Raw genomic sequence first — 57,063 nt, forward strand, 5'->3', positions numbered from 1 at the left:
GCGGCCGGGGTGCGCGTGCTGCGGGACAGCCAGCCTTTCCGCGCGCTGCTGCTGACGTTCCTCTTGCAGGGGCTGGCGACGGGTTTGATGCTCGCCGGCGCGAACTACGTCGCCACCTGGGTGCTGCACTCGGAGGACGCGGTGACGTTCCTCTTCCTCGCGCTGATCGGTCCCGCTCTCATCGTCACCCCGCTGTGGGGCGTGGTCGCGCGGCGCATCGGCAAGGAGCGGGGATTCGTGGCGGCGAGCATCCTTTTCGGGCTCGCATCGCTGTCGATGGTCGCGCTGCTCTGGGCGCCGGGCGACTGGGTCTACGCCCCCGTCGCCGTCGCCGGCGCCGCGTACGCGGGCATGCAGTCTCTGCCGATGGCGATGCTGCCGGACGTGATCTCGCACGATGCCCGCCGCAACGGGCCGGGCCGGGCCGGCACCTTCGGCGGCATGTGGACCGCGGGGGAGACCACCGGCATGGCTCTCGGCGCGACCGTGCTCACCGTCGTGCTCGCCGTGACCGGGTATGTCGTGCGCTCTGCGGACCCGACCGTCGTCGTGGCCGGCGCGACGCAGCCTGCCGCCGCGGTGGCGGGGATCGTGCTCGCCTTCAGCGCCGTGCCGGCGGCGCTCCTCGCCCTCAGCCTCCTCCCGCTCACTCGCTACCGCCTCCGGAAGGACGACATCGATGGTCTCGTTTGACTCCCGCGCCGTGCTCGCCCGCCTCGCCGCCCTCCGCGCGGCCGATGCGCCGACCCACGGCGGCCGCGTCCTCAGCTACGTCTACGACTCGGGCGTGGCCGAGATCGACGAGCTCGCGGCTTCGGCCATGCGGCTCGTGCAGCCGGTCAACGGGCTCGATCCGACCACGTTCACCTCGGTGGGGGTGATGGAGCGCGAGGTGGTCGGATTCGCCCGCGAGCTGCTGCACGGCGGCGATGACGTGGTCGGCTCGGTGACCTCGGGCGGCACCGAGTCGTGCCTCCTCGCCGTCAAGACGGCGCGGGACGCGTGGCGCGCGGCCGGAGGCGAGGGGCGTGCCCGCCTCCTCGCCCCGGTGACCGTGCACGCGGCGTTCCAGAAGGCGGCCGAGTACTTCGATCTGGCGCTCGACCTGGTGCCGGTCGACCCGGCCACCGGGCGGGTCGACCCGCGGCGTCTCCTGGAGCGTCTCGCGCCGGACGTCGCGCTCGTCGTCGTCTCCGCGCCGTCGTACCCGTACGGGGCGCTGGACCCGGTCGAGATCGTCGCCGAGGGGTGCGCCGAGGCGGGCGTCGCGCTGCACGTCGACGGCTGCATTGGCGGGTGGATCCTGCCCTTCTGGCGCGAGGCGGACGGCTCGGCGCTTCCCCTGTGGGACTTCCGCCTGCCCGGGGTGACCAGCGTCTCGGCCGATCTCCACAAGTTCGGCTACGCGCCCAAAGGCGCGAGCGTGCTGCTGCAGCGCGGTCGCGACCGCCAGCGGCTGCAGTATTTCGCGACGACGGGATGGCCCGGCTACCCCGTCGTGAATCCCACCCTCCTCGGGTCGAAGTCGGCCGCGGCGCTGGCGGCGTCGTGGGCGATCGTCCAGGCGCTCGGGGCCAGGGGACTGGCGGAGCTCGCGGACTCGTGCCGCCGGTCGACGGCCGCCCTGACGGACCTCGTCGCGGACATCGAGGGTCTCCGCGTGCTCGGGACCCCGACGGGGCCCCTCCTGGCCGTGACGACGGACGAGTCCCTGCCCCCGGAGCGACGGGTGGACCCGCATCACTGGGCCGACCGCGCACGGGCGCGCGGCTGGCACCTCCAGCTGCAGCCGGGCCTCACCCAGGCGGACGACACCCGACTGCCGCACACCACCCACCTCACGATCACCCCCGTCACGGGATCGCGGCTGGACGAGCTGGAGGCGGCGCTGCGTGGTGCGGCCGACGAGGCGCGCGGCATCCCGCCGGTCGATCCCGCCACAGTCCTGGACACGCTCCCCGACGGCCTGGCGGAGAGCCCTCTGGACTCGGATGCGGCGGTTGCCGTGCTGCAGGCGGTGGGGATCGGCGGAAGCGGAGACGGCGCCCTCCCGGACGATCAGGCGCCTCTGCTCGCCATGATCGAGGCGCTCCCACGGTCGTTGACGGAGCGGCTGCTGGTCGAGCTGCTCGCACGCCTCGTGGAGCCGGTGTGACCGCGGGCCCTCGCGCTACTTCAGGCTGAGGCCGAGCTTGCGCCCGGCGAGTCCTCGGCTCCGCGTCGCGAGCCGCTCGGCGACCAGGCGGATCGCGGCGGCTGCCGGATCCTGCGGGTCCGTCACGACGATCGGTGCTCCGGTGTCGCCTCCGGAGCGCAGCGGGATGCTGAGCGGCACGGAGGCGAGCAGCGGCACCGCGGACTCCTGGCCCGCGGACAGCCGGCGGGCCACCTCCTCGCCGCCCCCGCTGCCGAAGAGCTCGAGGACGCTGCCGTCGGGCTGCACCAGGCCGGCCATGTTCTCGATCACGCCGACGACCGTCTGACCGGTCTGCCGGGCGACGACGCCGCTGCGCTCCGCGACGTCCGCCGCGGCCGGCTGAGGCGTGGTGACGACGACGACCTCGGCCTGCGGGAGGAGCTGACCGACCGAGATCGCCACATCCCCCGTGCCGGGCGGCAGGTCGAGCAGCAGCACGTCCAGGTCGCCGAAGAAGACATCGGTCAGGAACTGCTGAATGGTGCGGTGCAGCATCGGTCCGCGCCACGCGACCGCGGCCGACGGGGAGTCGACGAACATTCCGATGGAGACGACCTTCACACCGTAGGCGACGGGCGGGAGGATCATGTCGTCGACACGGGTGGGGCGGGGCGCGACGCCGTGCTCGTCCGTCAGCCCGAGGATGCCCGGGATGGAGAACCCGTGCACGTCGGCGTCGACGATCCCGACCCGGAGTCCCCGCTCCGCCAGGGCGACGGCGAGGTTGGCGGTGACGGTCGATTTGCCGACCCCGCCCTTGCCGCTGGTCACGGCGTAGACCCGCGTCAGCGAGTCGGGGCCGAACTGCGCGGTGCGGGCCGCGCGGCCGCCGCGCAGGCGCTCGGTGAGCGCCTTCCGCTCGGCCGGTGTCATGACCGTCACGTCCACCGTCACGTCCGTCACCCCGGGCACGCTCGCGGTGGCCGCGCGCACGTCGCGCTCGATGGCGTCCGCGGCGGGGCAGCCGACGATGGTGAGCTTGATACCCACCGTCGCGTGGCCGTCGGGCGCGACCTCCACGCCCCTCACCATGTCGAGCTCGGTGATCGGCTTCCGGATCTCGGGGTCGAGCACCGCCGCCAGCGCACGCCCCACGGCGTCCGCCAGCTCAGGCACGGGTCGTCTCGCCCTCTCCCGCGTCGCGCTCCTCGAGGTCTTCGAGCAGTGCGCGCAGCTCGGCGCGGATGAAGTCCTTCGTCGCCATGTCCCTCACGGCGAGCCGCAGAGCGACGACCTCGCGCGCCAGGTACTCCGTGTCGGCCAGATTGCGTTCGGCACGCTGCCTGTCCTGCTCGATCTGGACCCGGTCGCGGTCGTCCTGCCGGTTCTGCGCGAGCAGGATGAGCGGGGCCGCGTACGACGCCTGGAGCGAGAGGACCAGTGTCAGCGCGATGAAGCCGAGCGCCGCGGAGTCGAAGCGCCAGGCGGGCGGGACGAGGGTGTTCCACGCCATCCACGCGGCGACGAAGATGGTCAGCCCGAGGATGAACCACGGCGTCCCCATCGCGCGCGCGATCCACTCGGTGAAACGTCCGAACCGGTCGTTCTGATCGGCGCGCCCCCGGCGGGACGACGAGCCGAGGACGGGAGTGCGCAGCCCCTTCGGCGCGTCGAGTCGGTCGTCCTGCCTACCGCGTGCCACCTGGGCCCCTCCTTCCGTTCACGATGCGGATGCTGCCGGTCTCGTCGGACGGACTCGGCTGTTTGACCGGTTCGTCCTCGTCCTGACTTCGCCAGTCGTCCGGGAGGAGGTAGTCGAGCACGTCGTCGATGGTCACCACGCCGACGAGCCGGTGCTTGTCGTCGACCACGGGGACCGAGACGAGGTTGTAGCTCGCGAGGATGCGCGAGACCTCGGCCGCCGAGGTCTCTCCGGTGACCGGTTCGAGGCTCGGATCGAGCAGGGTGCCGAGGCGCACGTGCGGCGGGTAGCGCAGCATCCGCTGGAAGTGCACGATACCGAGGAACCGCCCCGTCGGCGGCTCGTATGGCGGCAGCGTGACGCACACCGCCGCCCCCAGTGCCGGAGCGAGCTCGTGCCGGCGGATGAGCGCGAGGCCTTCGGCGACGGTGGCGTCGGCCGACACGATGATGGGCTCCGTGGTCATCAGGCCGCCGGCCGTGTCGGGCGCGTAGCTGAGGAGCATGCGGACGTCCTCCGCCTCCTCCGGCTCCATCAGCTCCAGGAGGTGCTCGCCGCGCTCGTCGGAGAGCTGGGCGATGAGGTCGGCGGCGTCGTCCGGCTCCATCTGGTCGAGCACGTCGGCGGCCCGGTCGTCGTCGAGCTTGGTGAGGATCTGCACCTGCTCGCTCTCGGGCATCTCCTCCAGCACGTCGGCCAGGCGGTCGTCGGGCAGCTCTTCTGCGACTTCGAGCATGCGCTGCGGCGGGAGGTCGAGCAGGGTGTTCGCCAAGTCGGCGGGCTTGAGCTCGGAGTAGGTGGCGATGAGCTGCTCGGCCGACTGCGCCTCGCCGCGGCGCAGACGTTCGGTGACCTCGTTCCAGGTCACGATCGTCGTCGGACCCTTGCCGAACGGTGACGCACCGGACTTCGGGCGCCGCACGAAGAGCTGCCCGACGGCCCACTCGCCGGTGGCGGACTCCTCGATGGCGACGTCCTCGATGGTGGCCTCGCCGCTGCCGTCGGCGAAGTCGACCTTGCGGCCGAGGAGCTCGGCGATCACGCGCACCTCGCCCCCGCGCTGCTCGAACCGGCGCACGTTGATGAGCCCGGTGGTGATGATCTGGCCGGGAGAGATGCTGGTCACGCGTCCGATCGAGACGAAGACGCGCCGCTTGCCGGGGATCTCGACGACCAGCCCGACGACGGTCGGCGGATCGGATTTGCGATAGACCACCAGGACGTCCCTGACGCGGCCGACCCGGTCGCCGACCGGGTCGAAGACGCTGGTCCCGGCGAGCCGGGCGACGAAGATCCTCGTGGCACTCACGTGTATAAACCTAAGCCCTTCCCGCCGAGCGCACCGTGACAATGGGAGAATGGGAAGATGACCAGCCCCAGCCCGCTCGGCGGCCGCAACCGGATGCTCTTCCCGACCCTCCCGCGCGGTGAGGTCGTCGCGACCTTCGAGACCTACCTCGCCGCGCAGGAGGCCGTGGACGTGCTCGCGCGAGCGGACTTCCCCGTCGACAAGGTCTCGATCGTCGGCAGCGACCTGAAGAGCGTCGAGCGGGTCACCGGCAAGCTGACCTGGGGGCGCGTGGCGCTCGCGGGCGCGGCCTCGGGCGCGTGGCTCGGCATCTTCTTCGGGCTTCTGCTCATCATCTTCTCGCCGACGGTGAGCTTCGCGTTCGTGATCGCGGCCGTCCTCATCGGCGCCGGGTTCGGCATGCTCTTCGGCATCGTCTCCTACGCGATCAACCGCCGCCGCAAGGACTACACCTCGGTCATGCAGGTGATCGCGACCAGTTACTCGGTGCTCGTGGACAGCGACCTCGGCAACCGCGCACGCAACCTCCTCCAGGGCGGGGCAGGAGCCGCCGAGCAGCCCGCCGCCGCGGCACCGCACCCGAGCGACCCGCCGGCCGCGCCGCATCCCAGCGACCCGCCGCCCGCGTGGCAGCCGCCGCCCGCGGCGCCGGAACCGCCCGCGGACGGTCAGAACAGGGCGTAGTCAGAGAGGCTCGCGCGGAATCCGTGCCCTGTCGCAGGTTCGGTGCAGCTCATCGCGTCCTCGCCGGTCGCGACGCACTCGATGCCGGCGAACCGCACACCTTGACCGGGTTCGAGCACGTTCGAGTGGTCGGTCTCGCTGGAGAACACCTGGCCGCTATTGCAGAGGGGTGATGGGGTGCTCCCCGCAATGGCGGAGAACCCGCTCGGGCAGCCGCCCACCATGCCCTTGCCCGGGCTGTCGAAGTCCGGGTAGGTCAGTGTCGCCGCGGTCGGGTCGATCCGGCAGCCGTAGAAGATCTGCGGCGGCAGGCGGTTACCGTCCTGGTCGTGCACGACCCAGTCGTCGTAGATGCCGCAGCGGAGGTGGCCGCCGGCCGTCACCCAGGACGGGCCGTGCGGCAGCGAGGAACTCGTCGTGGCGCTCGGCAGGATGATCATGCTCTCGCTGTCGCGCCAATTGACGGCCGCGTCGGTGGGGGTGGGCGTGGGTGTCGCGGATTCGGTCACGGCCGCGAGCGGCGCTGCGGCCGGCGATGTGGCGCATCCGGCAAGTGCTCCCGTCGCGGCGGCGAGGGCGAGGGCGAGGCCGATGAAGATCCCCCGGGTTCGTCTCATGGTGCGATCGTAGGGCACGGGTGCGCTCCTTCGCCGTCGCCCTTTGAAGGGCAGGGCGGGGTGCTCCCACCAGCAGCGGGACGACCGGGTCAGCGCGCGCCGAGCCGGCCCATCCACGCCTCGACGTCGTCGGCCGTGCGGGGGATGGCGAGCGAGAGGTTCTCGGCGCCGTCGGCCGTCACCAGGATGTTGTCCTCGATACGCACGCCGATGCCACGGAAGCGCTCGGGTACGGTCAGGTCGTCGGGCTGGAAGTACAGCCCCGGCTCGATGGTGAAGGTCATCCCGGGCTCCAGGACGCCGTCGAGGTACAGCTCACGTCGTGCCTGGGCGCAGTCGTGCACGTCGAGCCCGAGGTGGTGGCTCGTGCCGTGCACCATGTAGCGGCGGTGCTGCTGGTTCTCCGGCAGGAGCGCCTCCTCCGCCGAGACGGGCAGCAGCCCCCACTCGGCCGTCCGGCGCGCGATGACGGCCATGGCGGTCGCGTGGATCTCGCGGAAGCGGATGCCGGGGCGGACGATCGCGAACGCGGCGTCGGCGGCCTCGCGCACGGTCTCGTACACGAGCCGCTGGGTCTCGCCGAACGTGCCGTTCACGGGAATCGTCCTGGTGATGTCCGCCGTGTAGTAGCTGTCCATCTCCACGCCGGCGTCGAGCAGGATCAGGTCGCCGGGCACCACAGGGCCGTCGTTGCGGGTCCAGTGGAGGATGCAGGCGTGCGGACCGCTGGCGGCGATCGTGTCATAACCCACGGCGTTGCCGTCGGCCCGCGCACGGCCGTTGAAGATGCCCTCGACGAGGCGCTCGCCGCGCGGGTGCGCCACGATCCGGGGGAGGTCGGCGATCACGTCGTCGAACCCGCGCGCGGTGGCGGCGATCGCGGCCCGCAGCTCGGCGAGCTCGTAGTCGTCCTTGACGAGCCGCAGCTCGGACAGCTCGCGCGCCAGGCGGTCGTCCTCGGCGTGATCCTCGGGATCGGCGGCCTCGGAGAGCAGGAGGCGCGCGGTGTCGACCCGGTCGGTGAGCGCGGGGTCCGCCTCCCGCAGGACCACGGCCGTCGCGTCCACGGTGTCGATGACGTCGGCGGCGTCGGCGATGCCGCGCGTCGGCAGATCGAGGTCGCTCGCGACCTGGGCGAGGGAGGGGCGCGGCCCGATCCAGAACTCGCCGATCTCGGGGCTCGCGTAGAACTCGTCGGAGTCACGGCCGGCACGCTCGCGGAAGTACAGTGTCGCCTCGTGGCCGTCACCGACGGGTTCGAGCACCAGCACGCTGCCGGGCTCGGCGTCGGATCCCCATCCCGTGAGGTGGGTGAACGCGGAGTGGGCGCGGAAGGCGTAGTCGGTGTCGTTGGAGCGCTGCTTCAGCCGGCCGGCCGGCACGATGACACGGCGACCGCGGAAGAGCTCCGAGACGCGCGCACGGCGGCGCGCGGCGTAAGCGGCCTGCTCGCGGGCGCCCGGGAGCACGTCCGGCCGTTCGGCCCAGCCGCTCCCGATGTACGCCTTGAAGGCGTCGGAGCCCGGTGTGGTCGAGCGGTTCGCGGTGGCGCGCGGGGCCTCCGCGGCCTCTGCGGGGATCTCGGCCGACTCGGCGGCGGTGTCGGCGGGGGACGGCGTGGACGACTGGGACGACATGCCGACCATTCTCCCACTCCTAGGATGGAAGGCATGGCTGATGAGCGACGGTTCCGCGGTCCCGTCGACCTCCACACGCACTCGAGCGTGTCGGACGGGACGGAGACCCCTGCGGAGCTCGTCCGCGCCGCAGCGGCGGCGGGGCTGGGGACCGTCGCGCTCACCGACCACGACTCCACCGCCGGGTGGGCGGACGCGGCCGCGGCGGGTGCGGACGTCGGGGTGACGGTCATCCCGGGGATGGAGCTGAGCACGCGGATCGAGTTCGCGAGCGTGCACATGCTCGGTTACCTCTTCGACCCCGCCGATCCGGCGCTCGTCGCCGAGACGCAGCGCATCCGCGACGGTCGGATGCGACGTGCGGAGGACATGGTCAGGCGCATCGCGGAGGACTATGACATCACCTGGGCCGACGTCATGGCGCAGGCCACGGAGGGCGCGACCGTCGGCCGCCCGCACATCGCGGACGCGCTGGTCGCCCGCGGGCTCGCCGAAGACCGCAGTGCCGCGTTCGCGGGGATCCTGCACTGGCGCAGCGGCTACTTCCAGCCGCACTACGCCCCCGACCCGCTGACCGGCGTCCGTCTCATCCGCGCCGCGGGAGGCATACCGGTGCTCGCGCATCCCGCGACGGGCGGACGAAGCCGCGTCATTCCCGAGGACCGTCTGCGCCGTCTGGTCGACGCCGGGCTGTTCGGTCTCGAGGTCGACCATCGCGAGAACACCGAGGACGGCAAGGCGCGGCTGCGCGAGCTCGCGGCCCGCTACGGCCTGGCGATCACCGGATCGAGCGACTACCACGGTGCGGGAAAACCGAACCGGCTCGGCGAGAACACCACCGATCCGGCCGTCCTCGACCGGATGATCGAAGAAGCGACAGGCGCGGCGCCTTTCTCCGCTCCGTGACCAGGTGCGCTTAGCCTGGACCGCGGGGGACGGAAGGCGAGGTACTCGGGTGAAACGGATGTGGACGTCCTCTGCGGCGGCGGCGGCGCTCGTCGGCGCGCTCGTCCTGGCGGGAGGTGCGGCGCCTGCGGCGGCGGACACCAGCTATCCGTCGTGGGATGACGTCCAGGCGGCGAAGGCGAACGCGGCGAACGCCCAGGCGGAGGTCGACCGCATCAACGGCCTCCTCGCGAGCCTCCAGACCGCCGCCAACGCCGCAGGCGACCTCGCCGTCAAGCGTGCGGGCGAGTACGGCGCCGCCGAGTCGGCCCTCCAGGCCGCGACGGCGAAGGCCGATGATCTGCAGACCCGGGCGACGGCCGCAGCGGCGCAGGCCGCGACGCTCCGCACGCAGAGCGGGACCCTGGCGTCGCAGCTGGCGCGCGCCGGTGCGTCGGACGTCACCCTCCGGCTCTTCCTCGACGCCAACTCCTCCCGCCAGCAGTCCCTGCTCTACGAGCTGGGCGCGATGTCGAAGCTGACGTCACGCTCCACCGCACTGCTCGCGGCGGCCGACCAGCAGAAGAACGTCGCCTCCGCGCTCAGCACCCAGGCCGCCGCCGCACAGAAGGTGCGCACCCAGCTCGACGCGGACGCGAAGAAGGCCTACCAGGCGGCGCAAGAGGCGGAAGCGGCCGCCGAGGCGCAACTCGCCGACCAGAAATCCCACGCCAACACGCTGTACGCGCAGTTGGCGTCGCTGAAGAACACCGAGGCGTCGGTCGAGCAGAGCTACGCGGCGGGGCAGGCCGCCGCAGCGGCCGCGGCCGCTGCGGCCAATCCGGGCGGCGGCTCCGACGGGTTCGCACCCCCGCCGGGGATGGTCGTCGACCCGGCCGGCGCGCAGGCGTACGCGTCGAGCCGCCTCGCCGCCTACGGCTGGGGGCAGGACCAGATGGGGTGCCTGATCAAACTGTGGAACCACGAGTCCGGCTGGCGCGCCGACGCCTACAACAGCTCCAGCGGAGCGTACGGCATCCCGCAGGCGTGGCCGGCCAGCAAGATGGCGTCGGCGGGGGCCGACTGGATGACCAACCAGAACACCCAGGTGAACTGGGGTCTCGACTACATCGACCGCGCCTACGGATCGCCGTGCGCCGCGTGGAACTTCGAGATGAGCCACGACCCGAACTGGTACTGACATGAGCGTGTGGGCGCGATCCGCGGCGGTCGCCGTGCTGGTGGCGGGGATGGTGGCCGTCGACACGAGCCAGCGTGCCTCCGCCGAGACGTATCCGAGCTGGGACGACGTCGCCGCCGCCAAGGCGAACGCGTCCTCCGCACAGGCTCAGATGGACCGCATCACCTCCCTGCTCGCCGGACTGCGGAGTGCGGCGAACGCGGCGGCGGAGGAGACGATCGCTCGCGCTGCGGACTACGGGGCGGCGCAGGCCGCCCTCGAGACGGCCACCCGCACCGCGGCGGATCTCGCCGCGCAGGCGGATGCCGCCACAGCCGAGGCGACGACGCTGCGGACGCAGAGCGGCGCGCTCGCGGCACAGCTCAGCCGCGGGGGCGGTTCGGACGTGTCCCTCCGCCTCTTCGTGAGCGGCGGGAGCGCGTCCGCGGACTCCCTCCTCTACCAGCTCGGGGCCGTCTCGAAGCTCGGCGAACGCTCGAGCGCGCTCTACGCACGGGCGACGCAGCAGAAGAACGTCGCCGCGTCGTTGCGTGACCAGGCGGCGGCGGCCCGGACCGAACGGACCCGGCTCGACGCGGAGGCGAAGAAAGCGTACGACGCGGCGGCCGCGGCGAAGGCCGCCTCCGACGCCGCGGTCGCCGAGCAGCAGACCCGCGCCGACACCCTGTACGCTCAGCTCGCGTCGCTGAAGAACACCGCGGCCTCGGTCGAGCGGCAGTACGCGGAGGGGGTCGCCGCGCGCGCCGCGGAGGAGGCCGCGAACGCCGGGAGCGGCGCAGGTGCAGGCGGCGGGAGCGGAGGAGCCGACAGCTCCGCTCCTCCCCCCGGGATCGTGGTGAACCCGGCCGCCGCGCAGGCATACGCATCGAGCAGACTCCCCGCCTACGGCTGGGGCAGCGAGCAGATGAGCTGCCTCATCAAGCTCTGGACGAAGGAGTCGAGCTGGCGCGCCGACGCCTACAACCGATCGAGCGGCGCCTACGGCATCCCGCAGGCGCTCCCGGGGAGCAAGATGGCCAGCGCCGGCCCCGACTGGATGACCAACGCGAACACGCAGATCGACTGGGGGCTGTCGTACATCTCCGGCCGCTACGGGTCCCCGTGCGCCGCGTGGTCGTTCCACCTCGGACACAACTGGTACTGACCGGCCGACGGCACGCACGACGAAGGCGGCGACCCGTGAGGGTCACCGCCTTCGTCGTGCAGCGCCGCGAGCGGCGCCGGGTCAGTTCGCCGGGGGCGTGCTCGGTGCGGTGGACGCGCCGCCCCGCGAGCGGCGACGGCGACGGCGGGGGGCGCTGTTGCCGTCGCGGTGCTGCGAGCCGCCGCCGTCGTGCGTGCCGGCGGCGACGCCCTGCTCGCCCGAGCCGTCCGTCGCGGCAGGCGCGCTGGTGGACGCCGAGCCGGCGGCCGGAGCCGAGGAGCCCTCACCACGGGTGCGGCGCCGGTTGCGGTTGCCGGACGGACGCTCGCCGTCGCGCCCTGCCGCGGCCGGCCGGCCTGCCTCGGCCTTCACGACGGGCGTGCTCTTCAGCCGCCCCTTCGACCCGGCGGGGATGCCGAGGTCCTCGTAGAGGTGCGGGCTCGACGAGTAGGTCTCCGTCGGCTCCGGCACGCCCATCTCGAGTGCGCGGTTGATGAGAGCCCACTTGTGCAGGTCGTCCCAGTCGACGAAGGTCACTGCGACCCCGGTCTTGCCGGCGCGGCCGGTGCGGCCGGCACGGTGCAGATAGGTGTCGTGGTCGTCGGGGACCGTGTGGTTGATCACGTGCGTGACGTCGTTCACATCGATGCCGCGAGCAGCGACGTCCGTCGCGATCAGGATGTCCTTCTTGCCGGCCTTGAAAGCCGCCATCGCACGCTCGCGCTGCTCCTGGTTGAGGTCGCCGTGCACGGCGGCGGCGTTGAAGCCCCGGTCGTTGAGCTCCTCGACGAGCTTCGCCGCAGCGCGCTTGGTGCGCGTGAAGACGACGGTCTTGCCGCGGCCCTCGGCCTGCAGGATGCGGCCGATGACCTCGTCCTTGTCGAGCGAGTGCGCGCGGTAGACGACGTGCTTGATGTTGGCCTGGGTGAGACCCTCGTCCGGGTCCGTGGCGCGGATGTGCACCGGGCGCGTCATGAAACGGCGCGCCAGCGCGACGATCGGCCCGGGCATGGTCGCCGAGAAGAGCATGGTGTGGCGCGTCGCCGGGACCTGCTGGAAGATCTTCTCGATGTCGGCGAGGAAGCCGAGGTCGAGCATCTTGTCAGCCTCGTCGAGCACCACCTCCTGCACCTGCTTGAGGTCGAGGAGACGCTGCCCTGCGAGGTCGAGCAGACGCCCCGGAGTGCCGACGACGATCTGCGCGCCGGCCTTGAGCTGCTCTACCTGGCCCTCGTAGGCCTTGCCGCCGTAGATGCTGACGACCTTCGTGGAGCGGTTCGACGTGGCGAGCTCGAGGTCCTCGGCGACCTGGACGCACAGCTCGCGGGTCGGGACGACGACGAGCACCTTGACGCCGGGCTCCGGGTCGAGGCCGATGCGCTGGATGATGGGGAGGCCGAAGCCGAAGGTCTTGCCGGTGCCCGTCTTCGCTTGGCCGATGATGTCCTGGCCGCTCAACGCGAGGGGGATGGTCTGGGTCTGGATGGGGAACGGCTCCACGATGCCTTTGGAGGCGAGCGCGTCCACCATGTCCTGGTCGATGTTGAGTTCGGAGAAAGTCAAAAGGTATGCCTGTCGTTTCGTACGTGAGGTCTACGCCGTGGTCTCTGTCGCAGGCGCAGGGGCCGTCGATCCACCGCCGACGGACGAGGCAAGCCTACTGGACGACCCCGTTACACTGCTGTACGTGTCAACCTGGTTCACGCGCCGACGCCCCGTGGTCGAGCTGCCCCGTCTCGCCCCGCGCGCCGACCGCGCACCGGCGGTCCGCATCGACCTGCACGAGGTGATGCCGGACCTGCTGCCCTACCTGGGGCAGGCGGCGTACCTGCAACTGGAACAGTTCCAGACCCTGTCGCGCGTCGCGGCGGAGTGCGGTTCGCTCGCCGCGAAGGAACTCGTATCGACTGCGGCGGGGCGCGCGTTGTCGAAGCACCAGGGCATCGTCGCCGAGATCCGTCGCCGCGGCGACGAGCCCGGCGAGGTGATGAAACCCTTCGCCGATGCGATCGAGGGCTTCAGCGCGACGATCGTCGGATCGGACTGGCGGGAGACCCTGCTCTCGGCCCTCGTGACCGGCGGCCTCCTCGACGACTTCTTCATCCGGCTGGCCGCGGGGCTGCCGGGCGACATCGGGCCGCGCGTCGCGCACCTCCTGGGCTCCGAGTCCGGTCAGGAGGGGGTGCTGGAGGTACTGCGCACCGAGATCGGGGCCGACCCGCGGCTCGCGTCTCGGCTGGCGATGTGGGGCAGGCGTCTGGTCGGCGACACGCTCCTCGTCGCGCGCTCCGCGCTCCACCTCTCCGGCAACCGCGCCACCGACGAGGAGCGCATCGAGCCGATCTTCACCGAGCTGATCGCCGCGCACACGCGACGGATGGACGCGCTCGGGCTCACCGCCTGACGGGCGCCGCGGGCATGCCGGGGCGCCCGGCGGGTCAGCGTGCGATCGCACCCTTCGCGAGGGTGTGGAGCAGCTTGTCGTCGTGCGCGGTGCGGATGCGACCGACCACGAGATCGACGGCAGCGACGATGACCGCGGTGCCGACCAGGGTGATCCACCAGATCCAGCCGCCGTCCCACTTCAGGCCCGCCCAGGTGAGGGCGACCCAGAGGACGCTCGCGGCGATCACGCCGAGCGCGGGGATGAGCACCGCACCGTGGGTGTGACGGTTGGGGAGCAGATAGCGGGCGCCGAGGCCGAGCAGGGCGCCGCCCAGGGCGACGAAGAGGAGTTCCACGAGACGGGAATCTAGCCGACGAAGCCGATGCGGCGCGACTCCTCGGCGCCGACCTCGACGTAGGCGATTCCGGCGGTGGGCACGACGTAGACGCGACCCTTGTCGTCGGTCAGCTTGAGCACGGCGGCGCCGCCCGTGACGGCGGTCTCCACCTGCTGCGCGATCTCGTCGGGCGACTGCGCCGACTCGAATCCCAGTTCGCGGGGGGCGTTGACGATTCCGATGCGGATCTCCACGACGGTCCTTTCACGTGTTCCGGGCCGTTCGAAACCGACAGGCCGATGTGAATTCAGACTACGGCACACGGCTCGCGGCACCGGGTCGCGTTCTCTGTCGGCGGACGCCGATACCGTGAGGGACATGACGACCCGAGGTTTCCGTCCGCGCGCCGACCGGCGCACCTCGGGCGCCGCGCTCGTCCTCGACGACACCCAGGCCGCCGTCCTGCGGCTCGCCGACGGCGCCTCCGCGGCGGTTCTCGGCGCGCCGGGCACCGGCAAGACCAGCACGCTGGTCGAGGCCATCGCCGATCGGGTGCTCGGCCGCGGCTACGGCGTCGACGAGGTGCTCGCGCTGAGCGCCTCCCGCGCCGCGGCGACCGCCTTGCGGGACCGCATCGCGGTCCGGCTCGGCGTGCCGACCAATGGACCGCTCGCGCGCACGGCGACCTCGCTCGCGTTCCAGCTCGTGGGCTCGCGGGCGCGCCGCACGGGCGAGGAGGCCCCACGGCTCCTCACCGGCGGTGAGCAGGACCAGATCATCGCCGAGCTGCTCGCCGGGCACATCGAGGACGGCACAGGGCCGCGTTGGCCGGAGCCGCTGGGGGAGGAGGTCCGCGCGCTGCGGGGGTTCCGCACCGAATTGCGCGAGCTGATGGCCCGCTGCGCCGAGCACGGCGTGACGCCGCCCCGGCTCTCGGAGCTGGGCGCGATCACAGGACGCGACGAGTGGCGCGCGGCCGCCCGCTTCCTCGCCGAGTACCAGGACGTCGTCGACAGCTATCGCGGCGGGTTCGTCGACTCGGCCGAGCTCATCGCCTCCGCGGTCGCCGTCGTCCGCGAGGGCGGCGCGCTCGACAGGCTGAGGGTCGTCCTCGTGGACGACGCGCAGGAGGCGACGGTCGCCACGCTGTCGCTGCTGCGCGCGCTCGCCGAGCGCGGGGTCGCCGTCGTCGCCTTCGGCGACCCCGATGTCGCTTCCACCACCTTCCGCGGCGCCGAGACCGGTGCGCTGGGGCAGCTGAGCCTGCGGCTCGGCGTGCCGGTCGAGCGCGTCGTCCTGGGCACCGCTCATCGTCAGACGCCCGAGCTGCGTGAGCTCACCGCGCGGGTGACGGAGCGCATCGGGACGGCCGCGGCCGGGGTGCAGCGCCTCGCGTCGGCCGGTCGCGTCGGCACTGCGGACGGCCCCGCGGCGGTGCTGCGCCTCCAGGCGTCCTCCGCGCCGGCCGAGGCGGCGCGGCTCGCGCGGCGGCTGCGCGAGCGGCACCTGCTCGACGGCGTCCCCTGGGACGACATGGCGGTCGTCGTCCGATCGGGTGCGCACGTCCCCGGCCTCGCACGCGCATTGGCGGTCGCGGAGGTCCCGACGAAGACCAGCATCGCCGGTCGAGCGCTGCGCGACGACTACGCCGCCCGCCAGCTGATCACTGTCGCCGGCGTCGAACTGGGCGCCGTCGAGGCGACCCCGCAGGTCGCGACCGAGCTTCTGCTCGGGCCGTTCGGCGGTCTCGACGCCGTGAGCCTGCGGCGGCTGCGGCTCGCGTTGCGTCAGGAGGAGCTCGCGGGGGAGGGCAACCGGCCCGGCGACGAGCTGCTGGTCGAGGCGCTGGGCGATCCGACGCACCTGTCGCTGATCGACTCGTCCCCGGCGCGCCGTGCGGGGCGGCTCGCGGAGACGTTGCGTGCGGGGCGCGAGAAGGCGGAGGCGGGAGCCACCATCGAGGAGCTGCTGTGGCACGCCTGGGAGCGCAGCGGCCTCGCGACGCGCTGGCTGGAGCAGTCGGAGCGCAGCGGCATCGTGGCCGACGAGGCCAACCGGCACCTGGACGGCGTCGTCGCCCTGTTCACCGCCGCGCGGCGGTTCGTCGAACGCTACCCCGAGCGGCCGGCGGCCGACTTCGTCGTCGAGCTCCTCGGAGCGGAGGTCCCCGAGGACACCCTCGCCGCCCAGACCGCCGGGCCGGCGGTGCTCGTCTGCACGCCGAGCGCGACCGTCGGCCGCGAGTTCGAGGTCGTCGCGGTCGCCGGCCTGCAGGAGAGCGTATGGCCCAATCTGCGGCTGCGCGGCTCGCTCCTCCATCCGCAGGAGCTGGCCGATGCCCTCGACGGTCGCGAGACCGTCACGGAGGACCAGCGTGCCCAGGTGCTCGGCGACGAGCTCCGTATGTTCGCCCTGGCCGTGTCGCGCGCCCGGGGTCAGGTCATCCTCAGCGCGACGGCGAACGACGACGAGCAGCCCTCGCCGTTCCTCCGGCTCCCGGGCGAGGTCGCCGTCGACGACACCGACGAGACCCTCCACCCGCTCTCGTTGCGCGGCATGGTGGGCCGCCTGCGGCGCCGTCTCGCCACGACCGGCTCCGCGGATGCGGCGGAAGCCCTCGCCCGCCTGGCCGACGCCGAGGTCGAGGGCGCCGACCCGGCGGAGTGGTACGGGCTGGTCGAGCCCTCCACCGTCGAGCCGCTGGTCGACCTCGACGACGAGGAGCAGGTCGTGCGCGTCTCGCCGTCGCGGCTCGAGACGTTCGAGAAGTCGCCCCTGGCCTGGTTCGTCGACGCGATGGCCTCGTCGCCGAGCGGGCTGGCCGCCGGCATCGGCACGGTCGTGCACGCGGTGATGGAGGAGGCGAGCACCAGCGACGATCGCGATCTGAGCGTCGAGCGCCTCTGGGGCGGCATCGAACGCCGCTGGAAGGAGCTCAGCTTCGAGTCGCCGTGGCTGGAGGAGAAGGAGCGTCGTCGCACGCGCACCCTCGCGCAGGGCGTCTCCGAGTACCTCCGCGACTTCGAGCGCGCCGGGGGAGTGCTGCTCGGCTCGGAGGGGGAGTTCGAACTGCGGATCGGGCGGGCGCTCGTGCGCGGCACCATCGATCGGGTCGAGCGCACGGCGGACGGCACGGTCGTGATCGTGGACCTGAAGACCGGCAACCGCACACCCTCAGCTGCGGAAGCCGCGGAGCACGCCCAGCTCGGCGCCTACCAGCTCGCGCTCGAGCACGGCGCGATCGAGGTCGCGACCGGTCTGCCGTCGGGCGGTGCGAAGCTGCTGTTCGTGGCGAAGGGCGTGCGAGGGAAGAGCTACCGCGAGGTCGCGCAGGATCGCGTCGACCGGCGCGGACTCGAGCGCTTGAAGCAGCGTGTCGCCGCAGCGGCGGACGGCATGGCCGCGGCCACGTTCGCGGGTGTCGTCGATCTCGGGGAGCGCGACCCGCACGCGAAGTACGAGTACCGCATCCACCTGGTGCCGGCGGTGAGCGCCTGATGCGCGCGCGGAGAATTCGGGGCGAGAGGGGCGAGAGGGAGGAGCGATCATGAACGACGAGAACGTGCTGGAGTGGGCCGCCGCCGACGCCGACCTCGACCTCGTCGAGCAGGCACTGACCCTCGACGACCCGGCGCACGGGCTCGAGCGGGACGAGCGGCCCACACGCGCGATCAGCGCGGTGGAGATCGCGCGAGCGCTCGCCCTCCCCGAGCCGACCCCGCAGCAGCAGGCGGTCATCGAGGCACCCGTGCGGCCCGCCATCGTGGTCGCCGGCGCGGGCAGCGGCAAGACGGAGACGATGGCCAACCGCGTCGTCTGGCTGCTCGCGAACGGGCACGCGCGCGTGCCGGAGATCCTCGGGCTCACCTTCACGCGCAAGGCGGCCGGCGAGCTCGCCGCGCGCATCCGCACGCGGATCGAGCAACTGGTGGACTCCGGACTGACCGATATCGCGTTCGACCCCTTCGAGGCTCCCGAAGTCGCCACGTACAACGCCTTCGCCAACGCGATCTTCCGCGAGAACGCCCTGCTCATCGGCCGGGAGCCGGAGTCGGCCGTGCTGAGCGAGGCCTCGGCCTGGCAGCTGGCCAGGAGGCTCGTGGTCGGAAGCACCGACGATCGTCTGGTCGAGCTGGAGCGGGGCGTCGACACAGTGACGAGCGCCGTGCTCACCCTGAGCCGGGCCCTCAGCGAGAACGTCGCGGACGCGGTCGACGTCGAGCGCATGGTGGAGGAGTTCTCGCGCGTGCTCGAACTGCCCACGGGGAACGTGCGCAAGAGCACCCCGTACGGCTCGGTGCTGAAAGCGGTGGAGGCGGTCGGCTCCCTTCCGCCGCTGCTCGCGCTCGCTCAGGAGTTCGCCGCGGAGAAGCGGCGCCGCGGCTTCGTCGAGTACTCCGACCAGGTGGCTCTCGCGCTCGACATCGCCGAGCGGCTGCCGGCGGTCGTCGCCGACTACCGTCGGCGGTTCCGGGTCGTGCTGCTGGACGAGTACCAGGACACCTCGGTGGTGCAGACGCGCCTGCTCTCCACGCTGTTCGCCGGCCAGGCTGTGATGGCCGTCGGCGACCCCCACCAGTCGATCTACGGCTGGCGTGGCGCGAGCGCGGCGAACCTCGGACGCTTCTCGGCCGATTTCACCGGGCACCGCGCGGGCGGCGAGCACGGCGGGGCCGACGAGTACGCGCTGAGCACGAGCTGGCGCAACCCGACCCGCGTCCTCGACGCCGCCAACACGCTCGTCGCGCCGCTCTCAGCCGCCTCGCCGGTCCCTGTCGAGCGCCTGCTGCCGCGCCCCGGAGCCGCATCCGGCGAGTTGACGGCAGCCTTCGGCCAGACGGTCGCTGAGGAGGCCGAGACCGTGGCCGCGTGGCTGGAGGCGCGGATCGGCGATCGTGACGCGGACGGCGTGCCGCCGAGCGCCGCGCTGCTCTGCCGTTCCCTCAAGAAGATCGACGTCTTCACGGCGGCACTCACCCGCCGGGGCGTCCCGTACCATGTGCTGGGCCTGGGCGGCCTGCTCGAGCAGCCGGCGATCGCCGACCTCGTCAGCGCGCTGCGGGTCATGCACGACCCGACGGCCGGTTCCGAGCTGATCCGGCTGCTCACCGGCGCGCGCTGGCGGGTCGGGCCGAAGGACGTCGCCGGGCTGCGCAGCGTGGCCTCGTGGCTCTCGACGCGCGACCACCGTTTCCAGGAGCTCGACCCGGAGGTGCGCGACCGTCTGCGTCGCTCGGTCGCGGGGGAGGAGTCCGCCTCGCTCGTCGATGCCCTCGACTTCGTCGTGGAGGCGCCGGACGGGCACAGCAAGCTCCAGGACATCAGCCCGACCGGCCTGGAGCGCATGCGCGACGCCGGGCGACTGCTCGACCGCCTGCGCTCCCGGGTCGGCCTCGACCTCCTCGATCTGGTGACCCTGGTGCAGCAGGAGCTCCTGCTCGACATCGAGGTCGCGGCCAACGAGTCGGCACAGCTCGGGCAGGCGAGTCTCGACGCGTTCGCGGAGCAGGTCGCGTCCTACCTCGCCGCCGACGATCGGGCAACCCTGGGGTCGTTCCTGGCGTGGCTCGCGGAGGCCGAGCAGCGCGACAATCTCGCCCCCCGCAGCGAGGAGCCCGAACCGGGGACGGTGCAGATCCTCACCATCCACGGCGCCAAGGGCCTGGAGTGGGATGTCGTCGCCGTGCCGCGCCTGGTCGACGGCGAGCTCCCCGGCCCTCCCCAGAGCCGCAAAGGCTGGCTGGCCTTCGGGCAGCTGCCGAACGAGTTCCGCGGAGACTCCGCCGAGCTGCCGGTGCTCGCGTGGCGCACGGCCGAGGACCAGAAGCAGATCGACGACTCCATCGCGGACTTCGAGGCCGAGAACCTGCGCAGGCACCTCGAAGAGCAGCGCCGCCTCATCTACGTCGCCGTCACGCGGGCGCGCGAGCGGCTGCTGCTGACGGGCTCGTACTGGTCGACGCAGACGCGGCCGCGCGGGCCGGGCGCCTACCTGCTCGAGCTGCAGGCGGCCGGGCTGCTGCCGGAGGACGCGTTCCCCGAGTGCGACGAGCCGGACGAGAACCCGCTCTCCCTCACAGCCCAGACGGTCACCTGGCCGCTCGACCCGTTGGGGACGCGGCGCGACCGCGTGCAGGCCGCCGCCGAAGCGGTACGCGCACGACGAGAGCGGGGCGAGTCCCGCGGCGGGGTGTACGCCCGTGATCTCGACCTGCTGCTCGCGGAACGCGCCGCGCGGGTCGCTGAGGCCGGGCTGGTGGAGCTGCCGACCCGCATCCCCGCGTCCCGGTTCAAGGACTACATCTCGGATCCAGGAGGCGTCGCCGCGTCCTTGCGCCGGCCGATGCCCGAGCGGCCCTACCGGCAGACGCGCCTGGGCACGCTGTTCCACCACTGGGTGGAGGAGCGATTCGGCACGCCGGCCGGCGGAGCGGACGAGCTCGATGCGGCGGCGACGGAGCTCGACGACCCGGCGGGGGAGCTGCTCGAGGCCGATCGGCTGGCCGAGCTCCAGGCGACGTTCGCGGCGAGCGAGTGGGCCGGTCGCCGACCGGAGGGCGTGGAGTTGGAGATCCACGTGACGCTCGCCGGCCAGGTGGTCGTGTGCAAACTGGACGCGATCTACCGCGCCGACGACGGGGTGCACGACTACCAGATCGTCGACTGGAAGACGGGGAAGGCGCCGCGTGACGCGGAGGACCTTGAGCGCAAGCAGCTGCAGCTCGCGTTGTACCGGCTCGCGTTCGCCCGCTACGCGGGCGTGGATCCCGCACGCATCGACGCCGTCTTCTACTTCGTCGCCGACGACCGGGTCGTGCGGCCGGAACGGCTCTACGAGGAGGAGGAGCTGCGCTCGCTCTGGTCTTCCGCCACCGGCTTCATCCCGCCCGAGCGGCCGTAGCCGTCGGGGCGGTCGCCGGGGGTGCGGTCGAGCATGGCCTCGACGTCGCCGATGGCCATGATCGGGCCGGTGGCGTTCGCGAGCGGGTTGACCGCGTTGCTGTGCACGCGGTCGACGAGCCCGTCGAGCATGCTCACGGCGTCGTCGACGATGTGCTGGTCGCGGACCTCGCGCCCGTGCAGCAGCCAGCGGGCGACCTCCAGCTCCGCGTACAGCATCGCTCGCTGGGTGAACTGCCGATCGGTGGCCACCTGACGCGCGGACGCATAGGCGGTGAGTGCGCCGTCTGTCGCCTCGGAGTTCATGGCGAGGAGCCAGTGCAGGTCGCGGGCGGGGTCGCCGACGCGCAGGGCCGACCAGCCGATGACGGCGGTGACGGAGTCGCCGTCGACGAGGAAGGAGTCCGCGGTGAGCGCCCCGTTGATGACGGTCGGCTGGAACTGCCAGAGCGAGTGGTCCGCGGTGGCGTCGCGCCATCGGTCGCGCAGGGCGGCGGGAAGCAGCCCGGTCGCTGCGGCGGACTCGATGAGGGAGGTCGTCGACGCGAGACTGTCGGCGGCGGAGAGGACCGGGAGGCCGGCCTCCCCGACGAAGCTCGTGGGCAGCCTGTGGATCGCCGCGATCGCGTGGCCGATCGATCCGGCCAGACCGTCGCCGGGTGGGATCTCCTCGACCGCGACGTGCTCGCCGGGAAGGAAGTCGTAGACGACGGCGCGGGTGCCGCCCACCGGTGCCTGACCGAGGTACTGCGGCACGTCGAACGGGAGGCGGCTGCGGATGCCCGCGGTCAGCGCGCGGAGCGCGACGAGGTCGGCGCTCTGCTCGGACTCCGCCGACTGCGACAGCGGGACGCGTACGATGCAGACGCGGCCGTCCCGCTCATCCAGCAGCGCGGCGTCGAATTCGCCGGCCCCGTCGCGGGAGTAGCTGCGAGCGCCGGAGACGACGAGGTCGGGCACGGCCGAGGCGGCCAGCGCGGCTAGAGTGAAGTGGGATCTGGCCATGCTCCCTAGGCTAAATGGACATCCGTGCGTGGGCTCTGATCGCCACGCCTTGAAAGGTTCTCGATGTCGTCAGCACCCCCGTCCGGCGCGCTCAGCGCCCTTCCGCTCTCGCGCCACGCCGTGGACCGCGACCACGCCGCCCGATCGCGACCCGCGTTGTTCGACGAGCTCTGGGAGGAGCCGGGAACGCGCGTGCTGGCACTGTGGAAAGGACGTGCGCTCGTCACGGCGGAGAGCATCCCGGCCGCGACGCCCGCGGGCGACGGGTGGAGCGCACCGGACGCCGGCGAGGCCACCCTCGACCTGCTCCCCGTCGAGCGCGTGAGCGCCGCACTGGTCCGCGTGTACCTCGGGCGCACGCTCGTCGCCACGCCGACGGAGCCTGCAGGCACGGCCGTCGTGCTGGAGGTGCTCACCGATGCCGCCGCGCAGGAGCTCGAGCCGGACGAGGCGCGCTGGGCGAACCTGCGCACGGTCGCCACGGCGTTGAGCGACCGCGATGCCGGGCTGTTCACCGAGGCGCTCGCCATCGCCAACTGGCACGCCTCGCACACGCACTGCCCGCGCTGCGGCACGCCGACGGTCGTCGAGCAGGCGGGCTGGGTGCGTCGCTGCTTCGAGGACGGCTCCGAGGTGTTCCCACGGACCGACCCCGCCGTGATCGTGACCGTGCTCGACGCCGCCGACCGTCTGCTGCTCGGCTCGAACGCCATGTGGGAGCACTCGCGCTACTCCCTGCTCGCCGGATTCGTCGAGCCGGGTGAGTCGTTCGAGTCCGCGGTCGAGCGCGAGATCTTCGAGGAGGCCGGCGTGCGCGTCGTGGACGCACGCTACAAAGGCTCGCAGCCGTGGCCCTTCCCCGCCTCCGTCATGGTCGGGATGACGGCGCGCCTCGCCGACGACCAGCCGCCTGCGGCGCTGGCGCCGGATGGTGAGGAGATCCTCGACCTGCGCTGGTTCAGCAGGCAGGAGCTGTGGGACGCCCGCGGGCAGGTCATCCTGCCCGGTCGCTCCTCGATCGCCCGGGCCCTGATCGAGGACTGGTACGGAGGACCCCTCGACGAGCCGCCGGCGGCGCCGTGACGGACGCTCCACCCACCCCGGCGGGGCTGTTAGCGGGGCTCGACGCCCAGCAGCGCGTCGCCGCGGAGGCTCTGTTCGGCCCGGTCTGCATCCTCGCGGGTGCGGGCACCGGGAAGACCCGCGCGATCACCCATCGGATCGCCTACGGCGTGGCCTCCGGGGCATTCACCCCCAACCGCGTGATGGCGCTGACCTTCACCAACCGCGCCGCCGCGGAACTGCGTGGCCGCCTGCGTCAGCTCGGCGCCGGGGGAGTCGCCGCGCGCACGTTCCACGCCGCCGCACTGGCGCAGCTGAACTACTTCTGGCCGCAGGTGGTGGGCGGGCAGCTGCCCAGCGTCCTCGACGGTAAGGGCCGTGTGCTCGGGCACGCGGCCGAGAAGCTGTCGTTGCGGGTCGACACCGCGACGCTGCGCGACATCGCGGCGGAGATCGAGTGGCGCAAGGTGTCGAGCCTGACGCTCGACCAGTACGCGGACGCGCTCGCGTCGCGCCCGCTGCCGGGCACGCTCACGGCCGATCAGCTCGTCGACATGCATCGCACGTACGAGGAGCTGAAGGACGAGCGCAAGCAGATCGACTTCGAGGACGTCCTGCTGGTGTGCGCAGGGATGATCGAGGTCGAGCCGTCCGTCGCGATGCAGGTCCGCGAGCAATACCGCTTCTTCGTCGTCGACGAGTACCAGGACGTGTCGCCACTGCAGCATCAGCTGCTCGGGCTCTGGCTCGGCGATCGCCGCGACCTCTGCGTGGTCGGCGACGCCAGCCAGACCATCTACTCCTTCGCCGGTGCGCGGAGCGAGTACCTGCTCGGGTTCGAGCGCGAGCACCCCGGAGCGACGGTGGTGCGGCTCGAGCAGAACTACCGTTCGACGCCCGGTGTGATCGAGACCGCCAACCGGCTGATGCGCGGGCGCTCCGGGGCGCTCACCCTGCACGCCGCCGCGGCACAGCGCGGCCGCGACGGAGCGCCCACCGGCGATGTCGCCCCACCCGCCGCGTTCGACGACGACCGTGCCGAGGCGCGCGCGGTCGCCGAGGGGATCGCGGCCGAGATCGCCGCGGGTGCGAGACCCGAGAGCATCGCCGTGCTGTATCGGGTCAACGTCCAGGCAGCCCTGCTCGAGCAGGCGCTCGGCGATCTCGGGATCAGCTACCAGATCCGCGGGTCCAAGCGGTTCTTCGATCTGCCGGAGGTGCGGCAGGCGATCATGACTCTGCGCGCCGCCAGCGTCGCCGCGACCGACGAACCCGTTTTCAAGTCCGTCAGCGATGTGCTGCGCACGCTCGGCTGGTCGGTGCAGCCGCCGTCCGGCCGAGGAGCGGTGCGCGAGCGGTGGGAGTCGCTGAACGCGATCATGGGCCTCGTGGACGAGATGCCGGCCGGCACGACCTTCCGCCGCTTCACGGACGAGCTGCTCGCCCGCCAGGCCGGTCAGCACGAGCCGACGCTCGCCGCCGTCACGCTCGCGACGCTGCACGCCGCGAAAGGTCTCGAGTGGGAGTCGGTCTATCTGATCGGATTGAGCGAAGGACTCGTCCCCATCAGCTACGCCACCGGCTTCGAGCAGATCGACGAAGAGCGTCGCCTGCTCTATGTCGGCATAACGCGTGCCCGCCGCCGTCTGCGGCTCAGCTGGTCGCATCGAGGCTCCCAGCCGGGACGTCCGGTCGTCCGGCAGCCGTCGCGCTTCCTCGCCGAACTGGCCCCGCCGGCGCGTCAGCAGGGCACATCGGACGACTGAGCGGCAGCGCGAGGCACCCGCATTCCGGGTGCGGCATATGCTCCGCCGTGCTCCATCGGCCCGTAGCCGGGTCGAAGCTCGTGCTCCTGGCCGGCTGCGGCTCGACGGCCCTCCCGCGCCCGACGGCCCGCGCACCCACGACGGCCAGCGCGATCGCCGCCGTGACGGAGGCGACGGCCTCGACGACCAGCCGCGACTCGCCGGGTCGAGTGCGGGAGTGCAGCTGTGTCGCTAGCGCGGGCCACGCTGGATCGGCGTCGCGGCGATGCAGATCCAGGCATCGAACGCACGCGCCGCGACCGGGGTGGACCACCGGCCCGACCACGACCCGCTTCTCGCCGAAGACGACGGGGAGGTGCGGTACGTCCCTGCGCAGCCACTTCCCGTGGCGCGAGGGCTCGATCGCATAGGAGCCCACGAGGACGGCGAAGGCTGCGGCCTCCACCCGCGGATCGCTCCACGAGAGCCCTGCAGCCACCTCCGCTCCGCCATCGCGCAGGTGCCCGACGACGCGGGCGGCGGTCGGCCCGTCGCCGTCCAGGGCCACGAACGGTGTCGCGGCCGCGCGGTCGTCGGGTCGATCGAGCACCGGATGCAGCCGCGCGAGCAGTGCGTCGACGGTCGTCTGCTCCACGCGCGAGCGCTTCGCGATCATCCGCAGCCCCGCCATCGACACGCCGTCCGCGAGGGCGGCGATCATCCGCTCCTCCGCCGGGCTGACCGGCTCCAGCACCAGCACCGGCGCGTCGACGCCGAACTGCAGCGCGTCCGGTGAGCGCCAGACCCGGGGGATGCGGGGATCGATTGCGAGGACCATCCCGTCATCCTGCCCGGGGACCGACGGCGATCGGCCGTTATCCACAGGTGCGAGGCACGCAGGCGGTCATCCCCAGCCGGCCACACCGGATGCGGTGGTCAGCCCTCCGAGGGACGGTCCGTGTCGTCGCGCAGCAGGTCCTCGATCGCCTGGTCCAGCTCGTCGCGCTCGGGCTCCGCGCCCGTCGCCTCGGCCGTCAGGCGCGCGACGAGGGCGGACGGGTCATCGAGGTCGCTCGCGCGGGGGAGGAGGTCCGGATGGGACCACAGGGCGTCCCGCGCCTCCTGGCCGACGGCGTCCGCCACGGCGCGCCACATCGCGGCGGCCTCCCGCAGTCGGCGCGGGCGCAGCTCGAGGCCCACCAGCGTCGCGAAGGCGGACTCGGCGGGTCCGCCCGAAGCCCGGCGGCGGCGCACCGTCTCGGCGATCGCATCCGCGCGAGGGAGCAGGCGGGTCGCGTCCGCCGTGACGACGTCGACCCAGCCCTCGACGAGGGCGAGCACCGTCTCGAGTCGGCCGAGCGCCTCCAGCTGTTCCTCGGTCTTCGGCGGGATGAGCGCCCCGCTGACCATGGCCTCGCGCAGCTCCTCCGGGTTGGAGGGGTCGAAGCTCTCGGCGAGCGACTCGAGGCGCTCCGTGTCGATGGTGATGCCCTTGGCGAAGGCGGTGATCTGGGTGATGAGCTGCAGCCGCAGCCACTTGGCATGCCGGAAGAGGTTCGCGTGCGCGAGCTCGCGCACGGCGAGGTAGAGCTGCACCTGATCGTCGGGGATATCGAGGCCGGCGCCGAACTCGGCGACGTTCTGGGGGAGGAGGGCCGCCGTCCCGTCGGCGAGCAGCGGGATGCCGATGTCGCCTCCCGAGACGACTTCCTTCGCGAGCTGCCCGACCACCTGGCCGAGCTGCATGGCGAACAGCGCGCCGCCGATCGAGCGCATCACTTGACCGGCGTTCTGGATCATGCCCTGCATCTCCTCCGGGGCTTGATCGGTGAGCACCTGGGTGAGGGCGTCGGAGATGCTGAGCGCGACCGGCTCGGCGAGCTGGGTCCACAGCGGCATCGTCTGCCGCGCCCACTCGGCGCGACCGATCAGCTCCGGCGTGCCGGAGAGCCCGGCGACGGTGGTCGCCTGATCGAGCCACAGCCCGGCGACGTTGAACGCCTGGTCCAGGGAGGCGCGCTCGGCCGGGGTGACCGCGTGCGCGCCGTCGCCGGCGAGTGCGCGCGCCTGCTGCTCGGCGACGTCCCAGTTGATTCCGCCACCCGGGTTCATCAGCGCGTTCTGCAGCTGACCGAGCAGTTTCTGGATGCTCGCGGGGTCGTTCGGCAACCCGGCGGCCCCGGCCAGCTGGCTCGGATCGATCGACGCACCTCCGGAGAGGAACTCGCGCAACATGTCCCGGAACTCGTCGTCCGGCTCCTTGTTCGGCTCGTCGGCCATCGTGGGCGCCCCTCGTCTCGAAGTGATACCGCCGCGGCGTGCGGCTTTCAGGCTTGCCATCTACGCTAGCTCCTGATCTCCAAGAGCCGGGTGGGAATCCGCCCCGGCAGCAGGGTGCGCCGTGCGCCCGTGGCGAACACGACCGAAGGGACGACCCGCGTGACCCTGTTCACCGACGACCAGCACGCCGCGGTGGAGCCGCCACCGCCGGTCCGACCGCCCCGGCGGGTCATGGTCGGGTGGGTCTCGGTGCTGGTCGCGTTCGCCCTCACCCTCGTGCTCGCGCTGGCGCCCGCACCTTTCGTCATCGAGGTCCCCGGTCCCGTCTTCAACACCCTGGGCACCGACCAGCAGGTCGGCGGTGCGAAGAGCGAGGACGCGAAGCAGCTCATCTCGATCCCCGACCAGAAGACGTATCCCACCTCCGGATCGCTCGATCTCCTGACCGTGTCGGTGGTCGGCAACCCCGACTCGCGTCCGAACTGGTTCGACATCGTGTCGTCGTGGTTCCAGCCGAGCAGGGCCGTCGTCCCGATCGACTCCGTCTTCCCTCCGGGGACGACCACCGAGCAGTCCAACGCCGAGAACGCGGCGCTGATGGTGGACTCGCAGCAGGACGCCGTCGCCGCCGCGCTGAACGAGCTCGGCTACGACTTCCCGCAAGCGATCGTCGTGAAGCAGTTGATCAGCGGCACGCCCGCTGCGACGTCGCTCAAGGAGGGCGACGAGATCACCAGCGTGAACGGCACCGAGGTGAAGAGCGTCCAGGCGCTCCGCGACGCGATCGCGGACAACGGAACCGGCACGGCGGCGCGGATCGGCATCCTGCGCGACGGCGCCGCCTCGACCGTCGACATCACCCCGACCGAGTCCTCCGGGCGCGCGGTGCTCGGCATCGGCGCGGGGATGGACTACACCTTCCCCTTCGACGTCAAGATCCAGCTCGACAACGTGGGCGGCCCGAGCGCCGGCCAGATGTTCGCCCTCGGCATCATCGACAAACTGACACCGGGCGAGCTGAACGGCGGCAAGCGGGTCGCAGGCACGGGCACCATCGACAATGCGGGCAACATCGGGGCGATCGGCGGCATCCGGCAGAAGATGTACGCCGCGCGCGACGACGGCAAGGCGCAGTACTTCCTCGCTCCCGCGTCCAACTGCGACGAGGTGACCGGCCACATCCCGTCCGGGCTGAGGGTGTTCGCGGTCAAGACGCTCGCCGACTCCCTCGCCGTCCTGAAGGCCGTGAGCTCGGGCGGCAGCACCGCCGGCCTGCCCACCTGCCCCGCCTCCTGACGCTCCCGGTCCGCCCCGGCCCAGCGGCGGGCACGGCGTTCTCCAAGCGACGCCCGCCTAGGATGGATCCGATCTGCACATCACGCGAGAGCAAGAGGGCCGCACGTGAGTTCAACAACCGCCGCACGACCAGCAGGACGCCGCCGCGCGGCCATCTGGATCACCCTCGGGGTGATCGTCGCCCTGGTGATCCTGTTCTTCGTCTTCGCCGGACTCTACGCGGACATCCTGTGGTACCAGCAGGTCGGGTTCCTGAATGTGCTGACGACGCAATGGTTCGGCGCCATCGCGATGTTCTTCGTCGGGTTCCTGGGCATGGCGCTGCCGCTCTGGGCCTGCATCCAGTTCGCGTACCGGCTGCGGCCGGTCTACGCGAAGCTCAACAGCCAGCTCGACCGCTACCAGCAGGTCATCGAGCCGCTGCGCCGGCTCGCGATGTACGGCATCCCGATCGTCTTCGGCATCTTCGCCGGCGTCTCGTCGGCCAGCCGCTGGCAGCTCGCCGCGACCTGGATCAACGGCACTCCCTTCGGCAAGACGGACCCGCTGTTCAAGCTCGACATCGGCTTCTACGTCTTCGCGCTGCCGTTCTACCGCAGCGCCGTGGGCTTCGCGTCCGCGGTCGTGCTCATCGCGCTGATCGCGACGCTGGCCACCTGCTACCTATACGGGTCCATCCGCGTCTCGGGCCGTGAGGTCCGCATCAGCAAGGCCGCGCGCGTGCAGATCTCCGTCGTGTCCGCGCTCTACCTGCTCCTGCAGGGCGTCAGCATCTGGCTCGATCGCTACGCGACGGTCACCGATTCGAACGTCGGCGACATGATCAACGGCGCCGCCTACACCGACGTGAACGCCACGATCCCTGCCCGCGCGATCCTCGCGGGCGCAGCGGTGTTCGTCGCCATCCTGTTCATCGTGACCGCGTTCGTCGGCCGCTGGCGGTTCCCGCTGGTCGGCACGGCGCTCCTCATCGTCTCGGCTCTGGTGGTCGGCGCGATCTTCCCGTGGGTCATCCAGCGGTTCCAGGTCGAGCCGAGCCAGAAGACACTGGAGACGCCCTACATCCAGGACTCCATCGACGCGACGCGCGCGGCGTACGGCCTCAGCGACATCGAGGTCATCCCGTACGACGCCAAGACCGATGCCGAGGCGGGCGCGCTCCGCCAGGACGCCCAGACGACCGCGCAGATCCGCATCATCGACCCGGCGATCGTGAGCCCGTCGTTCCGCCAGCTGCAGCAGTTCCGCCAGTACTACGCCTTCCCGAACACGCTCAACGTCGACCGCTACACGATCGACGGCAACGAGCAGGACGCGGTGGTCTCGGTGCGCGAGCTGCAGCAGTCGGGCCTCACCAGCGCCCGCAACTGGTACAACGACACGCTGGTGTACACCCACGGCTACGGCCTGGTCGCCGCGTACGGCAACCAGCGCTCGACAGACGGCCAGCCGGTCTTCATGGAGTACGGCATCCCGACGCAGGGCACCCTCGGAGAGTACGAGCCGCGGATCTACTTCGGCCAGCAGTCGCCCACCTACTCCATCGTCGGCGCACCGAAGGGGTCGAAGTCGGTGGAGCTCGACTACCCCGGCGGTGCGGACGGTGCGCAGCAGACGTATACGACGTTCTCCGGCAACGCCGGACCGAAGCTCGACAACATCTTCAAGCGGCTCGTCTACGCGCTGAAGTTCCAGGACGAGCAGATCGTGCTGTCGGACGCGGTCAACAACGACTCGCAGATCCTGTACGACCGTGACCCGATCAAGCGCGTCCAGAAGGTCGCCCCCTACCTCACCCTCGACTCGCAGGCGTACCCCGCCGTGGTCGACGGCCGGGTGAAGTGGATCATCGACGGCTACACGACGAGCGACCAGTACCCCTACTCGCACGTCGGCAGCCTGAGCGACGCCATCGCGGACACGGAGACGCCGAAGCCGGCCTACGCCTTCGACGACATCAACTACATCCGCAACTCGGTGAAGGCCACCGTGGACGCCTACGACGGTTCCGTGACCCTGTACGCGTGGGACGCGAAGGATCCTGTGCTCAAGACGTGGGAGAAGGTCTACCCGTCGACGGTCAAGCCGATCAGCGACATGAGCGCGCAGCTGCTCAGCCACGTGCGCTACCCGGCAGACCTGTTCAAGGTGCAGCGCTCGGTGCTCGGGCAGTACCACGTGACCGACGCGGGATCGTTCTACTCCCGGGAGGACGCCTGGACGACGCCGAACGACCCGACCTCCTCGTCGACGGATCCGACGCTCCAGCCGCCGTACTACCTGACGATGCAGATGCCGGGCCAGACCTCGCCGAGCTTCTCGCTCTACACGACGTTCATCCCCCAGGCATCCAGTGAGGCCAGCAGATCGGTCCTGAAGGGCTACTTGGCCGTCGATGCCGACGCGGGCTCCACCAAGGGGAAGGTCGCCGCCGGTTACGGCAAGTTGAGACTCTTGTCCCTGCCCACCAGCGACACCATACCGGGGCCGGGTCAGGTGCAGAACAACTTCAACTCCGACCCGACGGTGTCGCAGGAGCTCAACCTCCTGCGCCAGGGGAAGACGGATGTGATCAACGGCAACCTGCTCACCCTGCCGGTGGGCGGCGGTCTGCTCTACGTGCAACCCGTCTACGTCAAGTCGACCGGCGAGACGAGCTACCCGCTCCTCCAGAAGGTGCTCGTGGCCTTCGGCGACAAGATCGCGTTCGAGGACACCCTCGATCAGGCTCTGGACGCACTGTTCGGCGGAGACTCCGGGGCGAGCGCGGGAGACAACAACGTTCCGCCGGGAGGTGAAACCGGTGCCGGAACCGGTACGGACACCGGAGCAGGCAGCGGCACCGGATCGGGCACCGGCTCGACCGGGACGACGAACAACGCCGCTCTGCAAGCGGCGCTGCAGCAGGCCAAGCAGGCTCTCGCCGACCGCGAGACGGCCCTGAAGGCCGGAGACTGGGCCGCCTACGGCCAGGCCGATGCGCGACTGCAGCAGGCCCTCCAGGACGCGATCGCGGCCGAGGGCAAGTAGCACCACGAACACGACGGCGCCCGTGCGGATCGCTCGCACGGGCGCCGTCGTGTTTCGCGCGCCGCGCGGCTATCGTCGGGGACCGCCGTAAGCCCGCACGGGATCCGTGCCGGTTCGCACGACCGGCGCCGAAGCACTTGCCAGAACTTTGATTGTCCACTTTACTAACAAACATGCTCCTCGATGATGTCCGCCGTCCGCCGTCCTCGGATCCGGTAGGCCCGACCGTCGACGGGGCGATGATCCCGGGGCGCGCCCTGCGTCCGCGGACGAAGGTGCTGCCGGAGCACGCCCGCAACCACAACCGCTCGCTCGTGCTCCAGTCCCTGTACCGCGACGGTCGAGCGAGCCGCGCCGATCTGGCGCGGGGAACCGGCCTCACCCGGGTCACGATCTCGGATCTCGTCGGCGAGCTGATCGCGGATGGCCTCGTCGTCGAGCTGGGGCAGCGCGACGATGCGCGGCCGGGCAAGCCCGCGGTCCTGCTCGACATGGACCGCGGCGCCACGCAGATCATCGGTGTCGACCTCAGCGAGCACGCCGTCTTCCGCGGAGCCGTGATGGACATCGACGGCACGGTGCTGCGCAGCGCGGAGGTGCTGCTCGCGGGGAGCAAGGGCGAGGCCGCGATCGCCAAGGCTCTCGACCTCGTCTCGCGCCTGGTCGAGCTGGCCACCGCGCCCGTGCTGGGCATCGGCATCGGCTCGCCCGGTGTGGTCGACGCGAGCGGTGCCATCGTCGCGGCGCCGAACCTCGGATGGACGGACGTGCCTCTCCAACGGCTCGTCGCCGAGCGGACCGGGCGGGCCGTCTTCGTCGCCAACGACGCGAATGCCGCGGTGCTCGCCGAGCACGGGTTCGGCGCCGCGGAGGGCGACATGATGCTCGTCAAGGTGGGGCACGGTGTCGGCTCCGGCCTGCTCGTCGCCGGAGCGCTTGTCGTCGGCAGCCGGTTCGCGGCCGGCGAGATCGGTCAGGTGATGGTCGGCACGGACGACGGGACCGAGGCCCCGTACGACCGTGAGCAGGTGCTCGAGGCCTGGCTGGCGGTGCCGCGCCTGGAGTCACGGGTGGCCGCGGCCGCCATCGCGGGACGATCGATCGAGCCCGTGCTCCGCGAGGCGGGGCAGCGGCTCGGGGTCGCGCTCGCACCGATCGTCGGGGCGCTCGATCTCGGCGAGGTCGTGCTGAGCGGCCCGGAGGAGCTGCTGGACGGCGCCCTCATCGGCGCCGTCCGCCGCACGCTCGACAACCGCACCATGGCGGGCTTCCACTCCGCGTCCGCGGTCAGGATGACCGCGCTCGGCCGCGACATCGTGCTCCGCGGCTGTGTCATCCTGGTGATGTCCGCGCAACTCGGCGTCTCCTGAGACGCGACCCGGTGGTGGGTCAACGCGCCCAGGTGACCCCGAAGGTCGAGTGGAGGGCGTGCTGCGCAGCGCCCCGGAACGGCTGGTCGATGGCCGAGCGCGTGTAACGGAAGCTCAGCGGCATGGCCGCGCGCACGGGATGGCGGGCCGCCTCGGCGCGCAGATGCCCGATGAACTCGGGCCCCAGTTCGGCCGACGCTCCGCCCAGCACCACGGTGGGCACATCCAGGGCCGCCCCGACCAGAAGGAGGGCGCGGGCGAGGACCCGGGCGCCCGACGCTATCCGCTCGCGCGCCTCCGGGGCGGCGGCCAGCGCCGCGATGTCGACGGCCTCGAGGTCGGCGCCGTGGGGGAGCCCGAGCAGGCTGGTCACAGAGACGACCTCTTCGAGGCATCCGCGGTTGCCGCACGCGCAGAGCGGTGCATCGTCGCCGAACAGCACGGGCACGTGGCCGATCTCACCCGCCCGGTGCGCGGCACCCGCCACGACCATCCCGTCGACGATGACCGCGGCGCCGACGCCGGTGCTCAACGAGACGAAGAGACGGTTGGCGCCGAAGCCGTCGTCGGCGGAGGTGTCGGCGATCGCCTCGGCGTCGGCGTCGTTCACCAGATGGATGGGCGCGTCGACCGCTCCGGAGAGTTCGCGCACGAGGTCGAGGTCGCGCCAGCCGAGCTGGACGCTTTCCCGGATGAGGGAGCCGTCCGCGATGCCGGGCACCTGCACGCCGACCGCGGCGATCCGCGCTCCGGTCGTGGCGGCGAGCCTGCGGATGACGGTGCGGACGTCGTCGACGGAGCCGGGGGAGGACGGACGGAGGGAGGTCCGGTGCAGCTCTTCTCCGAGCATGCTCAGCACGGCTCCGCGCACGAGTCCGGGCTGTACGAGCACCGACAGCAGCACCTGCCGTTCCGTGTCCACCCGGAGCGTGGTCGCCCTCTTGCCGCCGGTGCTCTCGGCGCGTTCGCCCTCGGCCACGAGCCCGTCGGCGATCAGGCCGCCGAGAAGGGAGGAGACGGTCGCCGAGGTGAGGCCGGTCCTCCGGGCGATGCTCGCCCGGGTGGCCGTGCCGTTGCCGGAGAGCACCAGCTGCAGAGCCGTCGTGAGATTCCGCTCGCGGACGGCGGCCTGCGTGGCCTTGCCGGGTTCGTCTGTCACTGCCTCTGCCGTCCTCGCCGTGCGCCGTCGTCGGCCCATCCGGCCGCGGCGACCCTTACGACCCTAGCGAATGGGGCGCAAGATGGGGTCATGGGGTATGGATTGATGCTCGTCGACGTGCAGCGCACGATGCTGGAGGGCGACGACGCCGTCGACGGGGCCGACGATCTCCGGAGGGCACTGGGTGGCCTGCTCGACGCGGCGCGCGAAGCGGGCGTCCCCGTGATCCACGTCGAGAACGACGGAGCCGTGGGCGATCCGGACGAACCGGGGACCCCGGGATGGGAGCTGGTCTTCCCGCCAGAGCCGGGCGAGCCCGTCGTGCGCAAAGATGTCCCCGACACCTTCCTCTCGAACCCGGCCCTCGCCGACGTGCTCCACGCGATGGGGGTCGACACCCTCGTCGTGGCCGGGCTGCAGAGCGAGCTGTGCGTGCAGGCCACCGCACTCGGCGCGCTGGAGCGCGGTTTCGACGTCGTCGTGCCCACGGGCGCGCACGCCACGTTCGACGCGGAGATCCCCGCGCAGGAGATCGTCGCGCGCGTGACCCTCGAGCTCACCGCCGCCGGAGTGGAGGTCGTGGAGCTCGACGAGGTGGCGTTCCGCTGATGCCGCTCCCTCAGTCCGCGATGCGCTCCAGCTCCACCGCCTCCCGGATGCTGAGGGCGTAGATGCGCGATCGCCCGGGACGCGCCGGGTCACCCGTGACGTAGGCCACGCTCTCCACGTGCTGCTCGAAGGCGTTCACCTTGTCGCGCGGAGCGCCGACGATCAGCTGGAAGCCGAGCCCGCGCAGGGCCGAGAGCGCGCGGCCGGTGTACTCGTTGTCCGCCTTCACGAATCCCTCGTCGAGCACGATCGGCGCGTACACGGGAACCCGGTCGGTCCCGTCGCCCAGGCGATAGCGCAGCGCGGCGCCGAGCACGAAGGCAATGAGCTCCTGGCCCTCGCCGCCGGATTTGCCTGCCACCCCCTCGTGCACGATCTGGGTGCCGTCGCGGCGCGTCTCGATCGCACGGAACTGGAAGTGCTCGCGCGCGTCGAGCACGCGGCGCCGCCAGGCCTCGCCGGCGCGCGAGCGCTCCTCCAGCCGACCGAGATCGGCCCGGAGGGAGAGGAAGTCACGCTCGATCCGCGCGGGATCGCGGGTCTCGCCCGGTTCGGCCGCGGTGTGTTTGCGCAGGGTGCGCGTGAACTCCGTCAGGTCGCTGTTGCCGGCCGGCCGCGGGTCGATGTCGAGCGTGGAGCCCTCGCGGAATTCGATGCCGTGCAGGGCGGCGGAGATCGGCCGCACGCCGCGACGGATGGCCCGGGCGTCCTCCTCGATCTGAGTGAGGAGGGCGCGGAGACTGTCGCCCATGTTCGCGCCCGCCTTGGCGAGCCATTCCGACTTCGCGCGCGGCAGGTCGTCCTCGACGAGGGCGCGTTGAACCGCGAGGGCGGCGGGCAGGCTGTCGATCGTCGCGTCCAGCTCCGCCGACGGGTCCAGCTCGCGGAATCGCTGGAACGCGCCGACCAGGAGTGACTCCGACTGTTCCTGGACGCGGTCGTGCGCCTCGATCTGATCGCGCACGAGTCGCTCGGCGTCCAGGTACCGGCGCCGCACGTCGGCCGCCTCGCGCGGCGCGGCGAAGGGCAGTGAGCCGAGGAGTGCGCGCTCGTCGGCGTCGAGCCCGGTCGCGTCGGCCAGGTGGTCGGCGACCTCGTCCTCGATGTCGGCGAGGGCGGCGTGCTCGGCGTCGAGCTGGTCGATCACGCGCTGGATGCCGGCGCCGCGCCGGGCCGCGGCCAGCCGGGCCTCGTCCTCGCGGTCGGCCGCAGCGGTCAGCTCGGCGATCTCCGGGCGGTCGACCGCGACGCGCTCCAGGCGGCGGTCCAACTCGGCGACGCGCTCGACGGCCGGGGCCACGTCGATCGTCGCCCAGTCGAGGTCCGCCACCGATGCGAGCGCGTCACGGCGGTGACGTTCACCGGCCGATCGAGCCTCGGCGGCGTCGGAGGCCGTGCGCGCCTGATCGAGCTCGGCCTCGAGCCGTTCGATCTCTGCAGCGAGCTCCACGATGCGCGGGGCGTTGTCCAGACCGATCCACGACTCCGCACCGCGGTCGTCCTTGATGACCCTGTTGCGGGATCCCGTGCGCAGCCCGGCCCGGGTCACTGCGCCCCTGACGCCGGCGGGGAGCGGCGCGTCCAATTCGTCCGGAGTCTCGACGCACAGGACGGTCCGGTCCGCGACGATCTCGTCGTGCAGCCATCCGCGGAACGGGCTCTGCTCGTCGAACGCGAGCAGCGCGGGGACGGTGCCCTCTGTCGCCGTCCGCTCGGACGGGGCGTCTGCGACCGCGGGTACGAGCACGACCCGGCCGCGCATGTCGTTGTCATTGACGAAGCGCCGGGCTGCGGCGAAGCGGCGCTCGTCGATCACCAGGTGGGTCGCGAGGTCGCCGAGCACCCGCTCGACGGCGCGCGCCCAGTCGCGGTGACCCGGCGCGACCTCGAACAGCTCACCGGCGTACGGGACCTCCTCCGGGGCGAGTCCGATCCCCTCCGCGATCCGGCGCCGGCGCGCGTCGGCCTCGGGCGGGACATTGCTGCGACGTCGCTCGTACGAGCTCTTCTGTGCGGTCTTCTCGGCCAGGGAGCGCTTCACGGCCTCCACGCGGGCGGCGAGCTCCCACCGCTGCGAGCGGTCGTCACCGGTCTCGGAGGGCTCCGCCAGCAGGGCGAGGGCGCGCTCCTTCGACTCCGCGAGCTCGTCGGCGGTCAAGGGCAGGTCGAGGCCGGCGCTGGTCAACGTGCGCGCAGCGCGGTCGCGTTCGCGCTCCAGCTGGGAGAGCATCATCGCCGCGACCTCCTGCTCCCGGCGGATCGCCTCGGAGGGGTCGCCGCCGAGCGCGGCGAGCTCGTCGAGGGCGTCCTTGTGGGCACGGTGGGCGGCGGCCTCCTCGTCGGCGGCCGCCCGGCGCAGCGCCTCCTGCTCGCGCTTGGCGTCGCGGACGCGGTCGACTTCGCCACGCACCCAGTCCGCCACCTTCTCGGAGAGCCAGACCCAGAGCCGGCTGCTCTCCTCGCCGTCGAGCGGCGCCAGAAGCCGGCGCTTGCCGGTCGCGTCGTCGAGCGCCGCACGGTACTGCTCGGCGCGTGCGGGCACGTCGGCGAGCACCTCGAGCTTGCGTCTGGTGGTCTCGAAGACGTCGTAGAGGGCGGAGGCCTCGCGGTAGCTGGACAGCGTGGTCTCCCAGCGCGAGAGTGCGCGCGGCTCGGTGAGAACGAACTGCTTGAACAGGTCGTCGATCGAGAACACACCCTTCGACGCCTGCGCCCGGCGCAGCAGCGTGAGGGCCTTCAGCTGTGACTCGTCGCTGCCGCCGATGCCGAGCTCGGTGCACAGGCGAACGCGGAACTCGGGCTGCGAGCCGGTCACCAGGTCGCGGACGGGGTCGACGAGCCGGCCGAGCGAGCCGCGCGTCAACGGCGACGAGCTGCCCGGCTCCGGCCGCAGCTCGGCCAGGCGCGTCAGGGGGAACTCGCCCTGTACGAAGACGTAGACCGTGGCGGCGGTGACCTCGTCCTGCGTCGCGGTGTCGCGACCGAGCCACGCCAGGCGAGCGGCCGTGATCGTCTCGCCCAGTTCCGTGCGCCAGGTGATGGCCGCGCCGGAGGCGAAGGCGGTTCCGAGCGGACGCAGGAAGTGCGTGGTCGTGACATCGGAGCCCGCCTCGCGGACCTCATCGGTCTTACCGCGCGCGTAGCTGTAGACGGTCCGCTCCGACCGCTGGCGGGTGTCGTCGCGCGCCGCCCGGTTGAACTCCTGGGGATTGGGCATGACGACGGCGGCCATCGCGTCGAGCACTGTGGACTTGCCGCGCCCCGTCGGGCCGAGGATCGCAAGACCTCCGCGGCCGACGGGCATGGTGTGGAGGTCGTCGTAGCTGCCCCAGTTGAGCAGCTGCACCTGCTCGATCCGGAACTGACCGCTGTGGATGAGCCCGTCGGCCACGGGGAGGTCGTCGTCCAGCTGTTCGGGGCCGGTCGTCAGCAGATCGGTCACGCGTCCACCTCCGTGGCGTCGATGCGGGTGTCGTCGGCGTCCGCCCCGTCGTCGCCGCGCAGCTCGGCGCCGCTCGCTTCCTGGAAGAGGCGTGTCAGGTGCGCGAGCTCGGTGGTCGTGACCAGCGGCACGACGGCGGGTGAGACGACATAGAGATCGGGGTCGTCGGTCTCGGGGACGAGCAGCCCGATCCGCTCCATCGCCGCGATCGCCGCACGGATGCGCCGGTCGACGCGCACCTCGTCGTGCGCGGCGTCGGTCTGGAATCGGCCGAGGAACTCGGAGATGTGGTCACGGCTCACGGTCACCGCGTCGTCGGAGGCGTCCGTGTACGCGTGCTCCTGACGCAGCAGGACGAGCAGCAGCGACGCGTCGCGCGACAGCGGCTTCTCGCGACGGAGGAGCACGGGGGCGCCGTCCTCGGCGCTCTGCCGCTTGAACGCCACCTCGTGGTCGCGGTCGATCGACAAGGTGAGGAAGATCTCCTCAAGACGGGTGCGCACCTCGTCCTCGTGATCGATCAGCCCGCCCCACGCCTCCGGATGCGTCGAACGGGTGATGAACCGGCTGGTCAACAGGGCGACCAGTGCGCGCCGGGCGGCGAGCGGGAGCCGCTCGTCGGCGGCGTCGCCGAACGCGTCGGTCGCGCCGTCGGCGTCGTTCGTCGCCGCCTCGGCCCCACGGTCCGATCCGGTCTCGGTGATGATCTCGCTCATCGTTCCGTCCTCCCGCCGCGTGCCGCGGCCGTCTCATCGTCCGCGCCGCCGAAACGGGATCGCGGGAAGGTCACCTCGCGGGCCGGCTCGTCCGGTACGTCGATGCGGACGGTGTCGGTGCCGTCCTGCACCGCGTCCCGCTCTGCGGCGTGGTCGAGGAGGCTGATCAGGAGGCCGAGCCGGCGGAACTCCGGCGGCGTCGCCGCGAAGACCTCGGCTCCGGTGACCGTGCCGCGCTCCGCCAGGAGGCGCTGGACGGTCTCCTGCACGGCGTCCGGTCCCGTCCCGACGGCGAGGCGCAGTGCGGCTCGCTCCGAATCGGGCAGCGCGTCCCTGCTCTCGGTCACGGCGACGCCGATCTCGGGCCGTTCGCCGCCGCGCCACACCTGGGTCTGCGTGATGTCGGTCAGCGCCCACGGGCCGAGGCCGAGCACATCCTCCGGCACCGACACCGGTCCCGGACGCACCTGCGCCCAGTGCGCTCCCGCGGCGAGGGCCTGATCGGCGAGCGAGAGGAGGCGCTGGTGCCGGGCAGCGCCCGACCGGCTCAGGAACCGGCGCAGCGACGACATCCAGCGCAGGTAGGTCTCCTGCACTGTCTGCTCCTCCGCGAGGAGCGAGCCGATCAGGGTCTCCAGCTGCATGCGCTGGCGCTCGGTCATCCCCGTCGCGGTGTCCGGCTGGGAGAGCACGCGCTCGAGGTCGGCGCGCATGCCGTCGAGTCCGCGCGACGAGAGCATCGTGGCGAAGCCGCGGTACGCGCGCCCCTCCGGTGTCTGCTCGAGGAGGTCGTTGTCGCGGAGGTACTGCTCGACCAGTGCGCCTTTGCCGACCTGCTCCTCGGTCGCGCGGCGGGCGACCTCGCGGTGCCGCTGCTCGACCATGGCGCTGAGCCGGCGGAAGTCCTCGGGCAGGGAGGCGGTGAGGCGCAGCACCTCCCGCAGCTGGCGACGCACCGCTTCGCCGTCGACCGTCTCGAGGCCGCCCGCGGCGATGCGCTCGCGCCGGGCCTGCAGCTGCGCGATCTCGTCGTCGATCCGCGCGAGCTGAGTCCCGACGTCGGGGTCGGCCATGTCGGCGAGCTGGTGCACCGCGTGCGCGATGCTGCCGAAGCGGGCCTCCGACACGACGGAGTCCGCCTCCACCAGCTCGCGCACGATGCGGAGCGCCTGGAGGGAGTGCTGCGACAGGCGGTATTCGGCGCGCCCCTCGCGGTCGTGGGGCCGGGAGCGAACGAGCCAGCGGTTGTCGACCCAGGTGCGGCAGTAGTCGGCGGGGGCGGAACGGCGGGGGAGTGCCGCACCGTCGGCGGGCGTGTCCATGGCGGCGGCGTCGTCGGAGGCGGGGGAGGCGTCGCCCTCCGCGATCGTGCCGAGCGCCTCCGCCACCTTGCCGTGGAACCAATCGGCGGAGACCGGGCCGTCGGCGAATTCGAGGTGGCGTGAGAACAGGGGGAGGATCCACCGTCCGTTGTGGCTGCGCAGCAGCGCCCAGGTGGGATGCTGCTCCCAGGCGTCCGCGACGGTGTCGGCGGCGAGGGCCTCGTCCATGTTCCTCCGCGCTCGAGGGCCACGAGACCCCGGGGTCAAAAAAGGCCCGGACCGGGGATTTCTCCCCGAAGTCCGGGCCTGTCTGGTTGCGGGGGCAGGATTTGAACCTACGACCTCTGGGTTATGAGCCCAGCGAGCTACCGAGCTGCTCCACCCCGCGTCACAAGAAATGACTCTATCACGGCGCGGGGAGGCCGGGAAATCGAGCCGCGATCCCGGGCGCGTCCGGCGCGATTCTCCGCGTGGTAGACCGTCCGTCCCACTAAAGTCGGGAGCAGGACGTAGGGGAAGCGTATGGCGAGTGTTGCACAGAAGTACCGGGTCGTCGTGATCGAGGACGACCCGGATGTGGCCTTCTTCATGAAGACCGTGCTCGAGAAGCGGGCGGACGCGGTGGTCGCCGCGGTGACGGACCCGTCGCGCGCGCTTTCGACCGTCGCCGACTTCGAGCCCGATCTGGTGCTGACCGACATCGAGATGCCGGGCATCTCGGGGCTCGACCTCCTCAAGGATCTGCGCGCGCAGTACCCGGGGATGCCGGTCGTCGTCATGACGGCGCACGTCTCCGTCGACTACGCGGTCGCGGCTCTGCGCAGCCAGGCGGACGAGTTCCTCACCAAGCCGGTCGCGTCGGCCGACCTCGTGTCGATCGTGACGCGCTTGGCCGAGGAGGGGCGCACCAAGCGCTCAGCCAACCGCCAGCAGGTGGTCCTCGCGGTCGGAGCCCATCCCGATGACGTCGAGATCGGCGTCGGCGGCATCCTCGCCGCGCACCGCGACGCCGGCAACCAGGTGGTCATCCTGACCCTGTCGCGCGGAGCGCGGGGCGGAGACGCCAACGACCGTCAGCACGAGTCGCTCGCGGCCGCCGAGCTGCTCGGAGCGCGACTGTTCCTGGAAGACCTGGAGGACACCCGGATCTCGGCGGCCGACCCGACGGTCGGCATCATCGAGCGCGTCGTGCGCGAGGTGAACCCGGACATCGTCTACACCCACTCCGCGCACGACCGCCACCAGGATCATCGGGCGGTGAACGCCGCCGTCAGCGTGGCGACCCGCATCGTGCGCACGGTCTGCTGCTTCCAGAGCCCCAGCGCGACGATCGACTTCCGGCCGACCCGGTTCGTGCCGATCGACGGATTCACCGACGCCAAGCTCGCGCTCATCGACTGCTTCCGCTCGCAGGACCTGCGCGCGTACCTCGAGCACGACTTCGTGCTCGCGACGGCCCGCTACTGGTCGCGCTTCGGCGGCGGCACCTGGTGCGAGCCGCTCGAGGTGATGCGCGACACGGCGGACATCTCCATCCCCGCCTCGACGATCTCGACCGAGGCCCGAATCCGAAGGACCGCCGAATGACCAGAGTTCTCGTGACCGGCGCGGGCGGGCCCGCGGGCGTCGCCGTCATCCGCTCGCTGCTGGCGAGGGACGACGTCGACGTGCTCGCCGCCGACATGGACGGCTGGGCGAGCGGCCTCTACCTGGTGGCCGCGGGGAATCGCCGCATCGTCCCCGCAGGCCGCTCGGAGACTTTCGTCGACGAGCTCATCACGATGTGCCGCACCGACGGCGTCGACGTGCTGTTCTCGACGGTCGACGTCGAGCTGCCGGGGCTGGCCGCCCGCCGGGACGAGCTCCTCGCGGTCGGTACGGCCCTCGCGGCGCCGAGCTACGAGACTCTCGTCACCTGCCTCGACAAGCACGCCCTCGCCCAGCGGGTGGACGGCGCGGCGCGCATCCCGCTCACCCGGCTGCTCACTGCCGAGGGCGTCGCGGAGGATTGGGACTTCCCGGTCATCGTCAAGCCCCGCAGCGGTGCGGGATCCCGCGGCGTCCGGCTCATCCCCGATCGCGACGCGCTGGAGGGGCTGACGCTCGACGACAGCATCCTCATCCAGGAGAACCTGCCGGGTGAGGAGTTCTCGGTCGACGTGCTCGCCGGTCTCGACGGCGGCGTGATCGCCGCGGTGCCGCGCTCGCGCGAGCGCGTGGACTCGGGTGTCTCGATCGCCGGGCGCACCGTCAAGCGCGCCGAGCTCTCCGACACGGCGGCGGCCGTGGCCAGGGCGATCGGCCTCACCGGCGTCGCCAACGTGCAGCTGCGCTACAGCGTGGAGGGCGTGCCCGCGCTGCTCGAGGTGAACCCGCGCTTCCCCGGGGCCATGCCGCTCACCATTGCGGCCGGCGTCGACATGCCGTCCCTCCTGCTCGACCTGGTGCTGGGCCGCGAGGTGCCGTCGTCCGTCGACTTCCGCGAGCTCGCCAACGTGCGCTTCCTCGAAGACGTCTTCCTCGACCCCGCGGACGTGCTGGTCTCGGAGAACGCGGCGCACGCGGACGAGCTCGACGAGTGACCGGCGCACCCGCCGTGCTGGACGTCTCCGCGCTGCTGCGCGGCGATTACCACGTGCACTCCACCTTCTCGGACGACGCCGTCAGCACCCTCGCCGAGAACATCGCCGCTGCGAAGGCCGCCGGTCTCGCGCGTCTGCGACTCAACGACCACGTGCGCGCCTCCACCACCTGGGTACCCGAGTTCGTCGCGGCGGTCGCCGCAGAGCCGGTCCCGGCCGGGCTGACCGTCGTCACGGGCGTCGAGACCAAACTGCTGGACGTGTCGGGCGCGGTCGACATCCCGACCGACCTCGTGGTCGGGCGCGGCGGCGTCGACGCGATCGTGATCGGTGACCACCAGTTCCCCGGCACGGACGGCCCCTGGTCCCCGCAGGCGACGCGTGACCGGATCGCCGCGGGCCTCAGCGCGGACGACGCCCTCGACCTGCTCGTCACCGCAAGCATCCGGGCGATGGAGCGCACCCCGCACGCACAGCTCGCCCACTGGTTCTCCATCCTGCCGAAGGTCGGCCTCGACGAGGCCGAGCTCGGCGCCGACCGGCTCGCCGCCTGGGCGCAGGCCGCGGCAGCGACGGGGACGGTCGTCGAGGTGAACGAGAAATGGGAGTGCCCGGGAGCCGACGCGATCGTCGCCCTCCACCGCGCGGGAGCGCGTATCGTTGCCTCCACCGACAGCCACATCGCGACCGACGTCGGGCGGTACGACCGCGTGACCGCGCTCCTCACCGCGGCGGCCGGCAAGATCGCGACCGAGGATGAGGACGAACAATGAGCCCCGTCGAGCTGAACCGTGCCCAGCGCGCAGAGCTCCAGCGCGAGATCGACCAGAACCGCCGCTGGGAGCTGCGCCTGCCGGTCTACGGGGGGATCGCGCTGCTCGTCCTCGCGGCGATCGTCGTCGTCCGGGTGGTGTTCTTCTCGTGAGCGGAGCGGTTCCCCGCATCGTCATCGCGGATGACGATGACGACATCCGGGGGCTCATGGTGATCGCGGCGAAGCGCGCCGGCGTGGAGGTCGCCGCAGCTGTGGACAACGGCCGCGCCGCCCTCGACGCGCTGCTCGCCGAGGACGTCGACCTCGCCGTGCTCGACATCTCGATGCCCGCATTGAACGGCGTCGAGGTGGCGGAGGTGATCCGGGCCCAACGGCCCCGCACCCGCATCCTCATGGTCTCGGCGTCGGTGCAGCTACTCACGGATCACGGCGTCGTCGCCGAGCGGTCCGACGGCTTCATCGTCAAGCCGTTCAGCCCGCGCGTGCTGTCGGAGCGTATCCGGCAGATGCTCGAGATCGAGGCCACCGCATGACGCTCGACCGCTGGCTCGGCCGTCTCCCGATCGACTCGCCGTCGGTCCTCATGAAGCAGGTCCCCACCCTGGTGGGATTCCTGCTGGCCCTCACCGTCGCGCTGATCCCGAATTTCGTGCCGGTCGACAACCTGGAGTTCGTCTGGGCGTCGATCGGCCTGATCGTCGTTGCCACCGTCCTCGCCGCCGTCGTGCCGTGGCCCCGGTTCCACGGGGCCTGGATCGTGGTCGTCCCCGTCCTCTCACTGTTCGCGATCGGCCTGCTGCGTCTGGGCACCGGCGGCGCGGCCTCGCCGATCGTCGTCATCCTGTTGCTCCCGTTCGTGTCGATCGCCACGGAGGAGGGGCGGAGGAACATCCTGATCGCGACGCTGGGCATGTTCGCCGTGCTGTTGGCGCCGATCTTCGCGACCAGTGTCCCCAGCACACCGGTCGACCTCGTACGCGCACTCTTCTCGCCGGTCGTGTATCTGATCCTCGCAACGGTCGTCAACGAGATCGCGCACCGGTTGCGGGCGCAGCTCATCGTCACGCGGGCGGCGGCCGAGCAACGCGCCGAGCTGCTCGCCCACGCCGTCACGGCCCAGGACGAACTCGTGCTCAACGAGGCGAGGCTCAAGACGGCGAACCGCCTCATCCAGAGCATCTGGAACGCAGTCACCGAGCAGTCCGTCATCGGCACCGATCTCGACGGCCTCATCGACGTCTGGAACCCGGGCGCGGAGAAGATGCTCGGACTGACCGAGAAGCAGGTCGTCGAGGGTCGCCGGCACATCGTCGAGTTCCATCTCGAATCCGAGCTCGAGGATCGGCTGCGCGACATGGATGCGCGCTTCACGACGGTCGCCAGCGCGGACGACTTCTCGGCCCTGGTCGATACAGTGCGCGCCGGGTACGCCGATGTCCGCGACTGGACCTACGTGCGGGCCGACGGCAAGCTCGTGCCGGTGCAGGTGGCCGCCACTCCGCGGCTCGACGAGAACGGGCACCGGGTCGGCTTCATCTTCGTCGCGACCGATATGACCCAGGCTCGCGAGTTCGCGCGCCTCAAGGACGAGTTCGTCGGGCTCATCTCGCACGAGCTCCGCACCCCGCTCAGCTCGATCCTCGGCTACCTCGAGCTCATGCGCGACGACGACGAGTCGCCCCTGTCGGACGAGCAGCTGCAGTATCTGGGCGTCGCCGAGCGCAACGCCCACCGGCTCCTGCGTCTGGTGGGGGACCTGCTCTTCACCGCGCAGGTCGAATCGGGCCGCTTCCCCCTGGACATCACGGACGTCGAGCTCAGTTCCGTCGTCGCCGCCTCCGTCGAGTCCGCGCGGCCGGTGGCCGGGGCCGCTGGGGTCGCGCTGGTCGGTGAGGTGCCCGAGCAGCAGGTGGTCGTCCGGGGCGACGCGGTACGCCTGGGACAGGCCGTCGACAACCTCATCTCCAACGCGGTGAAGTTCACTCCGTCGGGCGGCACGGTCACCGTGTCGCTGCGATCCGGTCGGGACGAGGCCGTCATCGCGGTGACCGACACCGGCATCGGCATCCCCGCGGTCGAGCTGAGCCAGCTCTCGCAGCGGTTCTTCCGCGCGTCCACCGCGACGCGCAACGCGGTCCCGGGCGTCGGGCTCGGCCTCACGATCACGAAGGCGATCGTCACCGCCCACGGCGGACGGCTCGACATCGCGAGCGAGGAGGGCATCGGCACCTCGATCAGTCTGGCCCTGCCGGTGGAGACCCCGCAGCCGGTCGTGGAGGCGCTCCCCGGCGCCGACGCGCGGCCCGCCGCCGGGTCGGTGCAGGGCACGGCATCATGACCGCCGTCGCGGTCGCCCAGTTCACCCCGCGGGACGACAAGACGCACAACCGCGACACGGTCGCGGGGTTGGTGGCTGTCGCAGCCGAGCGCGGTGCCCGGCTCGTCGTCTTTCCCGAGTACTCCTCGTACTTCACCGACCCGCTGGGTCCGTCGTTCGCGCGCAACGCGGAGGCGCTCGACGGCGCGTTCGTCGGCGCGCTCGCCCGTGCGGCGCGGGATCACGGCGTCCACATCGTCGCCGGTCTGGTCGAGAGCACCGGGGAGCGGCGTCGCTTCGCCAACGCCCTCGTCGCCGTGGCGCCGAGCGGCGACGTCGTCGCGGTCTACCGCAAGCAGCACCTGTACGACGCGTTCGGCTCCCGCGAGTCCGACTGGGTCGTCGCCGGTGAGACGGTCGAGCCGCAGATCTTCGAGGTCGACGGGCTCCGGGTGGGGATGCAGACCTGCTACGACCTGCGATTCCCGGAGGTGACGCGCACCCTCGCCGACGCCGGCGCCGAGCTGGTGGCGATCCCCGCGGAGTGGGTGCGCGGGCCGCTAAAGGAACATCACTGGTCCACGCTCCTGCAGGCGCGCGCGATCGAGAACACGCTCTATGTGGCGGCCGCCGACCACACCCCGCCGATCGCGGTCGGGGGCAGCGCGATCGTCGATCCGATGGGTGCCGTGGTCGCGGGCGTCGCCGAGGTGGCCGGGGTCGCGATCGCCGACGTCTCCCGGGACCGGGTGCGGCAGGTCCGCGAGGTCAATCCCGCTCTCGCCCTGCGGCGCTACCGGGTGGTTCCACGCGATTGAGCGATCCTGACCGAGCAGGCCGCCGGCCAGGCCGCGGGCGCCGCTTCCTCAGGCCCGCAGCGCCGAGAGCCGCGCGGCGGCCTCGGTGAGCACGGCCTCCCGCTTGCAGAACGCGAAGCGGCCCAGGGAGGCGGTGCGCGCCGCGTACTCGGGGCGGCAGAACGCGGCGAGCGGGACGCCCACCACCCCGGCGAGTTCCGGGAGCGCCCGGCAGAAGCCGACCGCGTCGGAGTGGCCGAGCGGAGCCGCGTCCGCGACGACGAAGTATGTGCCATCGGTCGGCAGAACGCCGAACCCTGCCTCCCGGAGACCGGCGGACAGGATGTCCCGCTTGCGTGCGAGCTCCGCGGCGATACCGGAGAAGAACGAGTCGGGCAGTGCGAGGCCCGTGGCGATGGCCGGCTGGAACGGCGCCCCGTTCACGTAGGTCAGGAACTGCTTCACCGCCAGCACCGCGGTCACCAGCTCCGGGGGAGCGGTGAGCCAGCCCACCTTCCATCCGGTGGTGTTGAAGGTCTTCCCGCCCGAGGAGATCGTCACGGTGCGCCCCTGTGCACCCGGCAGCGTCGCGACGGGAATGTGCTCGGGCCCGAAGGTGAGGTGCTCGTAGACCTCGTCGGTCACGATCACGGCGTCGTGGCGCTCGGCGAGCTCGACGATGGTGGTGAGCAGTTCGCGGTCGAAGACGGTCCCGGTCGGATTGTGGGGCGTGTTCACGAGGATGACGCGCGTCCTGTCTGTCACTGCCGCTCGCAACCGGTCGGGATCGGGGAGGAACGTGGGAGGTTCGAGCGGCACCGTGACGTGGCGGCCTCCGGCCAGGGCGATCATGGCGCCGTACTCGTCGTAGAAGGGCTCGAAGGTCACGACCTCGTCGCCAGGCTCCAGCAGGGCGAGCAACGTGGCGGCGATGGCTTCGGTGGCGCCCGCGGTGATCAGCACCTCCCTGTCGGGATCCGGCTCGAGGCCGTAGAACCGGTGCTGGTGCTCCGCGACGGCCTGCCGGAGTGCGGGGATGCCCGGGCCGGGCGGATACTGGTTGGCGCCCGAGCGGATCGCGGCGACCGCGGCCTCGAGCACCTCAGCGGGACCGTCCTCGTCGGGGAACCCCTGCCCCAGATTGATCGCGCCCGTGCGGGAGGCCAGGGCGCTCATCTCGGCGAAGATCGTCGGACGGACCGAACCGTCGGAGCCGAGCAGACCCGCCCCGCCCGCCGCTCGACGCCAGGCTCCCGAGACCGACATGTCCACCCCTTTCTCCGCTGCTCTCCAACCTAACCGCCCGGGCGGCGCGCGACCCGTCGACTACGTTAGGGAGAGTCATCGACAGGCGGAAGGCAGCCCACAGGGGGCGCAAATAGAACACCCAGGTTCGCGTCCCAAGCTGTCTGTGCTTGGAAGGAGCAACACCATGACCGACACCCCGATCACCCCGGAGCCCGCGAAGGCCCAGCACGACGCCGACACCGACGCGGTCGTGGATGCTGGCAGCACCGCCTCCACCGACACCCCGGCCGTCGCCGGGTCGGCCGCCGAGGCCCCCGCCGCTCCGGCCGCCGATGCGCCTGCCGTTCCTGTCATCGAGACGCCCGCTCCGCTCGTCGTCGAGCAGCCCACCGCCCCCGAGGCCGCGCCGGCCGCCCCGGCCGGTGGATGGAGCGCTCCCGCGGCTCAGCCCACGCAGCCTGTCGCCCCGCAGCAGACGCAGCCGACCCAGCCGGTCGCGCCTCAGCAGCCGTACGGAGCCCAGCCGACCGCGCAGCAGCCGACCGCGCAGCAGCCGACCGCGCAGCAGCCGACCGCGCAGCAGCAGCCCGACTACGGCAACGGCTCGTTCGGTCAGCCGGCCTACGCCGGCGCCGCCCCGGCAGGCGGCTACGCCCCGCACGCCCACCAGCACGCGTACGCCGCAGCGCCGGGCACACCGGCACCCGGCGCCCCCGGTGCCCCCGGGGCCGACCGTCCGGCCAAGAAGCGCAACACCGGCCTCATCATCGCCACGCTCGCGATCGGCGCCCTCGTCGGCGGCCTGGCCGGCGCCGGCGCCGGCGTCGGCATCTACTCGGCTGCCAACTCGAACAACGCCACGATGAAGACCGTCTCGGGTCCGCAGAACATCACCGTGAACGATGCCAACAACGCCACCACGGTCACGGCCGTCGCCGCCAAGGCTTCGCCGAGCGTCGTGACCATCTCGGTCACCGCCTCCAGCGAAGGCGGCACCGGCTCGGGCATCGTCCTCACGTCGGACGGGTACATCCTGACCAACACGCACGTCGTCACCCTCGACGGTGCCGCCTCCGATGTCTCCATCAGCGTGACCGACAACGACGGCAAGATCTACTCGGCGAAGATCGTCGGCACCGACCCGACGACCGACCTCGCGGTGATCAAGCTCGACGGGGCGTCCGGCATGACCCCGATGACGTTCGCCGACTCGAGCAAGCTCAACGTCGGCGACACCGCCGTCGCGATCGGAGCCCCGCTCGGACTCTCCGGCACCGTCACCGACGGCATCGTCAGCGCTCTCAACCGCAGCATCAGCATCGCGTCCTCGGCCGCGCCGAAGTCGAGCGACGGCAGCGACGGCAACGGCAATGGAAACGGCAACGGTGGCTCGCAGAACCCGTTCAACTTCGACTTCCCGGGCCAGGGCGGCAGCGGCTCCCAGCAGCAGCAGTCCACCTCGAAGGGCACGATCTCGCTGCCGGTGATCCAGACCGACGCGTCGATCAACCCCGGCAACTCGGGCGGCGCGCTGCTCAACAGCAAGGGCGAGCTCATCGGCGTCAACGTCGCGATCGCCAGCGCGAACAGCAGCAGCGACTCGAGCGGCCAGTCCGGAAGCATCGGCGTCGGCTTCGCGATCCCGTCGAACCTCGCCAAGCGGATCTCCGACGAGCTGATCAAGAACGGCTCTGCCACGCACGGCCTCCTGGGCGCCTCCGTCGCCGACGCCAGCTCCGACAGCAAGGCGACCACCGTCGGCGCGCTGATCAAGGAGGTTACGTCTGGCGGTGCCGCCGCCGGTGCCGGACTGAAGGCGGGCGACATCGTCGTCAACGTCAACGGCGTGCCCATCACCGACGCGACCGACCTCACCGCCCAGGTGCGCGCGCTCGCAGCCGGTGCCACGGCCGAGCTCACCTATGTGCGCGACGGCCAGACGAAGACCGCGACGGTCACTCTGGGCTCGCTGACGGCGAACTGACCCCGCCCCGCGACCGGATAGGCGCCCCGTGCCCGGCACGGGGCGCCTTCCTCGTGCATCGAAGCCGCTCAGCAACCGGCTGGTAGGCTCGGGCGGACCCTGGAATCACGAATGGAACGCATGCCGGACGACACCCCGAACACCGTGCCCGGTGTCTCGTACGTGATGCCCGTGCTCAACGAGGCGACACACGTCCGCGCCGCCGTCGACAGCCTGCTGGCGCAGGACTACGCGGGCCCGATCGAGGTGACCATCGCCCTCGGTCCGAGCATCGACGGAACCACCGAGCTCGTGGAGGAGCTCGCGGCCGTCGACCAGCGCATCCGAGTCGTCGACAACGTCGTCGGGTCCACGCCGGCCGGGCTCAACCTGGCCATCCGCGAGTCGCACTTCCCGATCATCGTCCGCGTCGACGCGCACAGCGTGCTTCCCGTCGACTACACCCGCATCGCCGTGGAGACGATGCTCGAGACCGGTGCCGACAACGTCGGCGGTCTGATGGACGCGCAGGGCACCACCGATTTCGAGCGGGCGGTGGCGCGCGCATACGGCAGCCGGGTCGGTCTGGGCGGCACCAAGCTCCACGTGGGCGGCTCCGCGGGCGCCGCCGAGACGGTCTACCTGGGCGTGTTCCGACGCGACAAGCTGCTGGAAGTCGGGCTCTTCGACGAGGAGATCAAGCGCGGCCAGGACTGGGAGCTGAATCGGCGCATCCGGCACTCGGGCGGTACGGTCTGGTTCACCCCGCGGCTGACGGTCACGTACCGCCCGCGACCCAATCTCTATCGGCTGGGCCGCCAATTCTTCTCGACGGGTATCTGGCGCGGCGAGCTGGCTCGCCGGTATCCGGCCTCCAATGGCCTGCGCTATTTCGCTCCGCCCGTGATGGTTCTGGGCGTCGCCATCGGCACGCTCCTCGGCCTGGTCGGCATCGTGCAGAATGCGGTGGGGGCCGCGCCGTGGCTTCTGTGGGGCTTCGCCGCGCCCGCCTTCTACCTGCTGATCGTCGTGGTCTCCGCCGTGCTCTGGGGGCGTCGCGACGGTTTTCGCCCCTTCCTCTGGTTTCTCGTAGTCTTGCCGTGCATTCATTTCTGCTGGGGGACCGGTTTCGTGCTCGGGTACCTGTCTCTCACGCGCAACATCACGGCCCATACGGGAAGGTAGGCATGTCAGCACAGGGTAGCGGGGCGCGGACGACCCGCCCGGCCTCGATCGCCGAGCTCAAGGCGGTCGCACAGCCGCCCGAGGTCCGCGGCCGTCGCAACGCCGAGCACTGGACGGCGTCGCTGTACCTGCGCATGCTCTCGCCGTACCTCACGTGGATCCTGCTCAAGACCTCCATCTCCGCCAACGGCGTCACCGGACTGATGATCCTGACCGGCTGGGCCACCGCGGCCAGCCTGCTCGTCCCGGGCATCGGGGGAGCGGCGCTTGCGCTCGTCCTGGGCCAGCTGCAGATGCTGGTCGACTGCTGCGACGGTGAAGTCGCGCGCTGGCGCAAGACGTCGTCGCCCGCCGGGATATTCCTCGACAACGTGGGCCACTACACCACGGAGACGCTCATCGCGATCGTCCTCGGCGTGCGCGCCGCGGGCTTCCCGTTCGAGGCGCCCCAGGACTTCCTCTGGACGAACCTCGGTACGCTCCTCGCGCTGCTGATCGTGCTGAACAAAGCTCTGAACGACATGGTCCGGGTCGCCCGCGCCAACGCAGGCCTCCCCAAGCTCGCGGACACGAAGGCTGCGTACGCGCCGACCAACGGTGTGATCGCCTCGCTCCGCCGGGCGGCGCGCTACCTGCCGTTCCACCGCCTGTACCACTCGGTCGAGCTGACGATCCTGATCTTCGTGTTCGCGATCGTCGGGCTCTTCATCGGTCCGGTCCTCGCGGATCGGATTCTTCTCTCGGCTCTCGTCCCGCTCGCCCTCCTCGCCGTGATCGGGCACTTCGTCGCGATCATGGCCTCCCGGCGCGTCCGTGGCTGAGCAGCCCGCCGTCGGCGTCGTGGTGCTCACGCAGGGCACCCGCTCCGTCGAGCTGCGGCACGGTCTCGAGTCCGTGCTGGCGCAGCGGGGTGTTCGCATCGACATCGTCGTCGTCGGCAACGGCTGGGACCCGGCGACCGCCGAACCGCCCCTCCCGGACGGCGTCGCGGCGCTCGCGCTGCCCGAGAACCTCGGTATCCCGGCCGGCCGCAACCGCGGTGTTCCGCTCGTGAACGGCGAGTGGCTCTTCTTCCTCGACGACGATGCGAGCATCCCGTCTCCGACCTTCCTCGCCGACGCCATCGGCCTCCTCGTCGAGGATCCGTCGATCGGGATGCTGCAACCCCGGCTCGCCGACCCGGACGGCGGGGAATCGCCGCGGCGCTGGATCCCGCGGATCCGCAAGGGCGATCCGACGGCGTCGAGCACCGTGTTCTCGGTGCTGGAGGCGGCGATCGTGCTTCCTCGCACCGTGTTCGAGCGTGCCGGCGGGTGGGCCGATCCGTTCTTCTACGCCCACGAGGGCATCGATCTCGCGTGGAAGGTGTGGGATCAGGACAAGCGGGTCTGGTACGCGGGCGATCTCCTTGCCGAGCACCCGGCTGTGTCTCCCACCCGCCACGCCTATTACTACCGCCTCAACGCCCGCAATCGCGTCTGGTTGGCCCGGCGCAATCTCCCCGCCGTCCTCGTCCCGGTCTATGTCGGCTCGTGGACCGGCATCCAGCTCCTGCGCTGGTTCCGCAAGCCCGCGGTGCTGCGTGCCTGGTTCGGCGGCTGGGTCGAGGGGTGGCGCACGGATCCCGGTGAACGGCGGCCGATCCGGTGGCGCACCGTCTGGCGCATGGCACGTGCCGGGCGCCCGCCGATCGTCTGAGCGGCCGCCTGTCTGATGGCCGGGGCCTCTCAGGCCGTCGGCCCGTCCGCTCCGTCCGCCGCATCGAGCTCGTGCGGTTCGGGAACCGGTGCCACAGACGATCGGGTGCCCGCGCGTCGAGGGAGTGCTCCGCGGATCACCGTGCCGACCCGGAGTACGCGGTCCCCCGTCGCGCGGCCGAGACGGATCACGGCGCCCGGCCCGTCGCCGGGCTGGAGGGTCGCGGGCACCGCGAGAGGCGCGGCGCCGAAGGCCAATCGCGAGTTGTGCACCACTCGGCGGCCGAGGATGTTGTTGCCGGCTCCTCCGACGACGGCCCCGACCCCGAACGGGATCGCGCGCGCCACGATCCCCGCACCACCGCGGACCGCGAACTGCCGAAGGAATACGCTCTTCAACCGGTCGACCAGCGGTCCGACCACCATCGACGGCAGTGTGGACGTGACGAGTTCACCCCAGTAGGCCGTGCGGGTCACGCTTCCCCCGCCCACCTGCCCGGCCAGTTGCCGCACGAGATCGGAGCCCTCCTTGCCCAGCATCATCGTGAGGACGAGCGCTCGCGCGCGGTTCGGGTCGTCGACCGCGATTCCGTGCAGTTCGCTGAGCGACTGCGCATAGAGCGCGGTCGCCTCCAGGAAGGCGGCGGTCTCGAGCCCCGACAGCGCCAGTGTGATCCCCGTGCCGATGGCCGGGATCACCGCCGTCGCGCCGACCGCAGCGCCTCCGGTGGTGACCGCCGCGAGGTACCGCCGTTCGAGCATGGCCGCCAGTTCGGGCCCGGTCGCCTCGGGATGCCGTCGTCGCAGCGCGCGGAGGTGGGCGATGACCGCCGGGCGCTGGACGCCCAGGAACCGATCGAGGGTGGCGTCGACGAGTCGGGGCGTGTCGCCGCCACGCGGCGGTCCGCCGGTCGCGGAGACGTAGGGGAGCTGCTTCTTGGCCATTGCTACAGAGTGTAGGCGCACTGCCCGAGCGGGCATTCAGCTGACGGCTCTGGTCGTCTCGCGCACCCGCGCGCCCATGGCCCACAGCGGTTGCACCCGAGGCGGTGAAGCTGGATGCATGCGTTCGATGCATTTGATGCTCTAACCTCCTGAGGCTCTAGCGCTCTGGCCCTGTCGACGGCTGATCACTAGGAATGAGACATGCTAGAACCACTCTCTCCCGCCGCGGAGATCTTCGGGAGCCGTGTTCGGATGGCCCGCATCGAGCTCGGGCTGAGTCAGGAGGCCGTCGCCGACCTCGCCCAGATGCACGTGACGAACTACGGCAAGATCGAGCGCGGTACGGCCAACCCGAGCCTCTTGACCGTGCTGCGGATCGCCAGCGTGCTCGGACGCGATATCGGGTACTTCACGGAGGCGATCACCGCAGAGCATCTTCCGGCCGAACTGACCGTACTCACGGCTGCTGACTACATCCGCGCCCGCGACACGAGCCGGGTCTCCTAGCCTCGCCCGCGATCCTCCGGCCGGCGAGGGCTCGACCCTCGCCGGCCCGCCGGCTCAGAACGACACCTGCCAGAGGTACTCGCGGCCGTCCGGTGGGAACCAGCGAACGACGAGGATGGTGTCACGCGCCAGGTCGGAGCCGGAAAGGCTCGCTCTGACCCATTCGCCCGGGCTCACGGAGGTGGGTGCGCTCATGCGCAGTTCGGAGTGGCCCGCCACGCTGACGCTGACGCCCGTGAGCACGTCGCCGCCGGTGTTCACGAGCCGATAGTGCGGAGCGGTGCTGCGGTCGACGCTCCACGGGACGCGATACGCGAAGCGGCGGAGCGGCAAGGCGGGACGGGGGCTGCGGAGGTTTCGTCGGTCTCTCATGCCGACGACGTTAGCCACCCCGTCCGACGCTCCCGCCCCCGAATCGGGCAGTTAAGCCACATGTGGGGAAAACTCGATCGGATTCTTTTTGTGGAGAGATCCGTGCTGCTCTCGAAAAGTGCCCTGATCGGGGATTCTCGTCAGCCTCCGTAGTCCTGGTTGTAGAGATCCAGAACGTCCGAGATCGGCCCATCGAGCACGAGTCCGCCCTTGTCGAGGTAGAGCCCGCGAGCACAGAACCGGCGCAGGTCCTTCTCGTTGTGCGAGACGAAGAACAGCGTCCGCCCGCCGGCGAGGAGCTCCTCGATGCGCCGGTAGCACTTCTCGCGGAACCCCCGGTCGCCGACCGCCAGCACCTCGTCGACCAGCAGCACGGGCTCCTCCAGCTGCGAGATCACGGAGAAGGCGATCCGTACCTTCATTCCGCTCGAGAGATGCTTGTACGGCGTGTCCACGAAGTCGCCGATCTCGGCGAACCCGATGATCTCGTCGAAGCGCGCGTCGATCTGAGCGCGCGTCATGCCGTGGAGGCCCGCGGTGAGGTAGACGTTGTCGCGGACCGTGAGGTCGTCCACGAAGCCGCCGGTGATCTCGATCAGCGGCGCGACGCCCTCGTGCACGCGCACGGAGCCCTCGTCCGGCAGGAGCACGCCGGCGACGAGCTTCAACAGCGTCGACTTCCCCTGTCCGTTCCGGCCGACGACGCCGATCGCCTCGCCGGCCTCGACCCGGAACGAGACACCGCGCAGTGCCCAGAAGTCGTCCGGTCGCGTGCGCCGCTGGCGCGACGCGAAAAGGTCCTTGAACGATCTCCGGCCACCGCGATTGCGGCGGAACCGCACGCCGAGCCCGGCGACCTCGATGACGGGCGCCACTCAGATCTCCTTCAGCACATCGCGCTCGTAGCGCTTGAACACCAGCCAGCCGACCAACAGGATGACCACGGACATCGCGGCGCTCACACCGACGAGGAACCAGTCGAGCTCCGCCGCGAAGAAGGTCGCCCGATACAGGCTGAAGATGCCGGTGAGGGGGTTGAACGCGGACCAGAAGTGCAGCGAGAAGAGCGTGTCTCCGATCGCGTCCGGGTGGGCAGCCGCGTACGCGGCGCAGTGCTTGGCGGCGACGTCGGCGCCTCCGCAGCCTCCGGGCAGATCGCGCGCGCTGTAGATGATCGGCGACGCGTAGAACAGGAAGCGGAGGGCGAGCTTGACCACCCGCTCGAGGTCGCGGAAGAGCACGACGAGGGGGGCGATCAGGAGCCCGATCCCGATCGTGAGCACCGTCTGGATCAGCACGGCAAGCGGGAACAGCAGGATGTCGATGTTCACCCGCGCGCCGGTGGCGATCGCGAACACCGCGAGCACCGGCAGCGACAGCAGGAACTCGATGCCCTTGGATGCGACGATGCGGTTGACCCAGATCGTGCGCGGGATCATCGTCGACCGGATGAGCTTGGACTCCCGCAGGAACGCCCGTGTGCTGTCCGACACCGCTCCGTTGAACCACACCCACGGCAGCAGGGCCGCGAGCAGGAAGACGATGTACGGGTCCTCGCCGACGCCGCGATGGAAGATCACCGTGAAGACGAACCAGTAGATCGCGCTCATCACGAGCGGATCCAGGATCGACCACAGGTAACCGAGGGCGCTGGTCGAGTAGCGGACGCGGAGGTCGCGTTTGGTCAGCAACCAGAGGGAGTGCCGATAGCGTGCGAAACGGGTCCGCTGCGCAGGGCGCACCTCAAGCGAAGAACTGGTCACGAGTACCCATCGTATTGATCGAAGCTGCGTGATCCGTCACGCGGCTTCGACTACACGAAAAGATTCGCGCGCTCCAGGTCCTCCTGGAAGTCGACCTCCACCGCATAGAGATCGGAGATGTCCACCGGCTCGGCCAGCAGGCGGTCCTGCTCGATGGCGAGCTCGATGCCGCGTTCGAAATAGTCCTGGTCGCCGACGCGCTGCAACTGGCGCACGAGGGCTGCCTTGTCGGCGCTCGAGATGTAGTTTATGCCCACGGCCTCGCCCAGGCCGCCCTTGACGGTCTTCGAGAGCTCCTGGATGTAGCCTTCCGGGCCGGTCGTGTACTTGACCTCCTCGTCGGCGACCGACGAGGTGTTGACCGTCACGAACGTCTGGTCGCGGCTCACCATGGCCGCGCCGCGCACCAGAACGGCGGGGTCGAACACCACGTCACCGTTCATCCAGAGCACGCCGCCGGGGCCGGAGGCCTGCAGGGCGCGCATGAGGCTCTTGGAGGTGTTGGTCTGGTCGTACTGCTCGTTGTAGACGAACTGGGCGTCCGGGAAGGCCTCGATGATGTGCTCGAGTTTGTAGCCGACGACGATCGTGACCGTGACATCCGTGCCGAAGGCGGCGTGGATGTTGTCGAACTGCTGCTGCATGATCGTGCGGCCGTCGCTCAGCTCGGTCAGCGGCTTCGGAAGGCTGCGGCCGAGGCGGCTGCCCATCCCGGCCGCGAGGATCACTACCTGGGTCGTCACAATCATCTCCTTGGAATCCGCGCGGACGGGCGCTGCGGCTTCGTAGCCACGCACCGGGACTGGGACGGTTAACCCAGGGTTCATCAGCGCTTACGCGTATAGACACCCCTTCATGCCTCGACCAGACTACCGACGCCCCCTCTCCGGGGGCAGGGGTTGACGGATGTCGTTGCGGGGTCGTTATGTTCCTCACA

General features: G+C 71.3%; 48 protein-coding genes and 1 tRNA gene (1 of these 49 only partly in view). 27 read left to right on the forward strand and 22 right to left on the reverse strand.

The annotated features are described in order from the left end of the window. Positions 1-693 carry the 3' portion of an MFS transporter gene (locus IT072_RS08105; protein ID WP_223360431.1) on the forward strand. Its footprint begins 669 nt before the window's first position, so the window shows 693 of its 1,362 coding nt (coding positions 670-1,362); its start codon lies off the left edge, out of view; its stop codon occupies positions 691-693. Then, positions 680-2,155, forward strand: coding sequence for a pyridoxal phosphate-dependent decarboxylase family protein (locus IT072_RS08110; RefSeq protein ID WP_223360432.1), 1,476 nt, complete (start codon positions 680-682; stop codon positions 2,153-2,155). The genes IT072_RS08105 and IT072_RS08110 overlap by 14 nt, the downstream gene beginning before the upstream one ends. Before the next feature lie 15 nt (positions 2,156-2,170). Here IT072_RS08110 and IT072_RS08115 read toward each other — a convergent pair whose 3' ends face one another. From IT072_RS08115 to IT072_RS08125, 3 genes are read right to left on the reverse strand one after another with little or no spacing between them, the layout of a single operon-like run. Beyond that, positions 2,171-3,313 carry an Mrp/NBP35 family ATP-binding protein gene (locus IT072_RS08115; protein WP_223360433.1) on the reverse strand — a complete coding sequence of 381 codons (1,143 nt, stop codon included), beginning with the start codon at positions 3,311-3,313 and terminating at the stop codon, positions 2,171-2,173. After that, positions 3,306-3,839 carry a DUF1003 domain-containing protein gene (locus IT072_RS08120; RefSeq protein ID WP_223360434.1) on the reverse strand — a complete coding sequence of 178 codons (534 nt, stop codon included), beginning with the start codon at positions 3,837-3,839 and terminating at the stop codon, positions 3,306-3,308. The genes IT072_RS08115 and IT072_RS08120 overlap by 8 nt, the downstream gene beginning before the upstream one ends. After that, positions 3,826-5,148, reverse strand: a complete 1,323-nt coding sequence (locus IT072_RS08125; RefSeq protein ID WP_223360435.1) for a magnesium transporter MgtE N-terminal domain-containing protein — start codon at positions 5,146-5,148, stop codon at positions 3,826-3,828. Before IT072_RS08125 ends, IT072_RS08120 begins: the two co-directional genes overlap by 14 nt. Positions 5,149-5,205: 57 nt before the next feature. Between IT072_RS08125 and IT072_RS08130 the strand changes: the two genes are divergently transcribed. Continuing rightward, complete coding sequence (locus IT072_RS08130; protein ID WP_223360436.1) at positions 5,206-5,832, forward strand: general stress protein; 627 nt, start codon at positions 5,206-5,208, stop codon at positions 5,830-5,832. On the opposite strand, the gene IT072_RS08135 is transcribed toward IT072_RS08130, so the two are convergent. Beyond that, on the reverse strand, positions 5,817-6,449 hold the full coding sequence (locus IT072_RS08135) for a hypothetical protein (protein ID WP_223360437.1): 633 nt from the start codon (positions 6,447-6,449) through the stop codon (positions 5,817-5,819). The genes IT072_RS08130 and IT072_RS08135 overlap by 16 nt on opposite strands. An 89-nt stretch (positions 6,450-6,538) precedes the next feature. Further along, complete coding sequence (locus IT072_RS08140; RefSeq protein WP_223360438.1) at positions 6,539-8,095, reverse strand: aminopeptidase P family protein; 1,557 nt, start codon at positions 8,093-8,095, stop codon at positions 6,539-6,541. Between the two features lie 24 nt (positions 8,096-8,119). On the opposite strand from IT072_RS08140, the gene IT072_RS08145 reads away from it, so the two are divergent. From IT072_RS08145 to IT072_RS08155, 3 genes are read left to right on the forward strand one after another with little or no spacing between them, the layout of a single operon-like run. Beyond that, positions 8,120-8,992, forward strand: a complete 873-nt coding sequence (locus IT072_RS08145) for a PHP domain-containing protein (protein ID WP_223360439.1) — start codon at positions 8,120-8,122, stop codon at positions 8,990-8,992. A 58-nt stretch (positions 8,993-9,050) separates the two neighbouring features. After that, positions 9,051-10,172, forward strand: coding sequence for a hypothetical protein (locus tag IT072_RS08150; protein WP_223360440.1), 1,122 nt, complete (start codon positions 9,051-9,053; stop codon positions 10,170-10,172). A 1-nt stretch (position 10,173) separates the two neighbouring features. Continuing rightward, positions 10,174-11,316: a hypothetical protein gene (locus tag IT072_RS08155; protein WP_223360441.1), complete on the forward strand. Its 1,143-nt coding sequence runs from the start codon at positions 10,174-10,176 to the stop codon at positions 11,314-11,316. Between the two features lie 81 nt (positions 11,317-11,397). On the opposite strand, the gene IT072_RS08160 is transcribed toward IT072_RS08155, so the two are convergent. Beyond that, positions 11,398-12,879, reverse strand: a complete 1,482-nt coding sequence (locus tag IT072_RS08160; protein ID WP_223360442.1) for a DEAD/DEAH box helicase — start codon at positions 12,877-12,879, stop codon at positions 11,398-11,400. Between the two features lie 124 nt (positions 12,880-13,003). Here IT072_RS08160 and IT072_RS08165 point away from each other — a divergent pair, with 124 nt between their 5' ends. Continuing rightward, positions 13,004-13,720: a ferritin-like fold-containing protein gene (locus IT072_RS08165; protein WP_223360443.1), complete on the forward strand. Its 717-nt coding sequence runs from the start codon at positions 13,004-13,006 to the stop codon at positions 13,718-13,720. Between the two features lie 34 nt (positions 13,721-13,754). Here the strand turns inward: IT072_RS08165 and IT072_RS08170 are convergent, their stop codons facing one another. Both IT072_RS08170 and IT072_RS08175 read right to left on the reverse strand, forming a co-directional pair. Then, positions 13,755-14,057 (reverse strand): hypothetical protein, encoded by a 303-nt coding sequence (locus IT072_RS08170; RefSeq protein ID WP_223360444.1) that lies wholly within the window; start codon positions 14,055-14,057, stop codon positions 13,755-13,757. Between the two features lie 11 nt (positions 14,058-14,068). Next, positions 14,069-14,293, reverse strand: coding sequence for a DUF3107 domain-containing protein (locus tag IT072_RS08175; protein ID WP_223360445.1), 225 nt, complete (start codon positions 14,291-14,293; stop codon positions 14,069-14,071). Positions 14,294-14,417: 124 nt separating this feature from the next. Between IT072_RS08175 and IT072_RS08180 the strand changes: the two genes are divergently transcribed. Together IT072_RS08180 and IT072_RS08185 are read left to right on the forward strand one after the other, a co-directional pair. Further along, complete coding sequence (locus IT072_RS08180) at positions 14,418-17,537, forward strand: UrvD/REP family ATP-dependent DNA helicase (RefSeq protein ID WP_223360446.1); 3,120 nt, start codon at positions 14,418-14,420, stop codon at positions 17,535-17,537. Between the two features lie 49 nt (positions 17,538-17,586). Beyond that, entirely contained in the window at positions 17,587-20,940 is a 3,354-nt protein-coding gene (locus IT072_RS08185) for an ATP-dependent helicase (RefSeq protein ID WP_223360447.1), read from the forward strand. On the opposite strand, the gene IT072_RS08190 is transcribed toward IT072_RS08185, so the two are convergent. Continuing rightward, the gene (locus IT072_RS08190) at positions 20,871-21,944 is read right to left on the reverse strand and encodes a phosphotransferase (RefSeq protein WP_223360448.1); all 1,074 of its coding nucleotides are present in this window, start codon (positions 21,942-21,944) and stop codon (positions 20,871-20,873) included. The two genes, IT072_RS08185 and IT072_RS08190, sit on opposite strands and share 70 nt — an antisense overlap. A 63-nt stretch (positions 21,945-22,007) precedes the next feature. On the opposite strand from IT072_RS08190, the gene nudC reads away from it, so the two are divergent. Beyond that, positions 22,008-23,027, forward strand: coding sequence for an NAD(+) diphosphatase (nudC, locus tag IT072_RS08195; RefSeq protein WP_223360449.1), 1,020 nt, complete (start codon positions 22,008-22,010; stop codon positions 23,025-23,027). Then, a complete protein-coding gene (locus IT072_RS08200) occupies positions 23,024-24,772 on the forward strand; it encodes an ATP-dependent helicase (RefSeq protein ID WP_223360450.1) in 1,749 nt (582 codons plus the stop codon). Before nudC ends, IT072_RS08200 begins: the two co-directional genes overlap by 4 nt. Here the strand turns inward: IT072_RS08200 and IT072_RS08205 are convergent. Both IT072_RS08205 and IT072_RS08210 read right to left on the reverse strand, forming a co-directional pair. Further along, complete coding sequence (locus IT072_RS08205) at positions 24,660-25,589, reverse strand: TOMM precursor leader peptide-binding protein (protein ID WP_223360451.1); 930 nt, start codon at positions 25,587-25,589, stop codon at positions 24,660-24,662. The genes IT072_RS08200 and IT072_RS08205 overlap by 113 nt on opposite strands. A gap of 98 nt (positions 25,590-25,687) precedes the next feature. Continuing rightward, positions 25,688-27,031: a zinc-dependent metalloprotease gene (locus IT072_RS08210; RefSeq protein WP_223360452.1), complete on the reverse strand. Its 1,344-nt coding sequence runs from the start codon at positions 27,029-27,031 to the stop codon at positions 25,688-25,690. Positions 27,032-27,190: 159 nt separating this feature from the next. Here IT072_RS08210 and IT072_RS08215 point away from each other — a divergent pair, with 159 nt between their 5' ends. From IT072_RS08215 to IT072_RS08225, 3 genes are all read left to right on the forward strand, one after another. Then, entirely contained in the window at positions 27,191-28,327 is a 1,137-nt protein-coding gene (locus tag IT072_RS08215; RefSeq protein WP_223360453.1) for a YlbL family protein, read from the forward strand. A 105-nt stretch (positions 28,328-28,432) separates the two neighbouring features. Then, on the forward strand, positions 28,433-31,357 hold the full coding sequence (locus IT072_RS08220) for a UPF0182 family membrane protein (protein ID WP_223360454.1): 2,925 nt from the start codon (positions 28,433-28,435) through the stop codon (positions 31,355-31,357). Between the two features lie 173 nt (positions 31,358-31,530). Beyond that, on the forward strand, positions 31,531-32,727 hold the full coding sequence (locus IT072_RS08225) for an ROK family transcriptional regulator (protein WP_223360455.1): 1,197 nt from the start codon (positions 31,531-31,533) through the stop codon (positions 32,725-32,727). Positions 32,728-32,746: 19 nt separating this feature from the next. On the opposite strand, the gene IT072_RS08230 is transcribed toward IT072_RS08225, so the two are convergent. Further along, positions 32,747-33,886: an ROK family transcriptional regulator gene (locus tag IT072_RS08230; protein ID WP_223360456.1), complete on the reverse strand. Its 1,140-nt coding sequence runs from the start codon at positions 33,884-33,886 to the stop codon at positions 32,747-32,749. A gap of 90 nt (positions 33,887-33,976) precedes the next feature. Here IT072_RS08230 and IT072_RS08235 point away from each other — a divergent pair, with 90 nt between their 5' ends. Next, positions 33,977-34,495, forward strand: a complete 519-nt coding sequence (locus IT072_RS08235) for an isochorismatase family protein (protein ID WP_223360457.1) — start codon at positions 33,977-33,979, stop codon at positions 34,493-34,495. Positions 34,496-34,505: 10 nt separating this feature from the next. Here the strand turns inward: IT072_RS08235 and IT072_RS08240 are convergent, their stop codons facing one another. From IT072_RS08240 to IT072_RS08255, 4 genes are all read right to left on the reverse strand, one after another. Then, positions 34,506-37,937 carry an ATP-binding protein gene (locus tag IT072_RS08240; RefSeq protein ID WP_223360458.1) on the reverse strand — a complete coding sequence of 1,144 codons (3,432 nt, stop codon included), beginning with the start codon at positions 37,935-37,937 and terminating at the stop codon, positions 34,506-34,508. Beyond that, positions 37,934-38,653, reverse strand: a complete 720-nt coding sequence (locus IT072_RS08245) for a DUF4194 domain-containing protein (RefSeq protein ID WP_223360459.1) — start codon at positions 38,651-38,653, stop codon at positions 37,934-37,936. The genes IT072_RS08240 and IT072_RS08245 overlap by 4 nt, the downstream gene beginning before the upstream one ends. Next, positions 38,650-40,203: a DUF3375 family protein gene (locus tag IT072_RS08250; RefSeq protein WP_223360460.1), complete on the reverse strand. Its 1,554-nt coding sequence runs from the start codon at positions 40,201-40,203 to the stop codon at positions 38,650-38,652. Before IT072_RS08250 ends, IT072_RS08245 begins: the two co-directional genes overlap by 4 nt. 83 nt (positions 40,204-40,286) lie before the next feature. Continuing rightward, positions 40,287-40,363 (reverse strand) — tRNA-Met (locus IT072_RS08255). A 134-nt stretch (positions 40,364-40,497) separates the two neighbouring features. Between IT072_RS08255 and IT072_RS08260 the strand changes: the two genes are divergently transcribed. The 7 genes from IT072_RS08260 to IT072_RS08290 are packed head-to-tail and all read left to right on the forward strand — an operon-like array spanning position 40,498 to position 46,467. Then, on the forward strand, positions 40,498-41,562 hold the full coding sequence (locus tag IT072_RS08260; RefSeq protein ID WP_223360461.1) for a response regulator: 1,065 nt from the start codon (positions 40,498-40,500) through the stop codon (positions 41,560-41,562). Then, positions 41,559-42,557 (forward strand): ATP-grasp domain-containing protein, encoded by a 999-nt coding sequence (locus tag IT072_RS08265; protein WP_223360462.1) that lies wholly within the window; start codon positions 41,559-41,561, stop codon positions 42,555-42,557. The genes IT072_RS08260 and IT072_RS08265 overlap by 4 nt, the downstream gene beginning before the upstream one ends. After that, positions 42,554-43,330, forward strand: a complete 777-nt coding sequence (locus IT072_RS08270) for a PHP domain-containing protein (protein WP_223360463.1) — start codon at positions 42,554-42,556, stop codon at positions 43,328-43,330. Before IT072_RS08265 ends, IT072_RS08270 begins: the two co-directional genes overlap by 4 nt. After that, positions 43,327-43,482 carry a hypothetical protein gene (locus IT072_RS08275; RefSeq protein WP_223360464.1) on the forward strand — a complete coding sequence of 52 codons (156 nt, stop codon included), beginning with the start codon at positions 43,327-43,329 and terminating at the stop codon, positions 43,480-43,482. Before IT072_RS08270 ends, IT072_RS08275 begins: the two co-directional genes overlap by 4 nt. After that, positions 43,479-43,865 carry a response regulator transcription factor gene (locus tag IT072_RS08280; protein ID WP_223360465.1) on the forward strand — a complete coding sequence of 129 codons (387 nt, stop codon included), beginning with the start codon at positions 43,479-43,481 and terminating at the stop codon, positions 43,863-43,865. Before IT072_RS08275 ends, IT072_RS08280 begins: the two co-directional genes overlap by 4 nt. Further along, positions 43,862-45,670, forward strand: coding sequence for a sensor histidine kinase (locus IT072_RS08285; RefSeq protein ID WP_223360466.1), 1,809 nt, complete (start codon positions 43,862-43,864; stop codon positions 45,668-45,670). The genes IT072_RS08280 and IT072_RS08285 overlap by 4 nt, the downstream gene beginning before the upstream one ends. Continuing rightward, entirely contained in the window at positions 45,667-46,467 is an 801-nt protein-coding gene (locus tag IT072_RS08290) for a carbon-nitrogen hydrolase family protein (RefSeq protein ID WP_223360467.1), read from the forward strand. The genes IT072_RS08285 and IT072_RS08290 overlap by 4 nt, the downstream gene beginning before the upstream one ends. Before the next feature lie 48 nt (positions 46,468-46,515). Here the strand turns inward: IT072_RS08290 and IT072_RS08295 are convergent, their stop codons facing one another. Further along, positions 46,516-47,712, reverse strand: coding sequence for a pyridoxal phosphate-dependent aminotransferase (locus tag IT072_RS08295; protein WP_223360468.1), 1,197 nt, complete (start codon positions 47,710-47,712; stop codon positions 46,516-46,518). A 166-nt stretch (positions 47,713-47,878) separates the two neighbouring features. Between IT072_RS08295 and IT072_RS08300 the strand changes: the two genes are divergently transcribed. From IT072_RS08300 to IT072_RS08315, 4 genes are all read left to right on the forward strand, one after another. Next, positions 47,879-49,678 carry a S1C family serine protease gene (locus IT072_RS08300; RefSeq protein ID WP_223360469.1) on the forward strand — a complete coding sequence of 600 codons (1,800 nt, stop codon included), beginning with the start codon at positions 47,879-47,881 and terminating at the stop codon, positions 49,676-49,678. A gap of 120 nt (positions 49,679-49,798) precedes the next feature. Then, a complete protein-coding gene (locus IT072_RS08305) occupies positions 49,799-50,842 on the forward strand; it encodes a glycosyltransferase family 2 protein (RefSeq protein ID WP_223360470.1) in 1,044 nt (347 codons plus the stop codon). 2 nt (positions 50,843-50,844) lie between these two features. Beyond that, positions 50,845-51,663 carry a CDP-alcohol phosphatidyltransferase family protein gene (locus tag IT072_RS08310; protein WP_223360471.1) on the forward strand — a complete coding sequence of 273 codons (819 nt, stop codon included), beginning with the start codon at positions 50,845-50,847 and terminating at the stop codon, positions 51,661-51,663. Then, positions 51,656-52,540, forward strand: a complete 885-nt coding sequence (locus tag IT072_RS08315; RefSeq protein ID WP_223360472.1) for a glycosyltransferase family 2 protein — start codon at positions 51,656-51,658, stop codon at positions 52,538-52,540. The genes IT072_RS08310 and IT072_RS08315 overlap by 8 nt, the downstream gene beginning before the upstream one ends. A gap of 29 nt (positions 52,541-52,569) precedes the next feature. On the opposite strand, the gene IT072_RS08320 is transcribed toward IT072_RS08315, so the two are convergent. Next, entirely contained in the window at positions 52,570-53,484 is a 915-nt protein-coding gene (locus IT072_RS08320; protein ID WP_223360473.1) for a hypothetical protein, read from the reverse strand. A 201-nt stretch (positions 53,485-53,685) separates the two neighbouring features. Between IT072_RS08320 and IT072_RS08325 the strand changes: the two genes are divergently transcribed. Then, positions 53,686-53,991 (forward strand): helix-turn-helix domain-containing protein, encoded by a 306-nt coding sequence (locus tag IT072_RS08325; protein ID WP_223360474.1) that lies wholly within the window; start codon positions 53,686-53,688, stop codon positions 53,989-53,991. A 54-nt stretch (positions 53,992-54,045) separates the two neighbouring features. Here IT072_RS08325 and IT072_RS08330 read toward each other — a convergent pair whose 3' ends face one another. From IT072_RS08330 to IT072_RS08345, 4 genes are all read right to left on the reverse strand, one after another. Continuing rightward, positions 54,046-54,363: a hypothetical protein gene (locus tag IT072_RS08330; protein ID WP_223360475.1), complete on the reverse strand. Its 318-nt coding sequence runs from the start codon at positions 54,361-54,363 to the stop codon at positions 54,046-54,048. Between the two features lie 140 nt (positions 54,364-54,503). After that, on the reverse strand, positions 54,504-55,238 hold the full coding sequence (locus IT072_RS08335) for an ABC transporter ATP-binding protein (protein ID WP_223360476.1): 735 nt from the start codon (positions 55,236-55,238) through the stop codon (positions 54,504-54,506). Beyond that, the gene (locus IT072_RS08340; RefSeq protein WP_442786799.1) at positions 55,239-56,105 is read right to left on the reverse strand and encodes an ABC transporter permease; all 867 of its coding nucleotides are present in this window, start codon (positions 56,103-56,105) and stop codon (positions 55,239-55,241) included. It abuts the gene before it with no gap. Positions 56,106-56,176: 71 nt separating this feature from the next. Further along, positions 56,177-56,869, reverse strand: a complete 693-nt coding sequence (locus IT072_RS08345; protein ID WP_223360478.1) for a phosphocholine cytidylyltransferase family protein — start codon at positions 56,867-56,869, stop codon at positions 56,177-56,179. Between the last annotated feature and the right edge of the window lie 194 nt (positions 56,870-57,063).

The sequence above is a fragment of the Leifsonia sp. ZF2019 genome, assembly GCF_019924635.1.
Taxonomy (GTDB): Bacteria; Actinomycetota; Actinomycetes; order Actinomycetales; family Microbacteriaceae; genus Leifsonia.

Excerpts from the sequence above, each read along its gene's own strand:
- IT072_RS08110 (WP_223360432.1), top strand. The coding sequence starts at position 680 with ATGGTCTCGTTTGACTCCCGCGCCGTGCTCGCCCGCCTCGCCGCCCTC.
- IT072_RS08130 (WP_223360436.1), top strand. The coding sequence starts at position 5,206 with ATGACCAGCCCCAGCCCGCTCGGCGGCCGCAACCGGATGCTCTTCCCG.
- IT072_RS08135 (WP_223360437.1), bottom strand. The coding sequence starts at position 6,449 with ATGAGACGAACCCGGGGGATCTTCATCGGCCTCGCCCTCGCCCTCGCC.
- IT072_RS08140 (WP_223360438.1), bottom strand. The coding sequence starts at position 8,095 with ATGGTCGGCATGTCGTCCCAGTCGTCCACGCCGTCCCCCGCCGACACC.
- IT072_RS08145 (WP_223360439.1), top strand. The coding sequence starts at position 8,120 with ATGGCTGATGAGCGACGGTTCCGCGGTCCCGTCGACCTCCACACGCAC.
- IT072_RS08150 (WP_223360440.1), top strand. The coding sequence starts at position 9,051 with ATGTGGACGTCCTCTGCGGCGGCGGCGGCGCTCGTCGGCGCGCTCGTC.
- IT072_RS08155 (WP_223360441.1), top strand. The coding sequence starts at position 10,174 with ATGAGCGTGTGGGCGCGATCCGCGGCGGTCGCCGTGCTGGTGGCGGGG.
- IT072_RS08180 (WP_223360446.1), top strand. The coding sequence starts at position 14,418 with ATGACGACCCGAGGTTTCCGTCCGCGCGCCGACCGGCGCACCTCGGGC.
- IT072_RS08185 (WP_223360447.1), top strand. The coding sequence starts at position 17,587 with ATGAACGACGAGAACGTGCTGGAGTGGGCCGCCGCCGACGCCGACCTC.
- IT072_RS08190 (WP_223360448.1), bottom strand. The coding sequence starts at position 21,944 with ATGGCCAGATCCCACTTCACTCTAGCCGCGCTGGCCGCCTCGGCCGTG.
- nudC (WP_223360449.1), top strand. The coding sequence starts at position 22,008 with ATGTCGTCAGCACCCCCGTCCGGCGCGCTCAGCGCCCTTCCGCTCTCG.
- IT072_RS08205 (WP_223360451.1), bottom strand. The coding sequence starts at position 25,589 with ATGGTCCTCGCAATCGATCCCCGCATCCCCCGGGTCTGGCGCTCACCG.
- IT072_RS08210 (WP_223360452.1), bottom strand. The coding sequence starts at position 27,031 with ATGGCCGACGAGCCGAACAAGGAGCCGGACGACGAGTTCCGGGACATG.
- IT072_RS08225 (WP_223360455.1), top strand. The coding sequence starts at position 31,531 with ATGCTCCTCGATGATGTCCGCCGTCCGCCGTCCTCGGATCCGGTAGGC.
- IT072_RS08235 (WP_223360457.1), top strand. The coding sequence starts at position 33,977 with ATGGGGTATGGATTGATGCTCGTCGACGTGCAGCGCACGATGCTGGAG.
- IT072_RS08245 (WP_223360459.1), bottom strand. The coding sequence starts at position 38,653 with ATGAGCGAGATCATCACCGAGACCGGATCGGACCGTGGGGCCGAGGCG.
- IT072_RS08250 (WP_223360460.1), bottom strand. The coding sequence starts at position 40,203 with ATGGACGAGGCCCTCGCCGCCGACACCGTCGCGGACGCCTGGGAGCAG.
- IT072_RS08260 (WP_223360461.1), top strand. The coding sequence starts at position 40,498 with ATGGCGAGTGTTGCACAGAAGTACCGGGTCGTCGTGATCGAGGACGAC.
- IT072_RS08265 (WP_223360462.1), top strand. The coding sequence starts at position 41,559 with ATGACCAGAGTTCTCGTGACCGGCGCGGGCGGGCCCGCGGGCGTCGCC.
- IT072_RS08275 (WP_223360464.1), top strand. The coding sequence starts at position 43,327 with ATGAGCCCCGTCGAGCTGAACCGTGCCCAGCGCGCAGAGCTCCAGCGC.
- IT072_RS08285 (WP_223360466.1), top strand. The coding sequence starts at position 43,862 with ATGACGCTCGACCGCTGGCTCGGCCGTCTCCCGATCGACTCGCCGTCG.
- IT072_RS08290 (WP_223360467.1), top strand. The coding sequence starts at position 45,667 with ATGACCGCCGTCGCGGTCGCCCAGTTCACCCCGCGGGACGACAAGACG.
- IT072_RS08295 (WP_223360468.1), bottom strand. The coding sequence starts at position 47,712 with ATGTCGGTCTCGGGAGCCTGGCGTCGAGCGGCGGGCGGGGCGGGTCTG.
- IT072_RS08300 (WP_223360469.1), top strand. The coding sequence starts at position 47,879 with ATGACCGACACCCCGATCACCCCGGAGCCCGCGAAGGCCCAGCACGAC.
- IT072_RS08305 (WP_223360470.1), top strand. The coding sequence starts at position 49,799 with ATGCCGGACGACACCCCGAACACCGTGCCCGGTGTCTCGTACGTGATG.
- IT072_RS08310 (WP_223360471.1), top strand. The coding sequence starts at position 50,845 with ATGTCAGCACAGGGTAGCGGGGCGCGGACGACCCGCCCGGCCTCGATC.
- IT072_RS08320 (WP_223360473.1), bottom strand. The coding sequence starts at position 53,484 with ATGGCCAAGAAGCAGCTCCCCTACGTCTCCGCGACCGGCGGACCGCCG.
- IT072_RS08325 (WP_223360474.1), top strand. The coding sequence starts at position 53,686 with ATGCTAGAACCACTCTCTCCCGCCGCGGAGATCTTCGGGAGCCGTGTT.
- IT072_RS08330 (WP_223360475.1), bottom strand. The coding sequence starts at position 54,363 with ATGAGAGACCGACGAAACCTCCGCAGCCCCCGTCCCGCCTTGCCGCTC.